A 45,020-nucleotide genomic window follows, 5' to 3' on the forward strand; every position below is an offset into this window, starting at 1 on the left:
CCGTCGTGGCCGACAGGCTCATGCGAATTTCCTTTTCCGGCGAGGCCCGGGGGCCCTCGCGCAGGGCGCTACGCGGAGGGGACCGGCCGGTGGCGTCCGGGTAGTCCCGAACGCCACCGGCAGGGAATCACTCAGAAGGCACCCTGAGTCTTTGCATCCTTCGTGAACTGCTCCCAGGCCTTCGCCTTGTCCGCCTGCCCGTTCTCGAACGCCCGCAGGGCCGGCTCGAGCGCGTTCTCCTTGACCGCCTGGTGCTTCGGGCCCAGGTGGATCGGCTGGATCTTGGCGACGCTGTCCCCGAAGATCTTGCCGGTCGGCGCGTTGCTGAAGTACTCGTTGGTGTAGCTGAGGAAGGCCTCGTTCTTCAGCGCCTCCAGGTTGGTGGGCAGCGGGCCCTTGGCCTTGAAGGCCTCCACCTGGCTGGTGGCGCTCGTCAGGTACTCGGCGAGCTTCGCCGCCTCCTTCGGGTACTTGCTCTGCTCCGGAACCCCGAGCCACGAGCCGCCCCAGTTACCGCCGCCACCCGGCACGGCGGCGACGTCCCACTTGCCCTTGTTGGCCGCACCGGAGTTGTCCGAGACGATGCCGAGCATCCAGGACGGGCAGAAGGTGGCCGCGAAGGTGCCCTGCTTGAAGCCACCCGACCACTCCGGCGACCAGGTCTGCGCCTTGGCGGAGATGTCCACCATCGAGGTGGCGGTCTCCCAGGCGTTCTTCACCGCGGGGCTGGTGTCCGCGATGATGTTGTTCTCCTTGTCGTAGAACAGATCACCGTTCCCCTGGAAGAGCACACCGTTGGAGACGGCGGTGATCGAGTCGATGAACGCCTTGCCGCCGCTACCCTGCTTGTACTTGAGGCCGGCCTCGTGGAAGCCCTTCCAGTCCGCCCAGAGCGCCGACACCTGGTCGCGCTCGGTGGGCAGGCCGGCCGCCTGGAACAGGTCCTTGCGGTAGCAGACGGCGAGGCTGCCGACGTCCGTCGGCAGGCCGATCAGCCGGCCGTCCGGCGCCTTGCCCAGCTCCCACTTCCAGGGCAGGTACTCCTTGGAGTGGTCAGCCACCAGCGGCGCGAGGTCGGCCCAGTTGCGCGGGTTGGCCTTGAACTCGTTGAGGATGCCCTCTTCCAGGGCGATGACGTCCGCCGCGCCCTTGCCGGTGGCCAGGTAGCGGACCAGCTTCGGCCGGTACTCACCGAGCTGCGCGGTCTTACGCAGCTCGACCTTGATCCCGGTGTCCTTCTCGTACTGCTTGACGATCTCGTCGTAGCCGAACTCGCCGAAGGTGTCGACGACCAGCTTGGCCGGCTTCTCGCCGGCCGCCGGCTCATCGTCGTCGTTGCCGCAGGCTGCGAGACCGCCGATTGCGGTGATCGCGGCCAGGGCAGCGGCCGCCAGGCGGGTACGCCGCGTGGTGACACTCATTCGCTGACCCCTCTTTCCGGTGGTGAGGCTGGGTGGTTGTGGTGGGGGGTGCTTGTCGCGCCGGGTCGGCGCCGGCGGTGCCGGCGGCCGGACGGAGGAACGTGGGTGACCCGCGCCACCTCCGGGAGCGCTCCCATGAGATTGCCGGCGGGTAACGGGGGTGTCAATAGGGCGATGGGAGCGTTCCCAGATCGTTACCGCCATCGACCCCCAGGGGCAGGTAACCCGAAACGCGAGAATCCCGGCACCTTGGCCGGCGGCTCACCGTGGAGCCGCCGCGGCGGGTAACCGGGGGGTCAGCAGAAGCGGCGCAGCAGAGTGCCGGCGCGGTCGGCGTCGAAGCGGGACGGGTCGAACGTGGAGCCCGCCCAGTCGCGCAGCAGGGCCTGCGCCGGGTCGACGACGTCGGCCGGATCATCCTGACCGGAGAGCGCGACCAGCAGCGCCCGGTAGCCGGACGGGCCGCCGATGCCCTCCGGCGGGCAGGCCCGCTCGCCGTCCAGGCAGACCGGGTACCGCTCCTCCGGGTCGGCGGTCAGCGCGTCCTCGACCACCAGGTCGTGCTCCCACCAGTCGCCGAAGTCGTAGGTGTAGGTGAACCGGCTGCCCTTGCCGAGCACCGCGTCGAGCCGGACGTCCAGCTCGTCGTGCAACGCCAGCTCGCCGTCCGGGTCGGGCTCGCCGTACTGCACCGCGTCGATCTCGAACGAGTGCAGGTGACAGTCCCGCCAGCCCATCGCGTGTTGCACGACCCGGTGCAGCCGATCGAGCGTGTAGCCGGCCGGAACGAGCACCCGGCGCCAGACCGGCGGACGGACGCCGGCGAGGGACATCTTCAGCTGGAAGATCTGACGCGGCATGCTGTCCTGTCCTCCCGCGGCTTAGGCTGCCAGCATGATCTGCCGAGCGTGCCGGGCCCGGCGACACGACGACTGCCCGGGCCGGAACTGGTGCGACTGCCAGCACCGTACCGCCCGACCGACCCCTCCGGTCACCGGTCCGGCCAGCGAATGACCGTCGGAATTCCGATCCGGCAGCTCTGGCCCGAGCCGTCGGCGCTGCCGCTCGACGACGCCGCGCTGACCGCGCTCTACGGCCGCGCCGACCGGCCCCACCTGCGGGTCAACTTCGTCACCAGCCTGGACGGCGCGGTCAGCGTGGACGGCTACTCCGCCGGGCTCTCCGGCGAGCCCGACAAGCGGGTCTTCAGTCTGCTGCGAATGCTCTGCGACGCGCTGGTGGTGGCCGCCGGCACGCTTCGCCACGAGGGCTACCGCGCGGTCCGGCTCAACGAGCGCCGCCGCGCCTGGCGCCGCGAGCACGGGCTGGCCGAGTACCCGACGCTGGTCGTCGTCTCCGGCTCGCTCAACCTGGACCCGGCGCAGGCCGCTTTCGCCGACGCGCCCGTCCGGCCGGTGGTGCTCACCCACGCCGGTGTCGACCCACCACCGGGGCTGACTGACGTCGCCGACGTGGTGCGCTGCGGCACCGACCGGGTCGACCTGGCCGCCGGCCTCGACGAGCTGCGCCGGCGCGGGCTGTCGCAACTGCTGTGCGAGGGTGGCCCGCACCTGTTCGGCGCGCTCGCCGGCGCCGACCTGGTTGACGAGCTGTGCCTCACCCTCTCGCCGCTGCTCGCCGGCCCCGGACCGGGCCGGATCACCGCGGGAGACGCCACGCAACCCCGACAGCTCCCGCTACGGCACGTGCTCGCAGCCGACGACGGCGTCCTCATGCTCCGCCACGCCCGCGACTGAAACCCGAGTCGGCAACGGCCTGTCGCCGACCAGGCACCTAGCGTCGCGTGTGTGACCAGTGATGGTGTCGTCCGCCGCGTCGCATGGCAACCTGTCGTACTCCTCGGGCAGGATGCACGTCATGCGCCTCGACCGTGAAGCCCGACCGACCCGAGTCGCCCGATGACCGACGCCGGCCTCGACAGCCCGGGCGAGCCGGTCGGCCGGGTGCTGGGCACCGCCGACGCCACCCCGTTGCAGTTCTGGACGGCCGTGGCCCCCGGCAGTTACCTCCAGCTCGACGACGTGGTGGTCACGCGGCGTGAGCTGCCGGACCGGGAGCCGGTGACGATCGCCGGGGTGGTCACCCAGGTCCGGGCCCGGCACGAGGGCGCCCAGTTCGACTCCGACGTCTTCGCCATCGCCGACGGCACGCTGCCCGCGCAGGTGCAGGAGGCGGCCGAGGTGACCACCACCCGGGTCGATCCGGAGCTCTACGTGCCGCCGACGCCGGGGGCGGTGGTGCACCGGGCCGAGGGCGACGCCCGCGCCCGGGCGCTGCACTTCGACCGGATGGAGCGGCGCATCCCGATGGGGATGGGTCGCGACGGGGTGCCGGTCTACCTCAACGCCGACTTCCTCGACGGCAGCCGGGGCGCACACGTCTCCATCTCCGGCATCTCCGGCGTGGCCACCAAGACCAGCTTCGCCACCTTCCTGCTCTACTCGGTCTTCCGCTCCGGGGTGCTGGGCGGCGACGCGGTCAACGCCAAGGCGCTGATCTTCAACGTCAAGGGCGAGGATCTGCTCTTCCTCGACCATCCCAACACCCGGCTCGACGAGCCCACCCGCGCGGCGTACGCGAAACTCGGCCTGACCGCGGGCGCCTTCCCCGACGTGCGGGTGTACGCCCCGCCCCGGGTAGGCGACTCCGCCGGCACGCCGGACGTGAGCAGCCGGCTCACCGGCGTGGACGCCTTCTACTGGACGCTGAGCGAGTTCTGCGCCGACCGGCTGCTGCCGTACGTCTTCGCCGACGCCGACGACGAGCGCCAGCAGTACACGATGGTCGTCCACTCGGTCGCCGCGCACCTGGCCCGCTACGCCCAGCCCGCCGACGGCGGGGTGAGCATCGACGGCGTCCGCCTCGGCTCCTACGGCGACCTGGTCGACCACATCGTCGACCAGCTCAACGACGACGAGACCCGCTCCGACTGGGCGGGCAGCGCGGTCGGTCTGGGCACCGTCAACGCCTTCGCCCGGCGGCTGATCGGCAGCAAGAAGGACCTTGCCCGGCTGATCCGTGGCGACCTGGCCACCCGCCGCCCGCACTCGATCAACACCAGCGAGTCCGCGCAGGTCACGGTGGTCGACCTGCACAACCTTCCGGACCGCGCCCAGCGGTTCGTGGTCGGCGTGACGCTCAAGAGCGAGTTCGAGCGCAAGGAGAAGTCCGGCACCGCCAAGCCGCTGCTCTTCGTCGTCCTCGACGAGCTCAACAAGTACGCCCCCCGCGACGGGTCCTCGCCGATCAAGGAGGTGCTGCTGGACATCGCCGAGCGGGGCCGCTCGCTCGGGGTGATCCTGATCGGCGCCCAGCAGACGGCGAGCGAGGTGGAGCGGCGGATCGTCACCAACTCGGCGATCCGGGTGGTCGGCCGGCTCGACCCGGCCGAGGCCTCCCGCCCCGAGTACGGTTTCCTACCACCGGCGCAGCGGCAACGGGCGCTGCTGGCCAAGCCGGGCACCATGTTCGTCAACCAGCCCGACATCCCGGTGCCGCTCTGCCTGGAGTTCCCGTTCCCGGCCTGGGCCACCCGCGTCTCCGAGGCGGGCCGCGCGCCATCGGAGACGCTGCGCTCGATCACCCAGTCCGCCGACCCGTTCGCCGTCGTGGGCTCCGGCGGCGGCACCGACGACGACATTCCGTTCTAGGGGCGGCCCGGTGAGTCCCGCAGTCGCGCAGCACGGAAGGCAGCCACGGTGAAGATCCTGCACACCTCGGACTGGCACGTCGGCAAGGTGCTCAAGGGGCAGTCCCGGGCCGAGGAACACAAGGCCGTGCTGGCCGGGGTGATCGACATCGCCCGGGCCGAGCAGCCGGACCTGGTCATCGTCGCCGGTGACCTCTACGACACCGCCGCGCCCACCTCCGAGGCGACCCGGCTGGTCACCCGGGCGCTGACCGCGCTGCGCCGCACCGGCGCGGACGTGGTCGCGATCGGCGGCAATCACGACAACGGCCCGGCGCTGGACGCGCTGCGGCCGTGGGCGGAGGCCGCCGGCATCACGCTGCGCGGCGGGGTACGGGAAAATCCGGACGAGCACGTGATCGACGGCACCACCGCCGGTGGAGAGCGGTGGCAGCTGGCCGCGCTGCCGTTCCTGTCCCAGCGGTACGCGGTGCGCGCCCTGGAGATGTACGAGCTGACCGCCGCCGAGGCCAACCAGACGTACGCCGACCACCTGGGCCGGGTGCTGGGTCGGCTCACCGAGGGCTTCACCGAGCCGGACCGGGTGCACCTGGTCACCGCGCACCTGACCGTGACCGGCGCGACCACCGGCGGCGGCGAGCGGGACGCGCACACCGTGCTCGGCTACGCCGTGCCGGCCACCGTCTTCCCGGCCACCGCGCACTACGTGGCGCTGGGCCACCTGCACCGGGCGCAGCGGGTCATCGGCCCCTGCCCGGTGCGCTACAGCGGCAGTCCGCTCGCGGTGGATTTCGGCGAGCAGGAGAACGTCCCCTCCGTGACGCTGGTCGAGGTGACCGCCAGCACCGCCGCCCGGGTCCGCGAGGTGCCGGTGACCGCTGCGAGCGCGCTACGCACCGTGCGGGGCACCCTGGCCCAGCTCGCCGAGATCGAGGCGCCGGACGCCTGGCTGCGGGTGTACGTGCGGGAGCAGCCCCGCGCCGGCCTGCGCGAGGAGATCCAGGAGCTGCTCCCCCGTGCCCTGGAGATCCGGATCGACCCGGAGCTGCTCGCCGCGCCGGGCAGTGGCGCCCGCATCGCGCAACGCTCGGGGCGCTCGCCCCGGGAGCTGTTCGCCGACTACCTGGACAGCCGGGGGCACGCCGACGAGGGCGTCCGGGAACTCTTCGACGAGCTCTTCGAGGAGGTCGACTAGTTGTCGACTATCCCTGATCTGCGGACCCGCTGGCGGTCATGCGCACGTTCAGCGACGGCCATGCCTGTTCCGCCGCCGCACGAAAGCGATCAAGGACAAGCTCTTACGGCCGCGAGAGGCCGACGGTGAAAGTTACCCGAATCGCGTACTCGACAGCCCTCAACCGGGGTAAGTATGCGGAGTTGGTGGAGCAGGCTCGCCGGTTGGGTCGGGTGCGCAGCGAGGTGTGGCAGCGGTACGGGTCGGTCGTCGGCGTCGGGTCAGGATTGACGGACCGGCGGGTGCGGGATCGGTGGTTAGCCGACGGCACCCACGAGCGGTTCGGTGTGTTGGCAAACGCCTGGAAGGAAACCGTCCGCGACACCATGGCCGACATCGGAGCCAGCATGGCGGCGGCCACGGCGCAGGTCCGCCGGGCGATCGGCCGTCGAACGAGCGATCCGACCGAGCGCAAGCGGATGCTGACCGCGCTGAGGGCTAACCGTTGGGCGGTTGATCCGTTCCTGGCTCGACAGATGCGCAAGCACTGGAAACGTGGTCGCAACCGCACGCACGACCAGATCGTGGTACGCGCTGACCAGTACAACGTCGCCGCTGACGCACGTGGCAACCTGTGGCTCGCAATTCCTGGCCTGCAACGTCGCAGATTGATCAGGATTCCGTTGTCCACGATCGTCGCTCCGACTGGCACGCTGCGGCTGATTCTGCGGGCCGGTCGGGTGGAGGTGCACTATCAGACCGACGCGTCGCAGCTGCGCTCGTCGCAGCGCCCGTGCGGCGGACGTACGATCGGCGTCGACAAGGGCTACACCGAAGCCTTGACCGATTCCGACGGTGATCAACACGGCAGGTTTCTCGGTGAAATTCTTTCCAGCGAGTCGGATCGATTGAAGGAACGTAACCGGCGTCGGGCGCAACTGCGCTCGATCGCGAACAACGCCGCCTCGCGTGGTGACCAGACGAAAGCACACCGGATCCGGTGCAACAACCTCGGCACCGTCAAGCGGGACCGGCAGGCTGCCCGCCATCGCGCACGGGTCCGCACAGAAATCTTCACTGCTGTGCACCGAGTCGTCGACAAGGCCGCAACCGTCATCGCCGAAGACCTCACCAAGCGCTTCGCCGGGCGCAAGACGTTTGGCAAGAATGTCAACCGGCGCCTCGCCGCGTGGACCAAAGGAGTCACCGCCGAGGCGCTAACGAACGTGTCGGAGCGCAGAGGTTCTGCGCTCGTACACGTCAACGCCGCCTACACCTCACAAGCCTGTCACCGCTGCGGCAGCCTTCGCCGACGTAGCGGGGATCGGCTTTACTGCAGCCCGTGCGGGGTGGTGTGGCAGGCCGACGTGAACGCCGCGATCAACATCCTGCAACGAGCAGTCGATCCCGACATCGCACTGCACACCCCACATTACCGGGTGAAGCAGATCTTGCAGGACCGGACTGATCGCCACCGGACCAGACTGCCGGTCCAGGACTCCAGCCCGGCTACCACCGAGCGGAGAGCGAAACATCCGAACTGCTCGGCGACGAGCAACAGTAGGAAGCAGGTCGATCGCTGATGCGTCCGATGCGGCTGGACATGGCCGGGTTCACGGTCTTCCGGGACGACACCACCGTCGACTTCACCGACGCCGACTTCTTCGCCCTGATCGGGCCGACCGGCTCGGGCAAGTCCACCGTGCTGGACGCCATCTGCTTCGTCCTCTACGGCACGGTGCCCCGCTGGGGCGGCACCCGGGGGTTGGCCAACGCGCTCGCGCCGTCGGCGACCGAGGCCCGGGTCCGGCTGGTCTTCGAGTCCGGCGGGGCCCGGTACGTGGCCACCCGGGTGGTGCGCCGGGACGGCCGGGGCAACGTCAAGACCGCGAACGCCGGGTTGCAGCTGATGCCGGCCGGTTTCGACGTGACCAAACTGGACACCGGCCTGAGCCCGGAGGACCTCGGCGAGGTGGTGGCTGGCACCCCCGCCGAGATGGAGCAGGCGGTGCTGGAGGCGGTCGGGCTGCCGTACGAGCAGTTCACGAGCTGCGTGGTGCTGCCGCAGGGGCAGTTCGCCGACTTCCTGCACGCCAAGCCGGCGACCCGGCAGCAGATCCTGGTCAACCTGCTCGGCCTCGGCGTCTACGAGGACGTGCAGAAGCGGGCGACGGCGCGCGCGGCGCAGGCGGAGGCCCGCCTGGACGCCGTCGACCAGCTGCTCGCCGGGCTGACCGGCGTGGACGACGCGGCGCTGGTCGAGGCCGATGCCCGGGTCGACCGGATGACCGAGCTGGCCGCCGCGGTGACCGCGGCCGTGCCGGAGCTGGCGGCGGCCCGGGCCACCGCGCGCGAGGCTGCGGCGACCCTGACCGCACTCGACGACGAGCTCACCGTGCTGACCGGGGTGCGCGCGCCGGGCGGCGTGGCCGAGGTGGCCCTCGCGGTGACCGCGGCGCGGGCCGAGGCCGAGGCGGCGGCCACCGGCGTGTCGCTGGCCGAGGAGCGGGAGGAGAAGCTGCGCGGGGAGCTGGCCGGCGCCGGGGACGAGAGCGCGCTGCGGCTGCTGCTGCGGGCGTACGACGACCGCGACCGACTGACCGGCGAGGCCGAGACGGTCCGCGCGACGGTGACCGCGGCGAACGACGAACACGCCGCGGCGGTGGCGGCGCTGGCGGCCGCCCGGGCCGACGCCGAGCGGGCCGAGGCCGAGCTGGAGGCGGCCTTCCGGGCGCACGAGGAGGCGAAGGCCACTGACCTGGCGGTCAGCCTGCGGGTACACCTGCATCCCGGCGCGGCCTGCCCGGTCTGTACGCAGCCGGTGGCCGAGGTGCCGGCGGTGCCGGCCGACTCGGCGGTGGTCGCCGCCACGGCGGCCGGCAAGGCGGCGCGGGCCGCCAGCAAGGCCGCGCAGGCGGTCGTGCAGCAGCGGGACGTGGCGGCACGCGACCTGGAACGGCTGTTGGTGCAGGCCCGGGCCCGGCAGGAGCAGCTGGACGCCCGGCTGGCCGAGCTGGCCGGGCAGCTCTCCGGGGCGGCGGAGCCGGCCGTGTTGCGCCGGGAGCTGGCCGAGCACGCCCGGCTGCGACGCGCGCTGGAGGAGGCGGCGACCGCCGTTCGAGCCGGTCGGGACGCCGCCCGCCAGGCCCGCGCCGGGGTGGACGCCGCCGAGGAGCGGCTGCGGGCGGCCTGGCGGCGCTTCGACACCACTCGTGACGGGCTGGCGCGGTTCGGCCCGCCCGCGACCGACCGGGACGACGTCGCCGTCGCGTGGGCGGCGCTGACCGGCTGGGCGGCCACCGAGGCGGACCGCCGCCGTGCCGACCGGGCCGGCCGGGCCGCCGTGGTCGGCGAAGCCGAGGCGGCGGCCGACGCGGTGCAGCGGAGCATCGCCGGCGTCTTCGCCGCCGCCGACGTGCCGGTCGCGGAGGACCCGGTGCACGCCGCGACCGTGGCGGTGGAGCGGGCCGGGGCCGACCGGCGGCGGCTACGGGAACGCCGCGAGCAGGCTGGGACGCTGCGCGAGCAGCGCGCCGGTCACGAGCGGGAGGCGCAGGTGGCCCGCGCGCTGGCCGGGCACCTGCGGGCCAACAACTTCGAACGGTGGCTGCTGGCCGAGGCGTTGGACCTGCTGGTCGACGGCGCGTCGGGGATCCTGCGGGAGCTCTCCGGGGGGCAGTACGAGCTGGTGCATGACAAGGGTGAGTTCTTCGTGGTCGACCACCACGATGCCGGGCTGCGCCGGGGCGTGCGCACGCTCTCCGGCGGCGAGACGTTCCAGGCGTCGCTGGCGCTGGCGCTGGCGCTCTCCGAGCAGCTGGCCGGGATGTCGACCACGGCGGCGAGCCTGGAGTCGATCGTCCTGGACGAGGGCTTCGGCACGCTGGACGCGGCCACCCTGGACACGGTGGCGGCCACGTTGGAAAATCTGGCCGCCCGGGGCGACCGGATGGTCGGCGTGGTCACGCACGTGCCGGCGCTGGCCGAACGGATTCCGGTCCGTTTCGAGGTGCGCAAGGATGCCCGCTCGGCGCGCGTGGAACGGACCGGCCGGTGAGCGCGAGGAGTGCAGCGCAGCGGAGCCCCGCAGTCGCGAACGAAAGGCGGGCACCGTGAGCGCGAGGAGTGCAGCGCAGCGGAGCCCCGCAGTCGCGAACGAAAGGGTGGCTCGATGACCGACGCCGCGTTCTTCGTGGACTCGTGGGACCCGGCGTACGGGGCGTCGTTCGAGGCGTCCGCCGCCGGGCCGGCCGCGCCGAGCAGCGCGCAGGTCGACGCGGACGTGGAGCTGCCCGCCGTGGACTGGCGGGCGATCGGGGTACGGCCGGGCGTGCGGGCGCCGGAGGTGGTGCTGCTGGTCGACGGGGTACGCCGGATCGATGCGAGCATCTGGACGGCCGAGGCCGACGGCGGGTCGTTCCCGGGGCTGGCCGCCTCGTACGCGGCGGGGGTGGTCCGCTGTGACCTGGGCCGGGGTGTGGCGCAGCTGGCCGGCACCCGGGTCGGCCGGGGCCTGTTCACCGCGAGCCCGTCGGCGCAGGACGTGGTGACGGGGGCGATCCGCTACCCGGTGCACCGGGTGGGCGGCACCGGCGAGTTGGCCAAGCTGCCGGCCGCCGTGCAGGGTCCGCTGACCGCGCTGGAGGTCGCGGTCTCCGACGCCGCCCGGGTCGACGGCGATCTGCTGGTGGTGGACGGCCCGTTGCGCAGCCGGCGGCAGTTGCCGCGCACCCTGGGGTACATCAAGACGCAGCACAGCCAGTACCTGGACGGCCGGCTGACCGCCGTGGTGACCGGCCTGGCGCCGCGTGAGCGCTCGCCCGTGTTCCGGCTGGGCACGGCGTGGGGCGGCTGGTCGTGGTATTTGCGGCTGCCGGTGGCCGTCGGCGCTCCGTGGGCCGGGATCGTCCGGGTGGAGTGTTCCGCGGACCTGCCCGTCGAGGCGGCGATCGAGCTGGCCGACCTGTCGCTGGTCACTCTGCCGCGGTTCGCGTCGACCCCGTACAAGGATCCGCGGGCTCCGCAGAACCTGATCCCGATCGCCGGCCTGGAGCGCCGGCTGCGGGCCCTGCTCGGCGACTCCCGGTTGTTGCATCGCGCGCTGACGGCCGCGGCCCGAGCGGCCCGCTGACCGCGGACACTGGTCGGGATGGGGCGCAAGCGGGCGGGTGACCGGGTGGTCGAGCAGGTGGACACCGGGCAGGCCGAGCTGATCCTGGATCCGGATCGCCTCGGCTCGTGGACGCTGCTGCTGGACGGCGCCCCGCAGTCGCACGTCGATCTGACCGATCCCACCCATCTGGAGTTCGAGTACGTGCGGCGGTTGGCCGCGGCGATCGACCTGATCGCGCCGGCCGGCGAGCCGCTGCGCGTGCTGCACCTCGGCGGTGGGGCGTTGACCTTGCCGCGGTACGTCTCCGCCACCCGGCCCGGCTCCACGCAGCGGGTGTCCGAGGTGGACGGGGCGCTGGTGGAGCTGGTCCGCCGGGCGCTGCCCTGGCCGGCGGATGCCCGGCTGCGGGTCCGGGTCGAGGATGCCCGGGCCGTGCTGGCCGCGACCCGGGACGCCAGCTACGACGTGGTGGTCGCCGACGTCTTCGCCGGGGCTCGCACCCCGGCCCACCTCACCTCTGTGGAGTACGTGGCCGAGGTGGCCCGGGTGCTCCGCCCCGCGGGCTGGTACCTGGCGAACCTCGCCGACGGCCCGCCGCTGCGGCATGCCCGTGGGCAGGTCGCCACGGTCCGCTCGGTGCTGCCCCGGGCCTGCCTGGTCGGGGACGCGGCGGTGTTGCGCGGGCGCCGGTACGGCAACCTCGTCCTGGTCGCCGGGCGGACCGAGCCTCCGGTGGCCGAGCTGACCCGGCGGGCGGCCGGCGACTGGTTCCCCGGCCGGGTGGTGGCCGGCGACGAGCTGGACCGCTTCGCTGGCGGCGCTGCGGTGGTGCGGGACGCCGACGCCACCGGCTCGGATCCGCCACCGCCGGGCCTGTTCTCCGTCCGCCGCTGACCGGCCCACCGGACGGTGTCGCGGAACTTTTTTCGCGGTTTGTTGATCCGCTCGGGGCGGCGCTGCGTACCACCGGGCGGCCGACCTGGTGGGCGGCGTTGGTCAACGGACACCCCGGAGGTCTGCATGCACGCGGTGGCGGCCGGTTGGCATGGCGACGCGATTCGCGCGGACTGGATGTCCGCACGATCCTCGTCGCGGCCGACCTCGTCTGCCCGGGGGGTCGACGGACGACCGCCCTCTCGCCAGAATGGTCCGGTGACGCCGCGACCGGCGCCCGGGCGCCATCAGGCGACGTCAACCGAGGCGAGCCACTCCGACCAGTTGATCCGGCTGCTCTACGCCGAGCACGCCGGCCCGTTGCTGATGTTCGTCATGCGGCTCACCGGGGGGGACCGGCAGCGCGCGGAGGACATCGTCCAGGAGACGCTGCTGCGGGCCTGGCGCAACGCGCACCGCCTCGGTACGCAGGGGCAGGGCTCGTTGCGGCCGTGGTTGGTCACGGTGGCCCGCCGGATCGCCATCGACGAGCACCGCAGCCAGGAGGCCCGGCCGCCGGAGACGTACGACCGGGACCTGACCGCGTTCGCCGAGGCGGACAGCACCGACCGGGTGCTGCGCACCATGACCGTGGCGGACGCCCTGCGTACGCTGAGTCAGTCGCACCGCGAGATCCTGATCTCGACGTACTTCCGGGGGCGGACGGTGCCGGAGGCCGCCGAGGAGTTGGGGCTTCCACTCGGCACCGCCAAGTCGCGGGTCTACTACGCGCTGCGCGCGCTTCGCACGGCTCTGCAGGAGCGGGGGGTGACAGAATGAGCCGGCCAGACCACATGGACGTCGCCGCGTACGCGCTGGGCGTCCTCGACGAGCAGGACACCGAGCGGTTCGAGGAGCATCTCGCCACCTGCTGGGCGTGCGCGGCCGAGTTGGAGACGATGGTGCCGGTGGTCGGGCTCCTGTCCGACATCGACGGCGAGACGATGATGGCGCTGGAGCAGACCGCGACCGACCCGGCGTTGCTGGACCGGACGCTGGTGGCGGTCCGCGCCGACCGGCGGCGCACCCGGTTCCGCCAGTTGCTCGCCACCGCCGCGGCGGTGGTGGTCTTCGGTGGCCTGACCGGGATCGGCTTCGTCAGCGTGACCGACGACGAGCCGCCGGGGGTGCTCGCCGAGCCGACGCTGAGCGCGCCGGGGAACGAGCCGCCGACGAGCGCGCCGACCGGGCCGCCTTCCGGCCCCGGGTTTGGCGGCAACGAGGAGGTGGAGGGCGACCAGGTCGACGCCACCGACCCGACCACGGGTGTGCAGGCGACGATGTTCCTGGTCACCAAGGATTACGGCACCCGGATTAACTTCAGCCTCCAGCGGCTGCCCGGCCCGCTCGTCTGCCGACTGGTGGTGCAGCGCAAGAATTCGACCACGGAGGTCATCTCGACCTGGTCGGTGCCGCCCGGCGGCTACGGCACCAACACCCGCCCGCAGGGCCTCGAGTTGAGCGCTTCGACGGCGGCCCCGGTCGACGACATCAAGCAGATCCAGGTGCAGTCGGTGAACGGCAACGGGGTGGCCAGCCCGCTGGTCACGGTGCCCATGTAGGTTCGCGTACCGCATCGGCGTCGGCCATTATGACAATGGCCGGCGCCGATGTGTCGTTGCGTCGGTACCGGTCCGCGTAGGGGCACACGCATGGGTGCCCGGGTCGGTTCAATCAATTCAGGTGAAATTGACCACTGTTACTCCTTCAACCTTGACAGCCCTCCTGCCGTACCTATGGGTGAACTGCCAAGAATGAGGAGGGCACGTGGCACAGATGAAGCGAACCGTCATCGTCGCGAGCGCGATGGTCGCACTAACGGCCTGCGCTCCCGCGGGTTACGACGGGGCGAACCCGAGCGCGGCCGAGCCGGTCGCCGTCGCCGCGGCCGAGCCCACCGCGGCGGCTGAACCCGAGGCCTCGGCGTCCGCGGAGGCTGCCGCCGACGACGCGCCGGCGCCCGCGGACGTCGACCTGACCGAGCAGTTGATCGGCAAGAAGGTTGCCCGGATGGGCAGCGTGGTCACCGACCAGGACGGCTGGATCCTGTACCGCTTCGACAAGGACACCGCCGACCCGCCCGCGTCGAACTGCGTGGACAAGTGCGCGCAGGTGTGGCCGCCGGCGCTGACCGACGGCAACCCGCAGCTCACCGGCGTCTCCGACGACAAGGTCGGCAGCGTGACCCGGCAGGACGGCACCCGCCAGCTCACCGTCGGCGGCTGGCCGGTGTACCGCTACATCGGGGACAAGAAGCCCGGCCAGTGGAAGGGCCAGGCCGTCGGCGGCACCTGGTTCGTGGTCCAGCCGGACGGCAAGAAGAACCTCAGCTGCCTGCCCACGTCGACGCCGAAGCCGGTCGCACCGCCGGCGGACAGCGGGTCGAACGACGCCGGCAGCTCCGGCTACTCGTACTGAATCCAGGCGCCACCAGAACGCGGTGGTCGGTCGCAGCCGGGGAGGGCGCGGCCGGCCATCGTCGTTGTTGAGGGACCTGCGGGACCCGCGCCATCGCCCGTTTCGACCGCGACGCCGACGCTCGGCAACAAGCGGGTACCCCCCACCGTTCTTCGTTCCGGTACTCTTCCGGCCGCTGCGGCTCTGCGGCGACCAGGGAGAGGGAACAGATCTTGACCACACTCATCGCCCTTCTCGTGGCCGTCGTGCCTGGGGCGCTGCTCGGCTTCGCCCTTCCGCCGGGGCGCTACCGCTGGGTTGTCTGGGCGGCTGCCCCCGCCCTGACCCTCGGCCTGATCGCGCTGACGATGGCCTGGCTGCCGGCGCTCGGGCTGCCCGACAGCGCCTCGGCGGTGCTCGTCGCGGAGCTGCTCGTGGCCGGCGCCGCGGTCGCGCTCTCCCGGCTGCTGTCCCGGCGCGCGGCCGGCTGGCAGCGGCCAATCGCCGAGCGCGGTGCCGACGACACGAACGGCGACCAACGCCGCTCACTGGTGTCGCGCCTCCGGATGCGACCCGTCCTGCCGCGCCGCGCCGACCTGATCGCCGTCGCCGTGCCGTCGGTGGTGAGCGTGGCGTACGGCTGGGCGATGGTGGGTCGACTCGTCGCCACTCCCGGCTGGGACGCGATGAACCACGGTTACATGGCGAGACGCATTCTCGACACCAACAGTGTCGACATTCCCTCGGCGTGCAGTTCGGGTTCGACCGACACGGTCACCTCGTGCGAGTTCTATCCACTGGCGGAGAACGTCGCCTGGGCGCAGGCGGCCCACCTGTCCGGCGGGTTGCTGAGCACCACGATGACCGCGTGGGCGATCGTCATCGGGCCGCTCGCCCTGGTCGCCGGCATCTACGCGGCCGTCCGGATCCTCCGCGGGGGACCGGTGATCGCGGCCGCCGCCGCCACCGCTCCGGCCTTCCTGGGCCCGATGTGGACCTCGCTGCTCACCGGCCGGGTCAACGAGCAGACCGCTCCCTGCCTGGCGGCTGGGGTCGCCCTGCTGCTCGCGCTCGCTCTGCGCGGCCCGCACCCGGTACGGCTCGGCCTGCTGGCCGGTCTCGGGGGCGCCGGCATCGTAATGATGCACTCGTACGACGTCCTCTTCGTCGGCGTTCTCGCGCTCGGTCTGCTCCTGGTGGTGCGGGGGGCCCTGACCTGGCGCCGCAGCGCGGCGGGCATCGGCGCGGCCGCCGTCGCGGGCCTCGTCCCGATCCTGCCTTTGATCGGCGTCATCCTGGGCGCTGGCGGCGAGCGGATCACCGAACCGCCCGACCTGCTAGGCCAGTGGGGCAAGGCCATCGAGTACTGGGTCATCGATCCGCAACGCTACGTGTTGTGGGGATACCCGATCCCGGGCAGCTCCAACGCCCAGCTCGACGGGCTGGCCGTCCAGGTCGGTCTCTGGATCGTCATCGCCTGCCTGCTCGCGTCTCCCCTGTCGCTGGTGCTGCCGCAGGTACGCTGGGCCCGCCCGTGGCTGCTGGCCGGCGTGCTGTTCACGCTCGTCGGGATCTGGACCGTCGCGTCGAGCTCGTCGGCCGCGCAGGCCCTGGCCGGCCTCTGGTACGGCGACAGCGAACGACCCCGTTCGATGATCTTCCCGGTGTACGGGGTGCTCACCGTGGCGGGCGCGACCGTCATCGGGTTGGGAGTCCAGTGGCTGCTCGTGCGGCTCGTCGCCCGTGCCGGGGCGCTGCGCGGATCCGCCGTCCCCGCTGCGGTCGCGGCCTCGGTCGTGGTGCTGAGTCTGGCGTCGCTCGCCCTGGTGCCCGACACGTGGCGTCCGCTGCGCAAGACGATGGTGCAGCGGGCGCCGGTCGGGCAGGAGTACACCCGGGCCTTCGAGTGGCTGGCCGAGCACACCCCGCGGGACAAGGTGGTGGCGTACGACCGGCACCGGCAGTTCATGTCCTGGGCCTACGCCGACTACGGCGTCCCCACGCTGTTCGGCATCCCGCCGCTCGAGAAGGTGGGCCGTGACAACTACACGGACCGGTGGCGGGCTCTCAGCTGGCTGGTCAACAACAAGAAGGCGCCGAAGAACCAGGGCTGCACGGTACGCCGGTTCGCCATCGAGTATCTGGTGGTGGGCGGCCGCGACTACAAGGGCTGGGATGCGAACTACGAGCAGCGGCGGCTCGACGACAGTGACCGGCTGACCCTGGTCCATCGGGAGGGCCACGTGCGGATCTACCAGGTCACCGATGCGGGGCGGGCCTGCTCGTCCGACCAGTGACGGTTCGCAGCCGACAACGACGGACCGTCGTGAATCGTAAATGGCGCCATTTGCCCGATGTAGTCCGAACGGACAGTTACCCCGAGGTGAGGAGAGGGTGTTCGGGCGGAGATCGCACTGGTACCTTTCCGCTGCGCGACCGGCGTGGTGAGCCGGCCGCCCGTGTGGCATGCCCGCACAGGCGATGGGACGTCGTCGACCGGTCACCGGTCGACGACAGGAAACGGGGGCAAGGCGTGGGAAGCAGGGTGATCGTTGCCCTTCCGCGGTCGGAACGGAGTGGCCCGGCCCACCCGCGCCGCCGGATCGTGAATGGCGCGCGGACGCTTCGGAACGGTGGTCGAGGATGAATCTGCGTGCCCACCGGGTGGTGCCGAAGGCGTACCGGGACCGGCTCATCCAGCTCGTGCCGCCCCAGCGGCAGCTCTGGCTCGTCCGCCGGCTGACCCAGGTCACCGCCGCCCGCCGCTCCCGGACCGCACCCGGTGAGGTGCGTCAGGTCCGCGACGTCGACGGCCTCCGGGTGCAGGCTCGGGTCGTCGAGGAGGCGACGCCGCTGGCCCTCCGGCAGCGCAACATCGACCTGGTGACCCGGGCGCTCGACGAGGCCGGGATCGACGCTTTCCACGTCCGTCACGCCGACGACCTGCGCAGCGCGATCGCCGTGTCGCGCAAGCACCGGGCGAAGGTGCTCCAGGTGCTCGGCCGGGCCACGTCGACCGACGGGGTCACCCTGCGTTTCATCGACGCCGGCCGCCGCGAGGTCGTCGCCAGCCACCGCGATGCGATCGCACAGGTCTTCCACGCGGTCACCGACCCCTTCGGTCACACCGTCCTGGGCAGCGCCTTCGCCTGCGAGGTCGAGTTCTGGCGTACGGTGTCGCTACAGGAGAAGCCCGAGGCGGATCTCGTCGCGCCGCGTGGAAACCAGGTCGCGACGGCCGTTCCGGAAACGGGCGAGACGATCCGCGTCCCGGCGTCCCAACTCAGCCGCTTCGTGCCGGCCGGTGGGCCGGCCACCTACCGCACCCGGGCCGAGTTCGCCGGCCTCGGCCACGAGCACATCACCTTTCCGATCGACCTCGTCTACACCTGGGTCGACGGTGACGACAGCGACTGGCAGACCCGGAAGAACGCGGCCCTGCGTGAGCACGGGCAGGCCGAGATCAATCTGGTCGGCGCGCACGACTCCCGCTACGCCAGCCGCGACGAGCTGCGGTATTCACTGCGCTCCGTGCTGGCGTTCGCGCCGTGGGTCCGGCAGATCTACCTGGTGACCGACGACCAGGTCCCGCCGTGGCTGGACGTCGAACACCCGATGGTGCGGGTGGTGCGCCACCGCGAGATCTTCGGTGCCACCGGCCAGCTGCCGACCTTCAACTCGCACGCCATCGAGTCCCGGCTGCACCTCATCCCGGGCCTCAGCGAGCACTTCATCTACGTCAACGACGACATGTTCTTCGGGCGCCCGCTGCTCCCGACCACGTTCTTCCACGCCAACGGCATCGCGAAGTTCTTTCCGTCGCCGGCCCAGTTGGATGTCGGCCCGGCGACCGTGCACGACGCACCGGTGACCGCGGCCGGCAAGAACAACCGCCGGCACATCGAGGAACGGTTCGGGCGCACCATCACGCAGAAGATGCGGCACGTCCCGTACCCGCTGCGCAAGAGTGTGCTGGAGGACATCGAGCGGCACCTGCCGGCCGAGGTGGTGGGCACCGCCGGGCATCAGTTCCGGCACCCGAGGGATCTCTCGATCCCGTCCTCGTTGCAGCACTACTGGTCGTTCTTCTCCGGCCAGGCGGTGCCCGGGTCGATCCGCTACACGTACGCCGACCTGGCCGACCCGTCCACCCCGGTGAAGCTGGCCACCCTGCTGGCCCGGCGGCACTGCGACGTGTTCTGCCTCAACGACACCGACTCGGGCGAGGTCCTCCTCTCCGAGCAGCTCGCCATGCTGACCGACTTCCTGTCGGCGTACTTCCCGTTCCGGGCACCGTTCGAGCTCCCGGCCGAGGTCGAGGCGGAACGGGCGGGGATGACGGCGACGGCGCGGGCTGCGACGTACCTCCCGGAGGCCGCCGCGATCTCCGGTGGGCAGGCCTCCACGCCCGGCGGGGTCGACGGGGCGACCGACGAACCCGAGCGGGTCCGATGAATCCGCCCAACCGGTTGGCGCAGCCCCGCCTGTTGCAGGCGATGTACGGTGCCCGCCGCCGCGCCGGTCTGGTCACCGACCGGCTCGTCGAGCGGGTCACCCGCCTGCGGCACGACCCGGTCGCCGGGCTGCCGCCGGCCGACTGCGACTTCTTCGCCGTACTCGACGGGCGCACGCTGCACGTGCACGCGGTACTGCCGGCCGACACCGAACCCGCCGACCGGGCCGAGGTCTTCTTCGTGCACGAGGGCGACACGCTCCGCTGCCCGGCGACGATCCGGCGGGAGGACGGTCGGCTCGCCGTGGAGGTGGTGGCCCGTCTCGGTGACTCCCCCGACGAGGTTCCGCTGACCAAGGGCACCTGGTCGGTGGGGCTCGCGGTGGACGCCGGCCCGGCGGGTGAACGTCGCTTCTCCCTGACCGTGGACGAGACCCCGGACCGAGACGGACCGACCGTTGGCAACCCGCCGCACCCGGTGTCCGGATGGCTGTACCGGCCGGGGCGCAGCGGCAACGGGCTCGCGCAGCTCACGGTCACCGGCGCGCGCGCCCGGGCCGAGGTGGTTCAGCTGGCGACCGGCCACGCCGAGGCCCGGATCCGCGCACGGTTCGTCGGCGTACGGCCGCAGGACGCCCCGGCGATCGTCTTCACGCCGCGCGGCGGTGGCGCCGACGTGGTCGTGCCCATCGCGCCGGTCGACGACGGCTTCGAGTTCGTCGTACCCCTCGCCGACCTGGCGCCGGACCAGCCGGGCGAGGAGGTCATCTGGGAAGCGTGGGTGCGCACCTCCACCACCCGCATGGTCCGGCTCGGCCGGTTCCTGCACGACCTCGCCGACCCGCGTACGGTCCTCCGCGTCAGCCGGGCCGTCCTACCGCTGGACGGCGACCAGTTCGTTGGTTACCGCCCGTACTACACCGCAGCCGGCAATTTGGCGGTGGCCTGCCTCCGCTTCACACGTTTCACGGGGACACCGAGTTGAAGATCACATTCCTCCTGCTGACCGCCGACGCCATGGGCGGCACGGAACGCGCCATCCTCACCCAGGCCGACCACCTCGCACGGCGTCACACGGTCGAGGTGATCAGCGTCTACCGCACCAGCGCCGAGGGCTTCTTCCAGGCTGACGAGCGGGTACGGATGCGGTACCTCGTCGACCTGACCGGCCCGGCGCCGCGGCCGACCCGGCCGACGAGCGTCGACGACGAGGCGTACGCGGCGCTGTACCGCAGCCCGAGCCGGTTGATGCCGGCCCGGTGGGAGAAGCAGGGCAGCCGCCTGGCGGACCTGGAGATTGACCGGGCACTGCGGTCGCTCGACACCGACGTGCTCGTCTCCTCCTCGCCGGCGTTGATGGCCATGGCCACCACACTGGCGCCGCCGTCCGTGGTGACGGTGCACCAGGAGCACCGGCCGTCGCAGTTGCGGGGCGGGACCGGCGAGCCGCTGTTCCAGTTCGCCCCGCGACTGGACGCGCTGGTGGTGCTGACGGACCGCACCCGGGACTGGTTCGTCGACACCTTCGCCTCGTCCTGCCCGCGGATCGAGGTCATCCAGAACAGCATCCCCGACGGGTTCCGTCCTCGGTCCACCCTCCGCAACCCCGTGGTGAGCGTGGCGGGTCGGATGGTGCCGGAAAAGCGCATCGACCACGCCATCCGCGCCTTCCGCACGGTCGCCGACACGTACCCGGAGTGGACGCTACGGATCTTCGGCGACGGCCCGCTGCTCGGTGAGATGCGCGGCCTCGCCGCTGACCTCGGTCTGAGCGACAACGTGCAGGTGCTCGGGCCGACCAGCCGGATGGTCGAGGAGTGGTCGAAGACCAGCGTCGCGCTGCTCTCCTCGCGCGACGGTGAGGCGCTCCCGCTGGTGCTGCTGGAGGCGTTCGCGGCCGGCGTGCCCGCGGTGGCGTACGACATCCAGACCGGTCCGGCCGAGATCATCACCCACGGTGCGAACGGTTTCCTGGTCAGCTCGGGCGACATCGACGGTCTGGCCGACGCGATGATGAGACTCATCGCGGACGAGCGGCTGCGGCAGGACTTCGGCGCCAGCGCCCTGCGCGCCGCCGAGGACTACCGCATCGATCCGATCATGCAGCGCTGGGAGCAGCTCTACGCGGACCTGATCGCGGGGCGTGCCGAGGGTGAACAGGCCCGTGCCGACCGGCTCGCGGCGTGGATCGGGCGCACCGGCGGAGCCGGCTTCGCTCCCGCCGCACCGCGTCCCGCTCAGGTCACGAGCGGGCTGGACGTGGCGGCCGTCGAGGAGCGCATCCAGGAGACCGTCGCGGGGCTGGTCCGCTCCGGCGGCCGCCTCAGCGTCGTCCGGGACGACCTGACGCCCGCCGACGCCGCCCACGCGAACTTCGCCGCGGTCACCGATCTCCTCTGGGGGCGGGGCATCCCCTACTGGGTGGCGCGCGACCACGGCGTCCGACACCGGGTGGTGGTCGCCCCGGAGCATCGCGACGCGGTGTTCGCCGCCCTCGCGGAGGAGTTCTCCGCCGCGCCCTTCTACGCCGAGACCCTCGCCACGGGCGCCAAGGTCACGGCCGTGACCCTCGCCGCGTGCCTGACCAGCGAGAGTCGGTCCGCCGAGGCCATCGGCCTGCGGCTGTTCCGGCCGGTGGTGTCGGCGTCGCGGACCCTCCGGTACGGGCCCGCCCTCGGCTGTGACGTCGAGTTCTGGACTCCGTCACAGGACGGCTCGGCGCTGGTCGCCACCCGCCCCACACTGCTCGGCCCCAGCGTCCCGGTGGCGGCCATGACACCGGCCACCCTGACCGTGCGGGGGCGGGAGCATCCGACCATCGAGCCCTTCACCCACCGACTCGTATCCGATGTGGCCTTCCCGATCGACGTGGTCTACACCTGGGTGGACGGGGACGACCCGCAGTGGCGCGCGGCCAAGGACCGGGTCCTCGCGGAGCTGGGGCGGGAGCCGCTCGCGGCGGCGGACGGGTCGGCCCGTTTCCGGGACCGCGACGAGCTGCGCTACTCGCTGCGCTCCATCGACATGTACGCGCCGTGGGTCCGCAACATCTACGTGGTGACGGCGGGCCAGACCCCGACCTGGCTCGACACCGACCACCCCCGGGTCGCCGTCGTGGACCACCGCGAGCTGTTCGGTGGACGCGGCACCCTGCCGACGTTCAACTCACACGCCATCGAGTCGCAACTGCACCACATCGACGGCCTCGCCGAGCACTTCATCTACTTCAACGACGACTTCTTCCTGGGCCGCCCGATCCAGCCGACGCTGTTCTTCGATCCGACCGGCCTGGCGAAGTTCTTCGTCTCACCGACGCCGATCCCGATGCTCGACGTCACGGCGGAGGACGACTTCAACTTCAGCGCGGCCAAGAACAACCGCCAGCTGATCCGGAACGCGTTCGGTCGTACGCTGACCCATGGCCTGCTGCACGCGCCCTACGCGATGACCCGCAGCGTCGCCAACGACCTGGATCAGCAGTTCGCCGACGACGTGAAGCTCACCGCCGCGTCCCAGGTGCGGGCCCACTCCGACGTCTCGGTCGCGTCCTCGCTGCACCACTACGTCGGGTACCTCACCGGGCGGTCCGTGCCGGGCAGCATCCGGATGAGCTACGTCAACACCGGCGAGCCGCGGGAGCACCCGCAGCTGACCCAGATCATGACGACCCGGAGCTACGACTCGTTCTGCCTCAACGACACCCACCACGGTCATCTCGACGCCGAGGAGCAGGGCCGGATCGTCATGACCTTCCTCGAGAGCTACTTCCCCGTTGCCAGTCAGTTCGAGCGGGGCAGCATCCGCAACCAGGCCCGCTGAGCGGGGACTGCGGTGTCGAGGCCCCCGCTGAGCGGGGACCTCGACACCGGCCCTAGCGCGGCGGAAGGTCCGGTCCCGGGCGGGGCTCCTCCGCCTGGGGGTCGGCATGTCGGCCGGCAGCGATGCGGCCCGAGGGCAGGGTCGGCGCGTCCAGCCGGGGGCCGACCCGGGGTTTGTGCACCACGGCCGAATCCGCGTGCCGGCCGACCTTGAGTGCGGGGGTCGTCGGCGCGTCCAGCTGCCTGCCGCGCCGGTCCGCCCCGCGAGCCTGTCGCCACAGGTCGGTGGCCCCGGCCTTCCGGCGTTCGGCGATCACGTCGTCGGCCAGCTCGAACGGCGCCGGGAAGGGCAGGTAGCGCGGCAGGAAGTCGGCCAGCATGCTCTCCTGCTCCTGGAAGGCATTCGGGTCCGAGTCGGTGTCGTTTAGGCAGAAGACGTCGCGGTGCCGACGGGCGAGCAACTCGGTGAGGCGGGCGGGCGTCGAGGGATGACCGAGGTCGGCGTACTCGTACTCGATGTCGCCGGGGACCGCCTGCGCGGTCAGGTACGCCCAGTACTGGTGCAGCGACGACGGGATCGAGAGGTCGCCGTGGTGACGGAAGCGGTGCTGGGCGGTCGCCGTCACGTCCGTCTGCAGGGTGACCTCGATCTGCCGCATGATGCTGCGCCGGAGTGCGAACGGCGTGTGCTTCATCTTCTGGGTGATCGTGACGCCGAACTGCCGCTGGATGTGCCGGCGGTTGTTCTTGCCGGCAGCCTTCACCGGCGGGTCGGTCGGCTTCGCCTCGCCCAGCCCGAACTGCGCCGGTGACAGGAAGAACTTCGCTATCCCGTTGGCGTGGAAGAAGTGCGTCGGCAGCAGTGGCCGGCCCAGGAAGACGTCGTCGTTGAGGTAGAGGAAGTGCTCTGCCAGACCGTCGATGCGGTGCAGCCGGGACTCGATGGCGTGGGAGTTGAACGACGACTGACCACCGAGGTCGGCGAAGAGCTCGGCGTGCGACACGACGGTGACCATCGGGTGGCTCGGGTCGAGCCAGCTGGGCAGCTGACTGTCGGTGATCAGGAAGATCCGGCGTAGCCACGGTGCGAAGCTGTGCAGCGACCGCATCGAATACCGCAGCTCGTCCCGGTTGTGGTAGCGCGACGTGTTCGCCGCGATCGCGTGCAGCGGACCATCGGGGGTGCCGAGTGCGGCCATCTTCCGCTTCAACCACTCCGGGTCCGAACCGTCCACCCAGGTGTAGACGGCGTCGATCGGAAAACCAACCCGGTCCGGGGCACGGACGGTGAGGTCACGGCGGGTGCGGTACGTGTGGTCGTCGGCCTCGGGCACGAAGTGGCTGAGCAGCGCGGCGGCGACCCGGACCGGCTCCGCCCCGGCGGGCGCCTCATCGATAACCGCGTTGTGCCGGGGCGCGCGGACCACGTCGTGGTGTCGCGTCCAGAACTCGACCTCGCAGGCGAACTGCGCGCCGAGGACCACACCCGCCCGGGCGTCGGTCACCGGGAACCAGATCTGGAACACCTCGGCCGGCGCCGCCTCCGGCTGATCCCGGCTGGGCAGCACCTCGACGACCCGGACGTGCGCGCCCTCCAGCGCGGGTGCCGAGCGCACCAGCCGGCTGACGGCGGCACGGTGGTCGTCGAGAACCGCGACCGAGCTGCGGAGGAAGTCATCGTTACGCAGGCAGTGGTAGTCGATCCCGGCTGACTCCAGGGCGCTCGTGACCGCCGCCAGGTTGCGGTGCCACAGCTCCAACGGTGTGGCCGCGGCGACCACCTCGGCCCGGGTACGGACGCCGCCGTCGGGCACCGTCACCCGAGCACCCAGCGGGTGGACGGTGCCGCCGCCGCGCGGTCCGGAGAGGGTACGCACGACGCTCATCCGCCGGTGTGCGGGAAGCAGGTTGACCAGTCGGCGCCGAAGAGGTTGGGGCAGCGCGCGGTAGATCCGTAGGGCGATCATGCGGGAGGCCGTTCTGACCGGACATTCACTCGCGCAGCCTTCACCGCATGCCTCTCCACAGCTCCCCCGTGACGCTGCGCGACGAGCCGGGCAGGGTTGAGGGGCACGCTGCGACTGCCGCGGATCCCCGACCACCACCCAGCCCCGGGCCCGGGCCTGCCCGTCCGGACGGGTGTGGCCGCCGCAGGTGAGCCCGAAGCAGCACCTTCACCTACTGGTCACCAAACAACCACAAGATCGATGTCCCGCCCACCGATAATCGTCACATATAATAGTCTTGCACTATTTAGCCCGTTTAATTCTGTCCGTTCGGTGGGCATGAATGCGGCACAACGGTGGACCGATGGTGTCTGCACGCTGCTGCCGCGTCCGGCCGCGCACCGGTATACCGCCTTCCGGTGCCGCGTCGGTGCCTGGCAGAGTGGCCGGGTGACCGCAACGGAGCCCGCCGCGACCAGGGTGCTGCACCCGCCGCCCGGCTACCGGCTTGCCGCGTCGGTCCGCTCGCTCACCTTCAGCCCGTACGACCCGTGCGCCCGCGTCGCCGCCGGCACGTTCTGGTGGGCCACCCGCACTCCGGACGGGCCGGCCACGCTGGCCCTGCGGCCGGCCGGCGGCGAACTGGTCGCCGAGGGCTACGGGCCGGGCGCCGAACACGTGCTGACCCGGGCCGACTCGATCGCCGGGCTCCGGGACGACCTGACCGGCTTCGCCGAGCTGGCCGCGGCGCACCCGCTGGTCGCCCGACTGGCCCGCGAGCACCGCGGGCTGCGGATGCCGGCCACCGGGCAGGTCTTTCCCCGGCTGCTGCGCGCGGTCTTCGAACAGAAGGTCACCGGCAAGGAGTCGTACCGGGCGTACTCGGCGACAGTGCGGCACTTCGGCGAGCCGGCCCCCGGTCCGTTGCAACCGCTGCTGCTGCCGCCCGAGGCCGCCGCGGTGGCCGCCACCCCGTACTGGGTGTTCCACCCGTTCGGCGTGGAGCAGCGCCGGGCCGACACGCTGCGTCGGGTCGCCGCGGTCGCCGACCGGTTGGAGCGCTGCGCCGACGCCACCGAGGCCACCCGCCGGCTGACCGCCGTGGCCGGTATCGGGCCGTGGACCGCCGCCGAGGTGGTCCGGACCGCCTACGGCGACGCGGACGCGGTCAGCGTCGGCGACTACCACATACCGAACAGGGTGGCCTGGGCGCTCGCCGGCGAGCCACGGGGTGACGACGCCCGGATGCTGGCCCTGCTGGAGCCGTTCCGGGGTCACCGGGGCCGGGTCTGTCTGCTGCTCGAGGCCGCCGGCATCCAGGCGCCGAAGTACGGTCCTCGCGCGCCGATCCGCTCGTTCGCCCGGTTCTGACCGACGGCGCTCAGCGGTCGGCGCAGAGCCGGCGCAGGGTGCGGCCGAGCCACCAGGCGTACCCGTGCTGCACGGCCCGGGCGGCCGGGCCGGCGGCGCGGGTGAACCAGCGGTCCGGGCGGCTGAACGCGCGTACCTCGAACCAGACCGCGCCGGTGTCGTCGCGGCCGACCACGAACGCCTCCTCGCCCCGCTCCGGGTGCCCGGGCAGGGTGCCGTAGCCGAAGCCGGCGAGCCGGGGCGAGTCCTCGCTCCAGATCACCTGGCAGGGCCCCCAGATGCGGGCCGGCCCGATGCCCAGACCGGCGCTCACCAGGACGCCCTCGGTGGCCCGCGGCGCGTCGGTGCGCATCCGCACCCCGGCGACGCGGTGCAGCCGCCAGCTCAGCACCGCCTCGGCCGCCGGCTCGAAGCAGCCGGCCGGTAGCGGAAACCGGTGGCGCAGGTGGTGGTATCCGCCGGGCAGCGGCCCATGCCGCGTCCGCCCCACCTCCGGGTACGTCAGCTCGGCCACCGCTCCCCCTCGTCCTCGTCCTCGTCCGGACACGGTCAGGGTACGGCCGGCGCGTCCGGGCCACCGGTCGAGAAGCGGTCAGCCCCGTTCGCACCGACGCCGGAGCCCGTCGGCCTCCAGCTCCAGATAGCGGCGCAGCAGACCGCCGTACAGCCAGCCGACCGGCCTGGCGAGCGGCCCGGACTGGACGATGGTCAGCTCGACCCGGGTGCGCCCGCCGGGCAGCGGCAGCACCCGGTGCTCCGCGCGGGTGCGCACCCCGGGGGCATCGGAGACCCAGGTGAACGCCTGGCCCTCGGTCAGCTCGGTGACCCGCCAGACCGCCGGCCGCAGTTTCGGCTGGTCCAGCCGGGCGGTCGCGCCGACGGTGAACGGCCCCGGATCCCCCCGCTGGACCCGGCGTACCGAGGTCGTCCACTCGGGCCACCGCTGCACGTCGACCAGCACCGCCCAGACCCGCCGGGGGTCGGCGGCGATCTCCGTGCCGGCTTCGAACCGCATCGCGTCTCCTCCCCGGCGGCGCCGCCCGGCGCCGCCGCGCCATGGAGACGAGGCTGCCCGGTGGATCGTGCCGCCGGCATCCGCCGGCCGGCCGGCACATCCGGCCCGTGGGGGCGCCGCCGGGGAGTCAGGCGGCTTCGTGCAGGTCGGCCAGGCTGAGCGGGGTGCAGCGGCGCAGCAGCTCCGCCAGCTCGGACACCGACCCGGCCTCGCCGAGCACGTTCTTGCCACCGCCGAACCGCTCCGGGTAGCGACGGACCAGTCGGTACCGGTAGCGGCCCCGGATCAGCTCGACGCTCACCCGCCACCGCCCGCAGCAGTCGCAGACCCACTCGGACACCCCGCGAAACTAGCTCTGACCTGCGGTTATCCGATTCGCCCGGACAGGACGAGCGACGCGCGGGCGGACACGCCACCCCGGTACCCACGGTGATCTGCCTCACGACTGTCGGCACCGTCTGATTGACTGGTCGCCGTGGACCTGCCGATCAACCCCCCGGTCGAGCCGATGCTGGCCAAGAGTGTTCCCAAGCTGCCCACCGCGCCCGGGATGACGTATGAGCCCAAGTGGGACGGGTTCCGGTGCATCGTGTTCCGCGACGGCGACGAGGTGGAGCTGGCAAGCCGGGGCGGCAAGTCGATGACCCGCTACTTCCCGGAGGTGGTCGAGCAGGCACGCCGGCAGCTGCCCGAGCGGTGCGCGGTCGACGGCGAGCTGATCGTGATCCGGCGGGACGGCCCGGGTGGTCAGCCCCGGCTGGATTTCGAGCTGCTGGCCCAGCGCATCCACCCGGCCGCGTCCCGGGTGAAGCTGCTGGCCGAGACCACCCCGGCCGACTTCGTCGCCTTCGACCTGCTGGCCATCGGTGACGAGGCGCTGCTCGACCAGCCCTATCCGCGCCGCCGGGAGCGGCTGGTCGAGGCGCTCGCCGAGGTCCGTCCGCCGGTGCACGTCACCCAGGTCACCACCGATCCGGAGACCGCGCGCCGCTGGTTCGACGTCTTCGAGGGCGCCGGGCTGGACGGGTTGATCGTCAAGCCGGCCGACCTGCCGTACGAGCCGGGCAAGCGGCTGATGGTCAAGGTCAAGCACGCCCGCACCGCGGACGCGGTGGTGGCGGGCTTCCGCTGGCACAAGTCCGGTCCGGTGGTCGGCTCACTGCTGCTCGGCCTCTATGACGACGCGGGAGTGCTGCACCACGTGGGGGTGAGCGCGTCGTTCACCATGGCCCGCCGGGCAGAGCTTCTCGACGAGCTGGCCCCCTACCGGGACATCGGCGGCGAGCACCCGTGGGTGCACGGCGACCACGAGCGCGGCCAGCGCATCCCCGGCGGGGTCAGCCGGTGGACCGGCACGAAGAACCTCGAGTGGGAGCCGCTGCGCCCGGAGCTGGTGGTCGAGGTCGGCTACGACGCGATGGAGGGCGAGCGGTTCCGGCACACCGCACAGTTCGTCCGGTGGCGACCGGACCGCGATCCCCGCTCGTGCCGCTACGACCAGCTCGACCGCCCGATCCGCTTCGACGTGGACCAGGTGCTGCGCGGCGACCCGGCGGCCACCGTGGACCGGGCCGCCACCGGCCCGGCGTAGCCTGGCCGTCGACCCGACTCCGGAGGACCACGTGACCCGCACCGCCGACCAGCCTCGGATGGCGACCAGTCGCCGGGTCCGTCGTCGTCTCGCCGCCTTCGCCGTGGCCGCGCTGCTCACCGCCGGCTGCACCCTGCCGGCCTTCGCGCCGCGTACCGAGGTGGAGGGCGAAGCGGCGCCGGCCGGTGGCGCGCCGGCCTGGAGGGCCTGCCCGGAGGTCGCCGACGAGCTGGTCGGGCGGGGCGCCCCGGACATGCGCTACGAGTGCGCCCGGATCGCCGTGCCGCGCGACTGGGGCACCGGCGGCGGAGCGACCGCCGGGCCGGGCGCGGGGCAGACCTTCGAGATCGCTCTGCTGCGGGCCCGGTCCACCAAGCAGCGGGACCGGGTCGGCTCACTGGTGGTCAACCCGGGCGGCCCCGGCGGCTCCGGCGTCGACACCGCCGTCTATCTCTCCTTCGGCACCCAGTTCGGCGGGCTGCCCACCACGATCACCGAGCGCTTCGACATCGTCGGCTTCGACCCTCGCGGGGTGAGCCGGTCCAGCCCGGTCAAATGCATCTCCGACGCCAACCTGGACGCCAGCTTCGGCTACGACCCGGATCCGACCGGCCAGGCCGCGTTCGACGGCTTCGTGGGGCTGAGCCAGCGGATCGGGCGCGGCTGCGGCGACCGGTACGGCGACCAGCTGCCGCTCTACGGCAGCGAACAGGCCGCCCGGGACATGGACGCGGTCCGCGCCGCCGTCGGCGACGACAAGCTCACCTACCTGGGCTACTCCTACGGCACGCTGCTCGGCGCCATCTACGCCCAGCTCTATCCCCAGCGGGTGCGGGCGCTGGTCCTGGACGGTGCGGTCGACCCGCGGCAGCGGCTGGTGGCCGGGTCGGAGAGTCAGGCCCGCGGCTTCGAGCGGGCCTTCGGCAACTTCACCCGCTGGTGCGCGGCGAACGCCGCCCGCTGCCCGATCGCCCCGGACGCGCGCGCCGCGGTCACCTCGGCGATCGACAAGGCGCGGGTCTCCCCGGTCCGCGGCGACGACGGGCGGGAGGCCACCGCCGGCTGGGTCTTCTACGCGGTCATCTCCTCGCTCTACACCGAGTCCGGCTGGCAGGAGCTGGCCCGCGCGATCGACCGGCTGGCCGAGGGCGACCCGAAGGACGTGTTCCGGCTCGCCGACGCGTACGCCGGTCGGGGGGACGACGGCCACTACTCGAACCTGTTCGACGCCAACCTCGCCATCAACTGCGCGGACGAGACGGAGAAGCCGAGCCGGGAGCAGATCCGCCAGTTGCAGTCGCAGTGGCGCACGAAGTATCCGCTGTTCGGGCCGGCGCTCGCGGTCGGCATGCTGAGCTGCGTCGAGTGGCCGGGCGAACGGGACCCGTACCCGACCGGCCGGGCGACCGGCGCGCCGCCGATCGTGGTGGTCGGCACCACCGGCGACCCGGCGACGCCCTATGAGCAGACCGGTCGGCTCGCCTCGATGCTCGGCGTCGGCCGAGTGCTCACCTGGGAGGGTGAGGGGCACACCGCCTACCCGCAGACCTCCTGCATCACCGCCGCGGTCGACGCCTACCTGATCGACCTGACTGTTCCCAGGGAGGGGCTGCGCTGCCCGGCCCGGTGACCGGCCGGGTCGGCGGCAGCGGCGGCAGCTCGATGCCCTGCCGGGCGGCCAGCTCCTCCAACAGCGCCCGCATCCGGCGCACGTCGGCCTTGAGCTGCTCCTGCTCCTCGTGCTCGAAGGCGTCGTCGTCGACGATGAGCCGGCTGGCGAAGTGCGCGGTGATCAGTGGGATGACCAGCAGGACCATGGTCGAGATGAGCAGCGCGGCGAGGGTACGGCCCGCCCAACTGGTCGGTGAGATGTCGCCGTACCCGACGGTGGACGCGGTCACCACCGCCCACCAGACCGCGTCGGCGGGGCTGCGCTGCTCGACCTCGCCGTAGATCACCCCGGCCACCACGATCATCAGCAGGTACGACGTGATCAGGGTGCGCGGCGAGTTCGCGAACCACACCAACGCCCGGTAGATCCAGCGGAACGGCAGCAGCAGGGCCTCCATGCCGCCCATGCTGCCCCGCACCGGCAAGTGGCACCGCCCCATCCGCCGATGTCGTTGTGCCAGGCTCACCGGCATGACCGATGTGATCTACCGCGAGGCGGTCCGGGCCGACCTGCCCGCCGTCATCGCCCTGCTCGCCGACGACGTGCTGGGCAAGGCCCGCGACTTCACCACGGTCGACGAGGCGTACGAGCGGGCTTTCGCGGACATCAGCGCCGATCCGCGCAACCATCTGATCGTCGCCGAGCAGGATGGCGAGCTGGTCGGCTGCCTCCAGATCACCTACATCCCGGGGCTCGGCCGGCACGGCGCCGAGCGGTCCCTGATCGAGTCGGTCCGGGTCCGCTCCGACCGGCGTGGCCACGGGCTGGGCCGCGCGCTGATGGCCTGGGCCATCGACCAGGCTCGACGGCGCGGCTGCACGCTGGTGCAGCTCACCACGGACAAGGCCCGCCAGGACGCGCACCGCTTTTACCTGAGCCTCGGCTTCGTGGCCAGCCACGAGGGAATGAAGCTCGCCCTCTGACCCCCGTCGTCGGCTCCAGGCGGGGCGCACCGGCGCCGCGGCAGCCTCACCGACGCCGCCCGTGCGCACTGCCCGTACGCGCTGCCCGTCCACACTGCCCGTCCCTGTTGGCGCACCGCCTCGGTGGGCCTTCGGCGGCACCAACCCACCACTGCGCAGACGCTTTGGAGCTGATGTCGTAAACGATTCACCGCCCGACCCGACCCGGCGGCGCACGGCTCACGGCTCACGGCGCCCGGCACACAGCACAGCGCACGGCGCACAGCGCACAGCGCACGGCTCACGGCTCACGGCTCACGGCTCTTGGCTCTTGGCTCAGCAGCGAGCAGAACAGTAGATCGATAGCAGTCGAAGCTGAGTGGCGGCAGGTTCACCGCCGATCCGTTTACGACATCAGCTCCATAGCGAGCGCGCACCACCACTTGGCCCGCCCGGAGCCCGCGACCGCGACGAGCGCCAGAGCCCCGCGCAGGCAGACCCGCAGCCGGGGCACGGCCGCAGCCGGGCAGGGCCCCGAGCCTGGGCAGCGGTCGGGTAGCTGTCAGGCGTCGACCAGGCGACCGTCGCGCAGGTTGAGCACCCGGTCGGCGAGGTCGATCAGGGCCGAATCGTGCGTGGCCACCAGGGCCGTCATGCCGCGGGCGTGCACCACCGCGCGCAGCAGGTCCATGATGGACCGCCCGGTCTCCGAGTCGAGCTGGCCGGTCGGCTCGTCGGCGATGAGCAGATCCGGCTCGTTGGCCAGCGCGCGGGCCACCGCGACCCGCTGCTGCTGCCCGCCGGAGAGTTCGTACGGGCGCTGCGCCGCGTGCCCGCCCAGGCCGACCAGCTCCAACAGCACCGCGACCCGCTGCTCCCGCTCGGCCGCCGGCACCTGGGCCAGCCGCAGCGGCACGCCCACGTTCTCGGCGGCGGAGAGGATCGGCACCAGCCCGAAGGTCTGGAACACGAAGCCGACGGTGCCCCGGCGCAGCCGCAACAGCTCCGCCTCGCCCGCCGCGGTCACCTCGTGCCCGGCCACCACCACCTGACCGCTGTCCGGCCGGTCCAGCCCGCCGATGAGGTTCAGCAGCGTGGTCTTGCCAGCACCGGAGCGGCCCCGGATGGCGACCAGCTCGCCCCGGTGGGCGTTGAACGAGACGTCCCGCACCGCGTGCACGGCGTGCTCGCCCCGGCCGAAGGTCCGGCTGACGCCGCTGACCCGGACCACCTCGCCGGGCGTGGACCCGGCCCGCCCGTCGGCCCCGGCCACACCGCCAGGCCAGGCCGCTCCCGTCACCACCGTGTTCCGACGGCTCACGCCCGTGCCTCCTGCCCACCCGTGGCCCGGTCACCGGGCCGTACCTGCACATGGTCCGGCTCCAGGTCGAGCCGCACCCGTTCCCGCAGCGCCAACGCGTCGACGAAGGCGGCCGGCAGCTGCATCCGGCCGTTCCGGTCCAGCACCGCGTACTCCTCGCTGACCAGCTCAGTGCTGCCGTCCGCGCCGACGCGCGCGGTCCGGCGTACCTCTGAGGCGGTCCGACCGTCGCGGATCGCGACGGTCCGGCGAACCTGCGTGGCCACAGCGTGGTCGTGGGTGACCACCACGATGGTCACGCCCAGCTCGGCGTTGATGGTGCGCAGCGCCCCGAAGACCTCCGCGCCGGTCGCCTCGTCCAGCTCGCCGGTCGGCTCGTCGGCGAAGAGCACCTCCGGGTCGTTGGCCACCGCCACCGCCACCGCGCACCGTTGCTGCTCGCCGCCGCTGAGCTGCCCCGGTCGCCGGTCGGCGCAGTAGCCCACCCCGACCATGTCGAGCAGCTCCCGAGCCCGTTGCCGCCGGGCCCGCCGGGAACGCTTGCCCGCGAGCTGCATCGGCAGCTCGACATTCTCCAGCGCGGTCAGGTACGGCAGCAGGTTGCGTCCGGTCTGCTGCCAGACGAAACCGACCAACTCCCGCCGGTAGCTCAGCCGTCGCTTGGCCGACAGCGCGAGCAGGTCGTAGTCGGCCACCCGGGCGATACCTGCGGTCGGGGTGTCCAGGCCGGACAGGATGTTGAGCAGCGTCGACTTGCCCGAGCCGGAGGCGCCCACGATCGCCACCAGCTCACCCCGGTCGATGACCAGGTCGAGCCCCTGCAGGGCGACCACCTCCACCCCCTCGGTCTTGAAGATGCGCACCAGGCCGTCGCAGACGATGTGCCCACGCAGCCTGTCCTGGCCACCGGCCCGCTCGGCGGCGCGTTGCGCGGCCCGCTGCTGCAGGGCGGCCAGGTCGGGCACCAGTGGAGTCTGGGCGGTAGCGGTCATCTCAGCTCTCCTCTCCGAGCCGGAGCACCTCTCCGAGGCGCAACCGGCGGTTGTTCAGGGCCTCGACGGCGACCGCGAAGCCGAGGGCGACCGCCCCGAGCGCGAGCACCGCGGCGACCAGGCTGGGCTCGAAGGCCACCCGCACCGGCACGCCACTGGTGAACGCGGACAGGCCGAGCACCGGGTTGAGCAGCAGGGGCAGCAACGCACCGACCAGCGCGCCGGTCAGCACCGACACCGCGACCAGCGGGGTCAATTCGACCAGCAGCAGCCCTCGCCACTGCCGGCGGGACAGGCCGAGGGTACGCAGCCGGGACAGCACCTGGCCCCGGGCCCGCGCGCCGGCCAGCACGGTGAACGCGATGGCCAGCAGCCCGAGCACCGTGCCGCCGACGGCGCCAGCCACGAACCCGAAGGCCAGTACGCCGTTCGCGCCGCCGTTACCGAGATCCCGGCGGACGCCCACCCGGGTGTCGACGGTGACCCCGATCGACCGATCCCGACCGGTGACCGCCCCACCGCGCTGGTAGCGCTCCTGCCCCTCGTTGCCCGCCTGGCGTAGCGCCTCCGCGTTGAGACCGTCTCCGGCGACCAGCAGGGTGGTCGGCACGGGCGTGGTGTTTCGCGCGGGCAGCGCCTGCCAGGGCAGGATCACGAACCGGCCGGTGCTCGCCGGCAGCAGCGGGAAACTCTCCGCCGTGCCGGCCATCTGGAACTCGTACTGCTGGTTCTGAACGGTGATGAAGGCCGAGTCGTCCAGCCCGGCCCGGGTCAGGTCCGCAGCGACCTCGGGCGAGACGATGGCGGGCAGCGCCCCGGGCTCGGCCCGCGCGGTGCGCAGCGCGGACGGTATCGGCAGCTCCACCTCGGACTCCCGGCTCACCGCCGCCAGACCCGGGCCGTCGACCAGCAGCACCGTTATCCGCCCGACCTCCGCGTTGGTGCCGAGCGCGTCGGTGGTCAGCCGCTGATCCGGCTCGCTCAGCACCGGGGTCACGGCCCGGACGCCGGGCAGGCGGCTCAGCGCGTCGGAGGTGTCCGGGGCGAAGCGCTCGCCCCGGATCAGCGCGTCGGCCGGGACCGTCCGCTCGGCGGCCCGGTCCCGGCTCGCGTCGACACCGGCGGCGACGACCCCGCAAAACGCCGCAGTGCCGATGGCCAGTACCACGACGACCAGCGGGGTGGCGACGGCGGACCGTCCGGCCCGCGCGGTGCCGAGGAAAGTCACGCTGCCCCGGGTCCGCGCGGCCAGCCGGCTGACCAACTGCAACGGCCAGGGGTACGCGCGGAGCGCGAGCACCGCCGCGGCGACCGCGAGCAGCACCGGCACCGACACCAGCAGCGGGTCCACCTCGCCGAGAGTCAGGCCCCGCCGACGCAACAGCACGGTCGCGAGCCCGGCCAGCAGCAGCAGGGAGACCTCGACGGTGAGCCTGCGGGCCGACGGACGCACCCCGACCAGGTCACGACGGGCCGCCCCGCCGGCCGGCACCGCCAGTGTCGCCAGCGGCAGCGCCAGGGTGACCAGGACGGTCGCCGCGGCGGCGTACGGCGCGGTCGGGTCGGGAGCGCCGGGAAACAGGGTGCCCAGCCACCAGCCCAACGCGGCGGCTATCGGCACCACCAGCAGTGACTCGGCGAGGCTGCGCCGGGCGCCGGCGGTGGCCGCGCCACCACGGGCACGCAGCAGCACGAATTCCGAGCGGCGCCGCCGGGTGGCGAGGGTGGCCGCCAGCACGATCAGCCCGGCCAGGGTGGCCAGCACGCCGGCGGCGATCACCGCGAGCAGGGTACGGGCGGCATTGACCTGGGCGGCGAACGCGCGCAACGGGACATCGACACCCTGGGTCAACGTGAGGTCCGGTGGCCGGTTGCGCTGCATCACCTCCAGACCGGCGATCATCTGGTTCAGGTGACGCGCGTCGATGGTGTCGACGCCGAGTCGGTACCGCCATTCGGACCGGATCGGCCACCCCTCCGCGGCCCGCTTGTTGAGGGCCGACTGAGCGACCACACCCACGATGATGAACGGGTCGCCGTCGTTGCGCGGTTCGGTGATACGCAGCATCGGCGGCAGACCGTCCCAGATGCCGTTCGCGCGGTCGGCGGGACGGAACAGCCCGGACACCACGACCGGGGCGGCGTCGAAGAGTGTGCCCTTCACATCGACGTTGCCAATGCGCAGTTGGCTGCCGGCGCGCAGGTTGAGCTTGCCGGCCACGTCGACATCGAGCGCGACCTCGGTCGGCCGTTCGGGGACGTACGTCTCGCTCGGCCACGTGCCCTCGACGAGGTTGCCGGCGGCCTGAATGTCGGGCGCGGCCCGTAGGCCCAGGTCGACAAGCAGGTTGCGGGCCGCGAGGTCCGGCCCGACCACTCGGGCCGGCGGGGTCTCCACGTTGTACCACCGCTCGGTCACCGCCGAGCGCACCTGCGGCGGCATTGTCGCGGCCAGGGCCTCGAACTGCTGGCTGGCGTTGCCCATCGCCGTTGCCTTGGCGGAGGCGGTCACCTCGCCGGTGGTGTACGAGAGGTCCCGGCGGGCGGCCGGCTCGCTGTTCAGCTGCGCCCGCAGCCCCTGTTCGGCGAGCCGGTTGACCAGCCGGGGCACCCCGCTGATCAGGAGCGTGACCACCAGGGTCAGCACCGCCAGGAGCAGGAACTGCCCGCCGTACGCCCGGACCCGCCGGACGGCCGGGCCGACGCTCATCGTTCTCCCCCGATTCGCAGCTGCACCGCCGCCACCCGCTGTCGGATGCCGGTGGCGATGAACGCGCTGAAGGCGAGCGCCGCCAGCAGCAGACCGACCGCGGTCAGGCCGATCGGCACCCAGGGCAGCGCGAACGTCGCCGGGGGAACCGGCCGGCCGGCGGCCGGGGTGAGGATGACCAGTGGGGCCATGGTGGCCCCGACCGCGGCGCCGAGCAGCAGCCCGACCCCCACGCCGATGCCGGCGAGGAAGGTCTGTTCGGCCAGCAGTGCCCGGGCCAGCAGCCGAGGCGTGGCGCCGAGGGTGTGCAGCACCGCGAACTCGCTCAGCCGGTGCCGTGCGGTGGCCCACACGTCCACCATGAGGCCGACCAGGGCGAGGAGCACCGCACCGAGCGCGGCGACGAGCATCCCGGTACGCGAGCCGCGCCAGTACGGGTCGTCCGCGGCCGACTTGATCACCGCTTCCCGGTTGAGCACGGTGACGCCCGGCAGCTCGCTGGCCGCTCGGGCGGCGGCCTTCGCGTCGTCGGCGCCGACCCACCACTCCGGTACGGGTCGCACCGCGCCGCTGCCTCGAATCAGCGCGTCGACCGCTGTGGGCAGGTCCAGCAGCACACCCTCCCCGGTGGTGGTCGGCACGGCGGTCAGCTCACCGACCAGGTGGACCGGGAGCGTCGCCCCGGAGAGCGCCAGGTCGACGGTGTCGCCGACGTGCAGGCTCAGGGCGTCGCGTACCCCGGGGGTCATCAGCACCGGCACGGGCGTGCCCTCGCCGCCCGGCACGATGGTGAACCGGGTGGGCGGCTGGTACGCGAACTGCCCGCCCGGAATCACCTCCACCGCGTGGGCGGCGGCGAACCCGGCGGCGGTGGTCAGCACCGGCGAGGGTTTCTCGCCGGGGGCGGTCATCACCCAGTCGCCCGTCAGCCCGGCGGGCCGGGTCGTGCCGTCGGCACCAACCACCGTCAACCCGTCCACCCGGAGCTCATAGGAGCTGCCAGCCGCCAGCCCGCCGTCGGCTTCGAACCCGACCAGTCGCAGCCGCGCCCCGCCCACGTCGGGCAGTTGCACGGTGAACGGGGTGGCCCGGCCGTCACTGTCGGCGTTGGCCGCCGGCAGCCGCAGGGCGAGCCCGTTGGAGCTGGTGACCAGCAGCGTCACCGCGACCCGGAGCGGCCGGACGGCCCTGCTCACCGGGGTACGGACCGTGCCGGTGATCGCGCGGGCGTCGGCGGGCAGTTCGACGCCCACCGGGACCCCCCTCGCCCCGATCATCCTCCGGTACTGCTCCGACACCGGTTCGTCGCTCAGGCGGTCGGCGAGTCGGACGACGCCGGGCGCGCTGGCCGGGTCGACGCCGATCACGGTCACCGGCAGGTCCTCCCGGCCGACCCGCACCTCGTCCCGCCACGCCGGCAGCACCCGGTCCACGCCCGGCAGCGCGGCGAGTTGACCGGCCCGGGTTGGCGGGGCCGACCCGGCCCGTTCGGTCACCCGCAGGTCGGCGCCGACCGTGTGGCCGGCCTGCTCGACCTGGGACCGCTCCCCCGTGCTGATCAGGGACCAGGCCAGGGTGCTGCCACCGACGGCGAGGGCGAGCAGCAGCACCGGGCCGGCGTGTGGACGCCGACCGGCCTGCCACATGCCGAACATCGTGGCCGTCCAGGGCCGTCGGTCGACGAACCGCTCGGCGAACCGCGTCAGCGGCGGGAGCACCCGCAACGCCAGCACGGCGCCGGCCAGCACGCCGAGCGTGGGGGCGGCGATCAGCAGCGGATCGAGCCCGAGCCGGCCGCCCGAACCGGCCAGCGGGGAGGCGTACCGGCGCAGCTGCACCCAGGCGAGCACGGCGAGCGCCACCAGCACCAGGTCGACGCTGGCCCGCTGGACGCTCGCCGCCCGGTTCGGCCGTGACCGGGCGGCCATGTCTGCCACGTACGTGCCGGCGCTGCGCAGCGTCGGAAGAACCATGGCGACCAGGCAGCCGGCCGCGGTGGCCGCGGCTGCCGCCCAGACCAGGGTGGTGTTGCCGCCGGCGGTGGAGAGATCACCCGACCCGCCGGGCCGGATGTACCGCAGCGCCTCACCGGCGATGAGCGGGCCGAGCACGGCGGCCGGCGCGACCACCAGGGTCGCCTCGCGGGCGGCCAGGCCGGCCAACTGCCGCCGGGCGGCGCCGCGGGCACGCAGCAGCGCGGTCTGCGGGCGGCGGTCCTCATGCAGCAGGGCGGCGACCAGCACCAGCGCGTACCCGGCGAGCACCAGGATGAGCAACAGCGGGGTGGCCAGCGAGGAGCGACCCACCAGATCGGCGCGGGCGATGCGGTCCAGCAACCGCTCCATCTTGGTCATCGCCTGCCCGGAGCTGCCCAGTTGAGCGGCCTCGGGCACCGCCGCGGTGGCCTCGGTGAGGGCTTTCCGCACGGTCGGCAGGTCGGCGGTGTCGACGCCGCCGAGGTCCGGTTCGGCCAGCCAGGACGCCGACACCGAGCCCGGGAAGGTGGCCGCGAAGTCAGCCGGGTCGAGCGCGAACGGCCCGTACGAGGTGCTGGAGCCGGCGCTGCCCGTCCCCACCCCGGGGGCCAGCAGCCAGTACGCGTCCGCGGGGTCGCGGGGCCGCCAGGTGCCGGCGACCACCAGTTCGCTGCGCCGTTCGGCCGACCGGTCGCGCACCGGGACGCGTTCGCCGACACTCAGGCCCAGCTGGCCGGCGACCCGCTCGGGGAGGCTCACCTGGATCGGGTTCGCCCCGGGTCGGGGCCACGTCCCGCTGGTCAGCTCCGCGTGCCCGGCCAGGTCGTCGAAGGTGGCCAGATTCGCGAAGATGGGCTCGTCGTCGGTGCGGGGCACTGATCCGAGATCGCCGGTCAGCTCCCGGCCGGTGCCGTACCGGGCCGCGCCGACGGTGACCGGGACGCCGGCGAGCCCGCCGGCGAACCCGGCCCGGACCGCCTCGTCCCGGGTGGCGAACTCGGCGGCGTCGCGCCCACCGGAGCCGCTGACCAGCAGGCCGCGCTCCTCCGCCGGCGAGGCTTCCACCAGGGCTCGCTGCCCGGCGTCCATCGCGCGGCGGTTGTAGTCGGACAGGCCGGTGACCAACGCGACGGCGACCAGGGCGGCGATCACCGCGGCAACCAGCAGACCGCGCGCCTCGCGGGCCCGCCTCCACACCAACTTCATCCGACGCCTCCCCTGGCCCGAGCGGGCCGACGACCTTCAAGACAGGTCACCCACCGGGAAAGGTTCGCGCCCGTTACTTGATCGTTATTACGGGGAGGGTCAGGCCGGGCACGCCCCGTCGGCGTGGTACGCGCGGCCGGCCCGGACGGCGATGATCAACTCTGATTCATGGGAACCGGGGCGTCCCTCGACCGGGACACCCCGACTTCCGTCAAATGGGGTCGATCTACCTGCCTCGCCGGATCACTGACACGCCGTACGCGACGGCGCCGACGACGATCACGACGCCCAGGAGCTGGAGGCCCGGGGAGTCATCGGCCTCCCCGAGCACGACGCCGGCGACACCGAGCGCGACGGCGAGGATGGCGACGACCACCAGGACGTACTTCATGGGGTTTCCTCCTCGACCCACTCGAGCAGATCACCGGGCTGGCAGTCGAGCACCCGGCACATGGCCTCCAGGGTGCTGAAGCGGACGGCTTTGGCCCGGCCGTTCTTCAGTACGGCCACGTTCGCCGGGGTGAGGCCGACCCGCTCGGCGAACTCACCGACGCTCATCTTGCGTTTCGCCAGCTCGACGTCGATGCGGACGATGATCGGCATCAGATCACCGCTTCCATGTCGGTGCGCAGTGCGGTGGCCTGCCGCAGCAGTGCGCGCATCACCACCATCAGCAGCCCCAGCACGGTGACGCCCGTCGTCATCAGGAACAGCAGGAGCGGCAGGCCCGGGTCGTCGGCGTTGAATCCGACGTACAGGAAGACGCCCACGAGCACCAGCCACGCTGCGGCGATGGCCCACACGATCGCATCCACCCACTTCAGGGCCGTCGCGGTGAAGATGCGGTCGTTCTCGACCAGGCTGAGCAGCTTCCAGGTGGCCACGATCACCACCTGGACACACAGCACCCAGAACACCGTCACGGCAGTCGCCGGCCACCTCAGATACGCGAAGTCCGGCGACTCCTTCGCCATGTGGGCGAACTGCCCGGGCAGCGAGAAGGTCTGGAACATGACCAGGACCCCGAACAGCACCACGAGAAAGACCCTGAGCGGAAACACCGCTCGATGCTCTGTAACCATGCATCGATCTTCGCGCGTTACCTATCGAAAGTCAATAGGTACAGTGGTGCCCGGCGGCCACTCACCATCGCGCCGAACCGGGCGCCGAGGATCCGCTGATCCTCGGCGCCCGGTCCGGAACTGCTCGGCTGCCCAGGACGGCTACTCGCAGCCCAGGGCGTCCCGGTACCCGGCGGGCGACTTCCCGGCGGCCACCTCGTCGGCGGTCTCCCAGAACACCTCCGGCCAGTCGCCCTCGTCGTTCATCTGGTGCAGCACCTTCCACGTGTGGCTGCTGCGCAACGCGTCGGCGGCCCGCTTGAGGGCGGCGTCGTCGCCGGCCCGCTTCGCGCGCAGCCACTCGGCTATCCACCCACAGCCGACGCGGCTGGTCACCTTGGCACCGAACTGGTAGGCGTCGTTGGTGCCCAGGGCGCCCAGCGCCGCGGCGTCGAAGCCCGGCGGGAGCGGCACGTCCGCGAGGACCTTGGCCGCCTGCTCGTTCGCCCGCCCGGGCGTGACGATCTCCGCCGGAAGCGCGGCCAGCCAGGTACGGGCGTCGACGCGGACCACGTCGGCGAGAAGCCGATCGAACTCGCTCCGCGTCCACGTGCCTCCGGTACGCAGTTCGACGAAGGAACCGTCGCGGGGCTTCAGCATGACCGCGAAGTCGCTCGCGCTGTACCGGAACAGGTCGCCAGGCCAGCCGTCGACCGTCACCTGCTCCGGCTTGCTGACGTGGAGCCGGTCCTTGTGGTAGCCGTCGTACTGGCCGGCCGGGTACCAGTTCATTTCCAGCTGGAGCCCGCTGTTGCTGAACGCGATGGTGCCTTCCTTTTCGGCGAACCCGTAGACGGTGGTCGCCTTCCAGCCAGGCTGGTCGATCAACAGCCGCGGACTCTCCTCGGCCGCCTTGAGCACCATCGCCGAGTAGGCCGCCGTTGCCGTCGCTCCCGAGGTGGGGCTGGTTTCCGGGGAAGCCTCGCCGCGTCCCGGCGGGTCCGACTTCACGATTGAGACGCCGAAGACAACGGCGAGAACGGCGGCCGCGACGCTGGCGCTGGCGAGACCGCTCAGCACGGTGCGGCGCCTGCGGGAGCGTGTGCCCGGTGGTTCGGCGACGGGTTCGAGGGTCGGCGCGGACATGATCTCCTCCAGGAGGTTCTGTGCGGCCCCGTCGAGGTGCGTGATGACGTCGGGTCGGTACGGGTCGGCGTCTCGAACCATCCGGTCGAGGTGCTCGTCGGTCATCTGCCCTCCTCTGGGGCCCGTGCGGCCATGACGTCGAGTACATGTCCGGGTGGCCCGAGATCGTCACCGACGAGATCACGAAACCGGGCCCGGGCCCGCGACAGGCGGGTACGGACCGCGGCCGGGCTGACGTGCAGGACTGCGGCGACCTCACGCGGCTCCAGGCCCTCCCAGAAGGTCAGCATCAACACCTCGCGGTCCGACTCGCCGAGCCGGGCGAGCGCGGCCCGGACCGTGAGCCGTTCGGGCACCTCGCTGCCCGGATCGGCGGCGACCCCGGCCCGGAGGCGTTGCCTCAACCGTTCGCCCAGCCGTCCCCGGCGCATGCCGCCACGGTGGTGGTTGGCCAGCACCCGCCGGGCCACGCCGTGCAGCCAGAGCCGCACCTCGGCCTCGGGTGGCATCTCCCGGCTGCGCCGCCAGGCGACGAGGAAGGTCTCGGCGACCACGTCGGCCGCGTCTTCGGGTTGCTCGACGCGCCGCAGTGCGTACGCCAGCAGCGGCTCGAAGTTCGCCGCGTAGAGGCGTCGGAAGAGGTCCTCGTGCTCGGTCCCGGAGCTCACGTCTACTTCATGTCCGGTCGAGCGCCGGTCGTGACGGGCCCGATCCGGAAATCGCGACGAGCGTCGAACCGGCGTCGACCACCAGCGTCAGGCGCGGTCGTCACCGGGGGTGCGCTTGGCGCGGCTGGGCTGGACCCGCTTGGGCTCGCCGGGCATCTTCGGGTGGTCCGGCGGGTACGGCAGGTCACCCTGGCCGGCGGCGGCGTCCCGCTCGGCCCACTCCAGCAGCGGGGTGATGTCCCACGGGGCGTCGTCGATGCCGGCGTGCGGGTCGCCCCGTTCCGTCAGCCGGGTCGGGACGGTGCGCAGGTCGAAGTCGTCCGGGTCGACGTCGGGCAGCTCGTCCCAGGTGACCGGGGTGGAGACGGTGGCCCGCGCGTTGGCCCGCAGCGAGTACGCGCAGGCGATCGTCCGGTCCCGGGCCATCTGGTTGTAGTCGACGAAGACCCGGCTGCCCCGCTCCTCCTTCCACCAGGCGGTCGTGACCAGCTCGGGGCAGCGGCGCTCCACCTCCCGGGCGAGCGCGATGGTGGCCCGGCGCACCTCGGTGAACGTCCAGCGTGGGGCGATGCGCAGGTAGACGTGCACGCCCCGGCCGCCGGAGGTCTTCGGCCAGCCGGTGGCGCCCAGCTCGTCGAGCACCGCGCGAACCTCCCCGGCGGCCCGCGCCGCGTCGGCGAAGTCGGTGCCGGGCTGAGGATCCAGGTCGATGCGCAGCTCGTCGGGGCGGTCCACGTCGGCGGCGCGCACCGGCCACGGGTGGAACACGATCGTGCCCATCTGTGCCGCCCAGGCCACGTGGGCGAGGTCGGCCGGGCAGAGCTCCGCCGCGCTCCGGCCGCTCGGGAAGGTGATCTCCGCGGTCGTCACCCAGGGCGGGACGCCCCGGGTCGGCACCCGCTTCTGGAAGAACATCTCGCCTTCGACGCCCTCGGGGAAGCGTTGCAGCGTGGTGGGCCGGTCCCGCAGGGCGCGCATGATCCCGTCGCCGACCGCGAGGTAGTAGTGGAAGACGTCCGCCTTGGTGAAGCCCCGCTGCGGGAAGATCACCCGATCGGGACTGCTCAACCGTACGGTGTGCCCGGCCACCTCGACTTCGGCGACCGCTGCCTTGGTGCCACCCATCCCGCGACCTTATGCCACGCCCCCGACGTTCGACGTACCGTTGGGGCGTGAGTCTTGACGACAACGAACTGCCCCGCACCGACGACGAGTGGCGGGTCCGGCTGACCCCCGAGGAGTTCCACGTACTCCGGGAGGCCGGCACCGAACGCCCGTGGACCGGCGAGTACGTGGACACCAAGACGTCCGGTGTCTACCACTGTCGCGCCTGCGGGCTGGAGCTCTTCTCCAGCGACACGAAGTTCGACTCGCACTGCGGGTGGCCGAGCTTCGACGACGCCATCCCGGGCCGGGTCAAGGAGATCGAGGACCGCAGCCTGGGCATGCCCCGTACGGAGATCCGCTGCGCCCGGTGCGACAGCCACCTCGGGCACGTCTTCCACGGCGAGGGCTTCACCCCGAAGGACACCCGGCACTGCGTCAACTCGGTCTCCATCCGGCTGGAACCTCGCTGAGCTGAGCGGCCACCGCGTGGCGGACGGCGTACCCCGCTCACCGCCGCGCGGTCGGCGGCCCGGTCAGCAGCTCGACCTCGGCGGTCCGGGACCGCTCGATCCGCAGGGCCAGGTCACGGACCTGCTCGCTGCGGCCGACGTCGACCTGGGCCCGGGCCAGGTCCGCCGCCGCCCGCTGGTGGTCGGCGAGCACCTCGCGCAGCACCTCGTCGACGTCGGCGTCCGACGCGGCCCGTAGCCGGTCGAGCGCGGCGTCGTCCCCGTGCCCGGCGTGGTGGTGCCCGCCCGCGCTGGCACCCGGCCCTGCCGTGGGCAACCAGCCGCGCATGGCGGCCAGCTCATCCGCCTCGGTCGCCTCGATGGCGGCGGCCAGGGTGCGCAGCGAGCCGTCGCGCGCCCGGTCCCGGGCAAGCCGGACGATCTCCAGGGTGCGTTCGCTGTGCCCCACCATCGTGCTCAGGAAGACCACGTCGATGCCGCTCAGCGCGTCCCCCGCCGCCGCCGACCCGACCGGGGACGCGGGAGCGGGTTCGGGCACGGCCGACGGGGTCGACGCGGGCGGTCCGGCGCAGGCGGCGAGCAGCAGCACGGCGAGCAGGGGCGCCAGCAGGGTTCGACGGGGCATGCCGGGTGCTCCGATCACGCGAAGACGGCGACACGGGTGCGACCAGGGGCCGCACCCGTGCGGTCAGACCTGACTCCAGAGCGCCGGCACGTTCGGCGGCTCCCACCCGGGGATCGCGGTGTGTGCCTGCCGGCAGCGGTACGTCGACCCGCCGTAGGTGACCTGGTCGCCGACCTGGTACGCCCGGCCGGCCGCCCAGGTGCCGCCCGGCGCGGGCGGAGTGGTCGGCGTGGCCGTCGGGGTGGGGCGTGGCGTGGGGGTG

Annotated in this window: 39 protein-coding genes (1 of these 39 cut by a window edge); 19 read left to right on the top strand and 20 right to left on the bottom strand. The window is 72.5% G+C overall.

Annotated features, from left to right (window positions below):
* The 3 genes from KBX63_RS21980 to KBX63_RS21990 all read right to left on the bottom strand — a co-directional run.
* A protein-coding gene (locus KBX63_RS21980) for a carbohydrate ABC transporter permease (RefSeq protein ID WP_210913510.1) crosses the window boundary here: on the bottom strand, nucleotides 1-22 show its 5' end (the start). The gene continues 950 nt to the left of window position 1, outside the view; only the first 22 of its 972 coding nucleotides appear in the window; the start codon lies at nucleotides 20-22; the stop codon falls past the left edge of the window.
* Nucleotides 23-131: 109 nt separating this feature from the next.
* Entirely contained in the window at nucleotides 132-1,421 is a 1,290-nt protein-coding gene (locus KBX63_RS21985) for an ABC transporter substrate-binding protein (protein WP_210913511.1), read from the bottom strand.
* A gap of 296 nt (nucleotides 1,422-1,717) precedes the next feature.
* Nucleotides 1,718-2,281, bottom strand: a complete 564-nt coding sequence (locus KBX63_RS21990; protein ID WP_210913514.1) for a plasmid pRiA4b ORF-3 family protein — start codon at nucleotides 2,279-2,281, stop codon at nucleotides 1,718-1,720.
* Nucleotides 2,282-2,431: 150 nt separating this feature from the next.
* Here KBX63_RS21990 and KBX63_RS21995 point away from each other — a divergent pair, with 150 nt between their 5' ends.
* From KBX63_RS21995 to KBX63_RS22060, 14 genes are all read left to right on the top strand, one after another.
* On the top strand, nucleotides 2,432-3,178 hold the full coding sequence (locus KBX63_RS21995) for a pyrimidine reductase family protein (protein WP_210913524.1): 747 nt from the start codon (nucleotides 2,432-2,434) through the stop codon (nucleotides 3,176-3,178).
* Between the two features lie 162 nt (nucleotides 3,179-3,340).
* Nucleotides 3,341-5,092: an ATP-binding protein gene (locus tag KBX63_RS22000; protein ID WP_210913526.1), complete on the top strand. Its 1,752-nt coding sequence runs from the start codon at nucleotides 3,341-3,343 to the stop codon at nucleotides 5,090-5,092.
* Between the two features lie 48 nt (nucleotides 5,093-5,140).
* Nucleotides 5,141-6,286 (top strand): exonuclease SbcCD subunit D, encoded by a 1,146-nt coding sequence (locus KBX63_RS22005; protein WP_210913528.1) that lies wholly within the window; start codon nucleotides 5,141-5,143, stop codon nucleotides 6,284-6,286.
* A 212-nt stretch (nucleotides 6,287-6,498) separates the two neighbouring features.
* The gene (locus KBX63_RS22010) at nucleotides 6,499-7,848 is read left to right on the top strand and encodes an RNA-guided endonuclease TnpB family protein (protein WP_210913529.1); all 1,350 of its coding nucleotides are present in this window, start codon (nucleotides 6,499-6,501) and stop codon (nucleotides 7,846-7,848) included.
* Nucleotides 7,848-10,322 (top strand): AAA family ATPase, encoded by a 2,475-nt coding sequence (locus KBX63_RS22015; protein WP_210913531.1) that lies wholly within the window; start codon nucleotides 7,848-7,850, stop codon nucleotides 10,320-10,322. The genes KBX63_RS22010 and KBX63_RS22015 overlap by 1 nt, the downstream gene beginning before the upstream one ends.
* 114 nt (nucleotides 10,323-10,436) lie before the next feature.
* A complete protein-coding gene (locus KBX63_RS22020) occupies nucleotides 10,437-11,396 on the top strand; it encodes a hypothetical protein (protein WP_210913533.1) in 960 nt (319 codons plus the stop codon).
* An 18-nt stretch (nucleotides 11,397-11,414) separates the two neighbouring features.
* Nucleotides 11,415-12,272: a spermidine synthase gene (locus KBX63_RS22025; protein WP_210913534.1), complete on the top strand. Its 858-nt coding sequence runs from the start codon at nucleotides 11,415-11,417 to the stop codon at nucleotides 12,270-12,272.
* Between the two features lie 126 nt (nucleotides 12,273-12,398).
* Nucleotides 12,399-13,091, top strand: a complete 693-nt coding sequence (locus KBX63_RS22030) for a sigma-70 family RNA polymerase sigma factor (RefSeq protein ID WP_089017052.1) — start codon at nucleotides 12,399-12,401, stop codon at nucleotides 13,089-13,091.
* Nucleotides 13,088-13,873, top strand: a complete 786-nt coding sequence (locus tag KBX63_RS22035; RefSeq protein WP_210913535.1) for an anti-sigma factor — start codon at nucleotides 13,088-13,090, stop codon at nucleotides 13,871-13,873. The genes KBX63_RS22030 and KBX63_RS22035 overlap by 4 nt, the downstream gene beginning before the upstream one ends.
* A 205-nt stretch (nucleotides 13,874-14,078) precedes the next feature.
* On the top strand, nucleotides 14,079-14,729 hold the full coding sequence (locus KBX63_RS22040; protein ID WP_210913536.1) for a hypothetical protein: 651 nt from the start codon (nucleotides 14,079-14,081) through the stop codon (nucleotides 14,727-14,729).
* Between the two features lie 212 nt (nucleotides 14,730-14,941).
* On the top strand, nucleotides 14,942-17,005 hold the full coding sequence (locus KBX63_RS22045) for a DUF6541 family protein (RefSeq protein ID WP_210913537.1): 2,064 nt from the start codon (nucleotides 14,942-14,944) through the stop codon (nucleotides 17,003-17,005).
* Nucleotides 17,006-17,351: 346 nt separating this feature from the next.
* Complete coding sequence (locus tag KBX63_RS22050; protein ID WP_210913538.1) at nucleotides 17,352-19,163, top strand: stealth family protein; 1,812 nt, start codon at nucleotides 17,352-17,354, stop codon at nucleotides 19,161-19,163.
* A complete protein-coding gene (locus tag KBX63_RS22055) occupies nucleotides 19,160-20,146 on the top strand; it encodes a hypothetical protein (RefSeq protein WP_210913539.1) in 987 nt (328 codons plus the stop codon). Before KBX63_RS22050 ends, KBX63_RS22055 begins: the two co-directional genes overlap by 4 nt.
* The gene (locus tag KBX63_RS22060) at nucleotides 20,143-22,980 is read left to right on the top strand and encodes a Stealth CR1 domain-containing protein (protein ID WP_210913542.1); all 2,838 of its coding nucleotides are present in this window, start codon (nucleotides 20,143-20,145) and stop codon (nucleotides 22,978-22,980) included. Before KBX63_RS22055 ends, KBX63_RS22060 begins: the two co-directional genes overlap by 4 nt.
* Before the next feature lie 52 nt (nucleotides 22,981-23,032).
* On the opposite strand, the gene KBX63_RS22065 is transcribed toward KBX63_RS22060, so the two are convergent.
* Nucleotides 23,033-24,946 carry a stealth family protein gene (locus KBX63_RS22065; protein WP_210913544.1) on the bottom strand — a complete coding sequence of 638 codons (1,914 nt, stop codon included), beginning with the start codon at nucleotides 24,944-24,946 and terminating at the stop codon, nucleotides 23,033-23,035.
* 429 nt (nucleotides 24,947-25,375) lie between these two features.
* Here KBX63_RS22065 and KBX63_RS22070 point away from each other — a divergent pair, with 429 nt between their 5' ends.
* Nucleotides 25,376-26,296 carry a DNA-3-methyladenine glycosylase gene (locus KBX63_RS22070; protein WP_210913546.1) on the top strand — a complete coding sequence of 307 codons (921 nt, stop codon included), beginning with the start codon at nucleotides 25,376-25,378 and terminating at the stop codon, nucleotides 26,294-26,296.
* Nucleotides 26,297-26,306: 10 nt separating this feature from the next.
* Here the strand turns inward: KBX63_RS22070 and KBX63_RS22075 are convergent, their stop codons facing one another.
* The 3 genes from KBX63_RS22075 to KBX63_RS22085 all read right to left on the bottom strand — a co-directional run bounded on the left by KBX63_RS22075 (nucleotide 26,307) and on the right by KBX63_RS22085 (nucleotide 27,651).
* Nucleotides 26,307-26,810: a DUF1990 family protein gene (locus KBX63_RS22075; protein WP_210913548.1), complete on the bottom strand. Its 504-nt coding sequence runs from the start codon at nucleotides 26,808-26,810 to the stop codon at nucleotides 26,307-26,309.
* Nucleotides 26,811-26,888: 78 nt separating this feature from the next.
* Nucleotides 26,889-27,311, bottom strand: coding sequence for an SRPBCC family protein (locus tag KBX63_RS22080; protein ID WP_210913550.1), 423 nt, complete (start codon nucleotides 27,309-27,311; stop codon nucleotides 26,889-26,891).
* Nucleotides 27,312-27,438: 127 nt separating this feature from the next.
* Complete coding sequence (locus tag KBX63_RS22085) at nucleotides 27,439-27,651, bottom strand: hypothetical protein (RefSeq protein WP_210913552.1); 213 nt, start codon at nucleotides 27,649-27,651, stop codon at nucleotides 27,439-27,441.
* A 135-nt stretch (nucleotides 27,652-27,786) separates the two neighbouring features.
* Between KBX63_RS22085 and KBX63_RS22090 the strand changes: the two genes are divergently transcribed.
* Nucleotides 27,787-28,902, top strand: a complete 1,116-nt coding sequence (locus KBX63_RS22090; protein ID WP_210913553.1) for an ATP-dependent DNA ligase — start codon at nucleotides 27,787-27,789, stop codon at nucleotides 28,900-28,902.
* Between the two features lie 58 nt (nucleotides 28,903-28,960).
* Nucleotides 28,961-30,532 (top strand): alpha/beta hydrolase, encoded by a 1,572-nt coding sequence (locus KBX63_RS22095; RefSeq protein ID WP_210913606.1) that lies wholly within the window; start codon nucleotides 28,961-28,963, stop codon nucleotides 30,530-30,532.
* On the opposite strand, the gene KBX63_RS22100 is transcribed toward KBX63_RS22095, so the two are convergent.
* Nucleotides 30,459-30,971 carry a potassium channel family protein gene (locus tag KBX63_RS22100; RefSeq protein ID WP_210913555.1) on the bottom strand — a complete coding sequence of 171 codons (513 nt, stop codon included), beginning with the start codon at nucleotides 30,969-30,971 and terminating at the stop codon, nucleotides 30,459-30,461. The two genes, KBX63_RS22095 and KBX63_RS22100, sit on opposite strands and share 74 nt — an antisense overlap.
* Before the next feature lie 73 nt (nucleotides 30,972-31,044).
* Between KBX63_RS22100 and KBX63_RS22105 the strand changes: the two genes are divergently transcribed.
* The gene (locus tag KBX63_RS22105; protein WP_210913557.1) at nucleotides 31,045-31,497 is read left to right on the top strand and encodes a GNAT family N-acetyltransferase; all 453 of its coding nucleotides are present in this window, start codon (nucleotides 31,045-31,047) and stop codon (nucleotides 31,495-31,497) included.
* A gap of 541 nt (nucleotides 31,498-32,038) precedes the next feature.
* Here the strand turns inward: KBX63_RS22105 and KBX63_RS22110 are convergent.
* The 10 genes from KBX63_RS22110 to ligD all read right to left on the bottom strand — a co-directional run bounded on the left by KBX63_RS22110 (nucleotide 32,039) and on the right by ligD (nucleotide 43,681).
* Nucleotides 32,039-32,749 (bottom strand): ABC transporter ATP-binding protein, encoded by a 711-nt coding sequence (locus KBX63_RS22110; protein ID WP_210913608.1) that lies wholly within the window; start codon nucleotides 32,747-32,749, stop codon nucleotides 32,039-32,041.
* Between the two features lie 44 nt (nucleotides 32,750-32,793).
* Nucleotides 32,794-33,789, bottom strand: coding sequence for an ABC transporter ATP-binding protein (locus KBX63_RS22115; RefSeq protein WP_210913560.1), 996 nt, complete (start codon nucleotides 33,787-33,789; stop codon nucleotides 32,794-32,796).
* A gap of 1 nt (nucleotide 33,790) precedes the next feature.
* Nucleotides 33,791-36,499, bottom strand: coding sequence for an FtsX-like permease family protein (locus KBX63_RS22120; protein ID WP_210913561.1), 2,709 nt, complete (start codon nucleotides 36,497-36,499; stop codon nucleotides 33,791-33,793).
* Complete coding sequence (locus KBX63_RS22125) at nucleotides 36,496-39,681, bottom strand: ABC transporter permease (RefSeq protein ID WP_210913563.1); 3,186 nt, start codon at nucleotides 39,679-39,681, stop codon at nucleotides 36,496-36,498. Before KBX63_RS22125 ends, KBX63_RS22120 begins: the two co-directional genes overlap by 4 nt.
* Before the next feature lie 226 nt (nucleotides 39,682-39,907).
* The gene (locus KBX63_RS22130; protein ID WP_210913565.1) at nucleotides 39,908-40,072 is read right to left on the bottom strand and encodes a hypothetical protein; all 165 of its coding nucleotides are present in this window, start codon (nucleotides 40,070-40,072) and stop codon (nucleotides 39,908-39,910) included.
* Nucleotides 40,069-40,284 (bottom strand): helix-turn-helix transcriptional regulator, encoded by a 216-nt coding sequence (locus tag KBX63_RS22135; RefSeq protein ID WP_007457017.1) that lies wholly within the window; start codon nucleotides 40,282-40,284, stop codon nucleotides 40,069-40,071. The genes KBX63_RS22130 and KBX63_RS22135 overlap by 4 nt, the downstream gene beginning before the upstream one ends.
* On the bottom strand, nucleotides 40,284-40,742 hold the full coding sequence (locus tag KBX63_RS22140; RefSeq protein ID WP_307871794.1) for a DUF2975 domain-containing protein: 459 nt from the start codon (nucleotides 40,740-40,742) through the stop codon (nucleotides 40,284-40,286). The genes KBX63_RS22135 and KBX63_RS22140 overlap by 1 nt, the downstream gene beginning before the upstream one ends.
* Nucleotides 40,743-40,904: 162 nt before the next feature.
* Nucleotides 40,905-41,993: a hypothetical protein gene (locus KBX63_RS22145; protein WP_210913570.1), complete on the bottom strand. Its 1,089-nt coding sequence runs from the start codon at nucleotides 41,991-41,993 to the stop codon at nucleotides 40,905-40,907.
* Nucleotides 41,990-42,556, bottom strand: coding sequence for an RNA polymerase sigma factor (locus tag KBX63_RS22150; RefSeq protein WP_210913572.1), 567 nt, complete (start codon nucleotides 42,554-42,556; stop codon nucleotides 41,990-41,992). The genes KBX63_RS22145 and KBX63_RS22150 overlap by 4 nt, the downstream gene beginning before the upstream one ends.
* A gap of 87 nt (nucleotides 42,557-42,643) precedes the next feature.
* Nucleotides 42,644-43,681 (bottom strand): non-homologous end-joining DNA ligase, encoded by a 1,038-nt coding sequence (gene ligD / locus KBX63_RS22155; protein ID WP_210913574.1) that lies wholly within the window; start codon nucleotides 43,679-43,681, stop codon nucleotides 42,644-42,646.
* 47 nt (nucleotides 43,682-43,728) lie between these two features.
* On the opposite strand from ligD, the gene msrB reads away from it, so the two are divergent.
* Complete coding sequence (gene msrB, locus KBX63_RS22160; RefSeq protein ID WP_210913576.1) at nucleotides 43,729-44,133, top strand: peptide-methionine (R)-S-oxide reductase MsrB; 405 nt, start codon at nucleotides 43,729-43,731, stop codon at nucleotides 44,131-44,133.
* Nucleotides 44,134-44,170: 37 nt separating this feature from the next.
* On the opposite strand, the gene KBX63_RS22165 is transcribed toward msrB, so the two are convergent.
* Together KBX63_RS22165 and KBX63_RS22170 are read right to left on the bottom strand one after the other, a co-directional pair.
* Nucleotides 44,171-44,758, bottom strand: coding sequence for a DUF305 domain-containing protein (locus KBX63_RS22165; RefSeq protein WP_210913577.1), 588 nt, complete (start codon nucleotides 44,756-44,758; stop codon nucleotides 44,171-44,173).
* A gap of 63 nt (nucleotides 44,759-44,821) precedes the next feature.
* Nucleotides 44,822-45,020, bottom strand: a 199-nt coding sequence (locus tag KBX63_RS22170) for a carbohydrate-binding protein (protein WP_374102254.1), incomplete at its 5' end; no start/stop codon positions are given.

The organism is Micromonospora sp. U21 (assembly GCF_018070045.1).
Taxonomy (GTDB): domain Bacteria; phylum Actinomycetota; class Actinomycetes; order Mycobacteriales; family Micromonosporaceae; genus Micromonospora.

What these genes read in the sequence shown, in the direction of transcription:
- KBX63_RS22165 (WP_210913577.1), bottom strand. Translation starts at nt 44,758, where the DNA reads ATGCCCCGTCGAACCCTGCTGGCGCCCCTGCTCGCCGTGCTGCTGCTC.
- KBX63_RS22125 (WP_210913563.1), bottom strand. Translation starts at nt 39,681, where the DNA reads ATGAAGTTGGTGTGGAGGCGGGCCCGCGAGGCGCGCGGTCTGCTGGTT.
- KBX63_RS22120 (WP_210913561.1), bottom strand. Translation starts at nt 36,499, where the DNA reads ATGAGCGTCGGCCCGGCCGTCCGGCGGGTCCGGGCGTACGGCGGGCAG.
- KBX63_RS22020 (WP_210913533.1), top strand. Translation starts at nt 10,437, where the DNA reads ATGACCGACGCCGCGTTCTTCGTGGACTCGTGGGACCCGGCGTACGGG.
- KBX63_RS22000 (WP_210913526.1), top strand. Translation starts at nt 3,341, where the DNA reads ATGACCGACGCCGGCCTCGACAGCCCGGGCGAGCCGGTCGGCCGGGTG.
- KBX63_RS22145 (WP_210913570.1), bottom strand. Translation starts at nt 41,993, where the DNA reads ATGACCGACGAGCACCTCGACCGGATGGTTCGAGACGCCGACCCGTAC.
- KBX63_RS22115 (WP_210913560.1), bottom strand. Translation starts at nt 33,789, where the DNA reads ATGACCGCTACCGCCCAGACTCCACTGGTGCCCGACCTGGCCGCCCTG.
- KBX63_RS22095 (WP_210913606.1), top strand. Translation starts at nt 28,961, where the DNA reads ATGGCGACCAGTCGCCGGGTCCGTCGTCGTCTCGCCGCCTTCGCCGTG.
- KBX63_RS22030 (WP_089017052.1), top strand. Translation starts at nt 12,399, where the DNA reads ATGCACGCGGTGGCGGCCGGTTGGCATGGCGACGCGATTCGCGCGGAC.
- KBX63_RS22050 (WP_210913538.1), top strand. Translation starts at nt 17,352, where the DNA reads ATGAATCTGCGTGCCCACCGGGTGGTGCCGAAGGCGTACCGGGACCGG.
- KBX63_RS22065 (WP_210913544.1), bottom strand. Translation starts at nt 24,946, where the DNA reads ATGATCGCCCTACGGATCTACCGCGCGCTGCCCCAACCTCTTCGGCGC.
- KBX63_RS22025 (WP_210913534.1), top strand. Translation starts at nt 11,415, where the DNA reads ATGGGGCGCAAGCGGGCGGGTGACCGGGTGGTCGAGCAGGTGGACACC.
- KBX63_RS22015 (WP_210913531.1), top strand. Translation starts at nt 7,848, where the DNA reads ATGCGTCCGATGCGGCTGGACATGGCCGGGTTCACGGTCTTCCGGGAC.
- KBX63_RS22035 (WP_210913535.1), top strand. Translation starts at nt 13,088, where the DNA reads ATGAGCCGGCCAGACCACATGGACGTCGCCGCGTACGCGCTGGGCGTC.
- KBX63_RS22135 (WP_007457017.1), bottom strand. Translation starts at nt 40,284, where the DNA reads ATGCCGATCATCGTCCGCATCGACGTCGAGCTGGCGAAACGCAAGATG.
- KBX63_RS21985 (WP_210913511.1), bottom strand. Translation starts at nt 1,421, where the DNA reads ATGAGTGTCACCACGCGGCGTACCCGCCTGGCGGCCGCTGCCCTGGCC.
- KBX63_RS22130 (WP_210913565.1), bottom strand. Translation starts at nt 40,072, where the DNA reads ATGAAGTACGTCCTGGTGGTCGTCGCCATCCTCGCCGTCGCGCTCGGT.
- KBX63_RS22080 (WP_210913550.1), bottom strand. Translation starts at nt 27,311, where the DNA reads ATGCGGTTCGAAGCCGGCACGGAGATCGCCGCCGACCCCCGGCGGGTC.
- KBX63_RS22100 (WP_210913555.1), bottom strand. Translation starts at nt 30,971, where the DNA reads ATGGAGGCCCTGCTGCTGCCGTTCCGCTGGATCTACCGGGCGTTGGTG.
- KBX63_RS21990 (WP_210913514.1), bottom strand. Translation starts at nt 2,281, where the DNA reads ATGCCGCGTCAGATCTTCCAGCTGAAGATGTCCCTCGCCGGCGTCCGT.
- KBX63_RS21995 (WP_210913524.1), top strand. Translation starts at nt 2,432, where the DNA reads ATGACCGTCGGAATTCCGATCCGGCAGCTCTGGCCCGAGCCGTCGGCG.
- KBX63_RS22055 (WP_210913539.1), top strand. Translation starts at nt 19,160, where the DNA reads ATGAATCCGCCCAACCGGTTGGCGCAGCCCCGCCTGTTGCAGGCGATG.
- ligD (WP_210913574.1), bottom strand. Translation starts at nt 43,681, where the DNA reads ATGGGTGGCACCAAGGCAGCGGTCGCCGAAGTCGAGGTGGCCGGGCAC.
- KBX63_RS22105 (WP_210913557.1), top strand. Translation starts at nt 31,045, where the DNA reads ATGACCGATGTGATCTACCGCGAGGCGGTCCGGGCCGACCTGCCCGCC.